We start from the raw sequence: 57671 nt of genomic DNA on the forward strand, positions 1-57671 counted from the left end.
CCGGTGGCGACGATCGTTGCGTAGGCACTGGTCGTGAACAACAACGTGTAGCCGTCGGGCGCGGCCTTGATGCCAGCTTCGATGCCAAGCGCCCCGCCTGCACCACCCCGGTTGTCAATGATGATGGGCTGGCCCAGCCGGCTCGACAGCTTGTTGGCAATGGTGCGTGCAATCAGGTCCGTTCCGCCACCAGGCGCGTAAGGAACGATCAGCTTGATCGGCCGCTCAGGCCAAGCCGGCTGTTGGGCCTGTGCGTTCCCGCCGAGTGACAACGCAGTGGTCAGGACAGAAAATTCCAAGAGAAGGGTACGCCGTTTCACAATGTCTCCGAGTGCTTTTGCGGCTGAGTTTAGGAACCTGGAATGCGGACCGTCCAACGCGATTATTGAGAGGCGGTCTTCATGAAACACGCATGGACAGCGCCCGGCGCAGCGCAAACACTGCGCAGATGACTTCAACGCCTACCCAACAGCTCACGCACTACGCGGCATCAACATCGATTGCCTGCATTCCGGATGACGTCGTCGAACTCGCGAAGAAAGTGATCCTCGACGAGATGGCGAGCGCGCAGTTCGGACGTCGCAGCCTCGCTGGTGGCCTCACGGCCCGCTACGCGGCCAGTCTCGGCGGTCCGCAGGAGGCCCTGGTCCTTGGCACGCGGCAACGGGTGCCGGCGCCCTATGCAGCGTTGGCCAATGGCGCAGCCGGCCATGGCGAAGAGGTCGACGGCGCCCACGTCATCGGCGGCCACCCCGGCGCCACCCTCGTGCATGCCGTCGTCGCGATGGCCGAGCGTCACCGGTCAACCGGTGCCGAACTGATCAACGCGCTGGTCCTTGCCTACGACGTTGGCGTCCGGATGGTCGAGGCCTGTGGCGGCAAGTTCGCTGTGCGCGAGCGTCACCACCTGTACGCCGATTTCCTGTACTCAATCGGTGCGACCGTCGCCGCCTGCCGGCTGATGGGGCTGGAGCCGGTTCGGCATGCCCATGCCATGGCGCTTGTCACGTTCCAGTGCAACGCCCTGGGCGCCCTGTTCGCGGAGAAGCGGCACATCAGCAAGTCCTTCTGCAACGGCCAGTTTGCGCTCGCCGGCGTGAGTGCTGCCTCGATGTCCGCAGCTGGCCTTGAGGGTGTGGAAGATGTCCTGGGCATGCGCGACGGTCTGCTCGACGCCTGGGGCGCCCCCGCTGGTGCCGAGGCGGTCACCCGCGGGCTCGGCAGTGAGTGGGCCATCCGGGGCGCCAATTTCAAGTTCATCAACGCGGGCTACCCGATTCATGCAGCCGTTGAGTCGGCGATGACCGTCGTCGCCCGGCACGGCATTGCGCTCGAGACCATCGCCGCCGTGCACATCGGCATGCCGGCGAAGGCAATGCGCGTGGTTGACAATCGGGAGATGCACAACATTTGCGTGCAGGACATGGTGTGCGCCTCGCTGGCCCTGGGCGGCCTGAACCTTCGGCAGCTGCCGTTCCCCGACGTACTGAACAACACGACTTTCACCCGGCTGCGTGCGCATACTGTCGTCGGTGTCGATGAAGGCCTCGACCGCGACAATCCACAGGGTCGAGGCGCCAACGTGACGATCACGACGAGCAACGGATCCCGCCACTCGCACCGGGTGGACGCGCCCCGCGGCCATTCGTCGCGCGGCGGCGTGACGTGGGAGGAGTTGCATGAAAAATGGCGCGGCGGTCTGCCCGACTGCGACGTCGACCGGATGCTCACGCTCACGCGCCGGCTTGAACATCTGGAAGACGTCAGGGAACTGGCCGACGCGTTCATGTCGCCGATCTGACGGAGCGGCCCATGCGCGGATTTCTGGCTCGACTGGTCGCCGGCACGCTTGCACTGCTCATAGCCGGCTGTGCTGTGTCCCGTGACGGCGAGACCCACGCAGCCGGCGACACGGTGGCCACCGTCGGAACATCGTCAGGAATGCTGCGCGGCACGGTGATCGAAGACGGTACCGTCGACCTGTTCCAGGGCGTGCCATATGCGGCACCGCCCGTCGGTGATTTGCGATGGAAGGCGCCACGGCCGCCCCGGCCGTGGAGCGGCGTGCGCGATGCCAAGGCACCTGGCAGCCCCTGCCCGCAAACGGGACGGCTGGCCAGCCACAATGAGGATTGCCTGACGTTGAACGTGTGGGCCCCGCATCAGCGTCCGTCGAACAAACTGCCGGTGATGGTCTTCATCCATGGCGGCGGACAGCGTGAATCCGCCGCCAATGAGTACCGCGCCGACTGGCTGGTGACGCGTGGAACGCCAGTCGTGTATGTCGGAATCAACTACCGGCTCAATATCTTCGCGTTTTTCGCGCATCAGGCCCTGACGGCCGAAGAGCCCGCGCTGGGCTCGGGCAACTACGCAGCCCTGGACCAAATCCAGGCATTGCGCTGGGTACGTGACAACATCGCCGCCTTCGGTGGAGATCCGGGGAACGTCACCGTTTTCGGCGAATCGGGCGGTGCGCAGGCGGTCTGCGTGCTGCTCGCGTCCCCTCCGGCGCGCGGCTTGTTCCACCGTGCGATTTCCCAGAGCGGGCCCTGCCAGTGGCAATTCTTCCCTTCGCTCACGGCATCCGAACGGCGCGGCGCCGACATCGCGGCTCGACTTGGCTGCGCGCAAGCGGATCCGATGCCCTGCCTGCGCGCCCTGCCCGCCAGCGCCGTGCTGGACACCGAACGAGGCGCCGCTTCGGTGCTCGATGCCTCGGCTGCGCAGCCAGCGTGGGGCGGCGGTGTAATGCCACTGCCGATGCGCGAGGCCATCGCGTCCGGCCAGTTCGCACGTGTTCCGTTCATGCAGGGTGCCAACCGTGACGAAGGCATGTACCACCTCAGTGCACGCCACGATGCAAGCGGCAAGCCGCTGACGGCCGACCAGTACCCCGACGTGCTGCGCCAATACCTCGGCGCCTCCCGCGTGACCGCCGTCCGGGAACGCTATCCGCTGACCGAGTACCCGTCCCCGTTGCGTGCACTGGCCGCGGCCTTGACCGATTCCGGGACGGTCAGCAACAACCGCGTCGGGTTGTGCAACTTCCATCTCGCCAACCAATTGGCGGCGCCTCATGTCGCTTTGTACGCCTACGAGTTCGCCGACCGCACCGCGCCCTACCCGTCGCCCATTTTCAACGTACCTGGGGATCTACCAGGAGCAGCCCATACGAAGGAACTGTCGTACCTGTTCCATCAGCAGGAGCTGACATCGGCGCAGCGCCGCATCTCGGACACGATGATCGCCTATTGGACCCGCTTTGCCGCCCATGGCGATCCGAACGTACCAGGATTGCCAGCGTGGCCCGTCTATACGGGCGACAAACAGATGGTCATGACGTTCGAAGCGGGCTCGGTCGGCGCCAACAACGGACTGAAGGAACGCGCCCACTGCCGCTTCTGGTCCGAACAGGGGTTCGGCAACCTCTCGGGTCCCTACCCGACACCGACACAGTCGGGCACCGATTACAAGTGAACGCAAGGCCTTGCATCGGCCGATCCACACCAGTTGGTGGGCTTGGAATCCGGCAGGGGAGCGCCGGCTCAAGTCGGCCAGGCCCGGTGGCAGGCCATTGCACAGGCATGACGGCACAGCCATGGCGCCCGTAGGCAAGCCGGCGGACGGGACAGTTCAGTCGCCAGGACCTTCGCTATCCTCGACACGCCGCAGCTCGCCGCTGTAGCGAGCTTGGCGCAGTTCCTCCTTCACTTCGGCACGGGTCTTTCCACGCTGCATGCTCGGCGCAGCCGTTGCAAAGCCGCGGCCAGCGGCGCCCGCTGCAGTGCCGGATTCATCAGTGCCTGTCCCCCGCCCGCCGTAGGAATCGTTGTCGATCCTGTCCAATGACCCATCAGCCCGTGCATGGCCAAGTTCGGCTTTCACCGCGGCTCGTGCAAGTGGACGGTCCAGCGCCCATACGGACGTTGATGTCACTACCGCGGTGAACGCTGCCGTCACGAGGTACAACTTCATGAACACCTCCTGGCCGGCCCGTGCATGGGACCGGACCCCGCCAATATAGGAAACCGTTTATTCAGGCGAGGACAACAGGGGTACCCAGGTGCCATCCGGCGTTGGCTCACGCGCTTTGAGCTTGCGATCCAGACCCGGCCTCGCAGTCGGAGAAGGTCTGGGCCTCAAAGTGCACCAGCACCACTGCCTCAATGACTGTGCTACCCCAACTCGGTAGCACACGTAATGCATTGAGAATTACCGCCAAGTCCCACCGTTGTGGCTCAACTCGCCGTTGCCCCGGTGGCGCTGCCAAAGGTGATGTGACATTCGGTTCGCAGTCGCAGTTCCAAAGCGTGCGCGGGAGCAGTGCAACCTGGCAATGCCACGCCAGAGGTGGCGTTGTTCGTCCGTGCTGGAACTGATGGCAATTCTGAATGGACTGCGCTCGCGGCAACTCGGCCATAGCAGATATAGGTGCCTCAATAAATTTGCAGCTAAATTTCTACAAACAAGCAATTTTGTTTAGCATTTCGCAAGGAATGTAAATATTTTAATTATTTTCCAGGCGAACCCCGCTGCCAAGTTCATTTACTCGGCGAACGCGCGCTCAACATCATTCATGCCGACCAGCGGCACTGATACACCCGTTTTTCTGCAAGGCTATTCAGCACTTGGAGATGCGCGCAAACCCCAATACCGCGTGGCCGCAAGCAAAGTACGATTATTTCACATGCTCGAAAGAAAGTTCGCATATACGAACTACATAGGATAATCCTTGTATTCTTGAAGCGCGGACACCTTGCCGGCATGGATCTAAGAAGCGATGTGCGAAACAGTTTATCGACCAACAAGGCAGTGGTTCCTGCACATGGCAGGAGCAATAAGAAGCCCTTGCATTTGGTGGGCGTGAAACCACGCATGCCAAATGGCTGAAAGCGCAATGATTTGAATCTATGGTTCAACGGCCATGGGGGATCAAATCGTGCCTTCCCCGTGGATTACATCAAGCATTGAAAGGACCTCTCGATGAATAACGGACAACGCAAGCTGAGTACGAAACTTCTCTTGGCTTGCGCCGGCGTGCTTGCAGCGTTAAGTAGCATGGCTGCGGAAGAGACCCTCCCTGGCCCGCTGGTCATCGCCAAGCAGGGCAGCTTCCTGGTCGGAGGTACAGTAGTCACCAATCCCGGAACATTTGACCCTTACCACTGGACTCCTGACGGGCAGACGCTACACGGCGACCATGCCTACGCGTTTTACCAGGTTCCGGTGAATGCTCGCAAATTGCCGCTCGTCATGTGGCATGGCAACGAAGAGTCGCAGAAAACCTGGCAGACCACTCCTGATGGACGCGAGGGTTTTCAGAATATTTTCCTGCGCCGTGATTTCTCGGTCTACTTGGTAGACCAACCAAGACGCGGAGAGGCCGGGCGAAGCACTCTGCCAGTCACGATCACTCCGACGCCTGACGAGCAGAGCAATGTGTTCGGGCTCTTTCGTCTCGGCATTTGGCCAAACTTCTTTCCGGGCGTACAGTTTTCACGCGGACCATATGCTCTTAATCAGTTCTACCGGTGGCGCACACCCAATACCGGCCCTTTCGACCTCAACGTCGTTTCAGACGGTGTTGCTGCACTGTTCAAGAAAATTGGCCCAGCGATTCTTGTCAGTCATTCACAAAGCGGTGGACCAGGCTGGCTCACCGCAATGAAGGCCGAAAACGTCCAAGCCATTGTTGCATTTGAACCTGGCAGCAATTTTACCTTCCCACAAGACGAAGTACCGCCTCCTATTCCAAGTTCCTTCGGGCCATTGGAGGCGGTCGGCGTACCCATGTCGGAATTCATGAAGCTGACCAAGATTCCCATCGTGATCTTCTATGGTGACAACATTCCAGAGAGCCCGACAGCGAATCCGGGTCAAGACGCATGGCGCGTTCGCCTACAAATGGCAAGACTGTGGAGGGACACCGTGAACAGACATGGTGGAAACGTTACGGTGATCCATCTGCCGGAAATCGGCATCCGTGGCAACACGCACTTTCCGTTTGCAGACACGAATAACGTCCAGGTCGCGAACGAGATGTCGCGATGGCTGCGTCAGAATGGCCTGGACAAGCGCTGAGCGGAAGAACAGCATGTCTTGATCTTCAAAACATGTTTGAGAGCGCAGGCCCAGGTGACTGGGCCTTTTACTTTGAGCTTCGAACACATCACATGCCATCGCGCTGCCGTACTTCTTGAACGCGCCATCGTGAATGTGGGTCAAAAAAATGACTTTCATTTATTTTGCGTGACACCGGCAGGTCCGGCGCATCATGTGCTCTGCACTGGTACTCCACAGGTCATTGCCTTGGTCCTGGGTTTCCTGGCATCTCAAGGGCGCACAGCAGGCAAGCGCTCAAGGACCGGGCGTGCAGTTGGCGGCAAAGCCTCTTGGACCGTTATGAGCACCGGCGGCACGGTACACGGCCAAGGCAGGTGCGGGCTGAACGGGTGCTATCTCCGATGGTTTGCCAAGCGTTCCGCCGCGGGTCGTTGCCCTGGATTACCCCGAACATTCAGCGCTCCCGATGCCGCAGCCGGGAACGCCCCGAGCACGCTGGCAACACCAACGTACGCCGGTGTTGCCCGCCCGTTGTTGCCGGATGCTGGTCAAGTGCCGGCTCCTGGCTCGTCATCACAAAGATGCGCGCACGGTATTGCAGCAGTTTCGCTCCTGGCCATCGCGCTGCTGCAAACGGCCTCTGCGCTCTGTGAGGAAGTCACGCAGCTGCACGCCGCCTCAGGGCCGCCGCGTGCCGCAATCCCGAGAATGAAATCGGCCCGACACGCGGTGCACCGCTTTGTACAGTCACAACCCTTGTCCATGCGCACGGCACGGGCGGTACCGCGCAACGTTTATAGACCCGATCAGGCATTACCTGCAGACCAGGGCAACACAGGGCAGGAAGAGCGCCGCGCAGAGCTGGCATGAGCTGGCATGAGCTGGTGCAGCATGGCATCAAGATCTGCCTCAACTGCGTGTGGCTCGCATTCCATGCGGTGAGGAGATTGGAAGCCCCCAGACTCGCTTCCTACACAGGCGCCAGCAAGCAGGCTGACGTTGCAACTTCAGAAAGCGCGCTCCAATCATGAAAGCGAAGGTCTGGTTCAGTCGCTGGTCAACGTTCGACGTTGCCTCACCATCGGTTCTTAGCACTTTTCCTTCGAACTGCAGGTGATCTCGACTGCAGCAGAAGTTGTAGTTGTTCCTTCTCGAAGCAACTGTCAAGTGCAGGGTTGCCAGCACTCAGATGGTCGATGCAGGGTCATCGTTGAGACACTGTGGCAGCAGATTAACGCCTGATGTCCCCGGCCGACTGGCTGTATTACGGGCGTTCTGCACGATCGACGCACATCCAGACCGCTTGCTGTTGAAGCCCGGCCAATGGACAGACTTGCCGCTCGACGGCGAAGAAGCTGGCCCCCTAACTCCTGCATGTGCGTCAAGCGTTCGGAAATGCAGGAGGCCGGCTGCACGAATTGACCATGGACTCCCACGGATGGATCACCCTAGACTGATTTTCACAGGAGACGACATGCAAATCGGATACATCGGCCTCGGCAGCATGGGCGGCGCTTTGGCTCGCCGACTACAACTGCAATTCCCGCTGCGGGTTCATGACACGAACCCTGCGGCGGTGCAGAAGATGGTGGAAACAGGCTCCACTGCCAGCAGCCCCGAAGAGATCGTGCAGCACTGCGACACCATCTTCCTGTGCTTGCCGACGTCCAACCATGTCCGAACCGTGCTGCTAGGCGGTGAAGGGATTCTGAGGGCGGCAAAGCCAGGAACCGTCATTGTTGATCAGACCACGGGCGACCCTACGCTCACTCGCGCAATTGCCAAGGAGATGGAGCCACTTGGCATCGAGTTGATCGACGCGCCGGTCAGCGGTGGTGCGCGTGGTGCGGATGCGGGGACCATAGCCATCATGGTCGGCGCTTCTGCAGCTCTATACGAGCGCATTGAGCCGGTCCTGAAGACGATCAGCCCGAACCTCTTCCATGCTGGTGGTCTTGGTTGTGGGCATGTCGCAAAGCTCGCAAACAACCTCCTGTCCGGAGGGCAGCGCCTGTTGAGTCTCGAAGCCATGGCGCTTGCGGTGAAGAACGGACTGGAGCCCAGGCGTGCGCTGGAGATCATCCTGGCCAGTGGCGGGCGCAACCTGTACATGGAGAAGTTCATGCCCAACATCATCCAGGGCAAGCTCGCGTCGGGCTTCACGCTGGGCTTGCTGCACAAGGATGTAAGGCTTGCTTGCCAGCTCGGTGATGATTCGGGTGTGGTCATGCACTTCGGCAACCTTGCCAAGGAGTTCTACCAGATGGCCCTCAACGAGATGGGCCCGGATGTCCAGGTCAATGCGGTGGCGCTCACCATGGACCGTCTCGCCGGAACGAACGTGGTGCCCGGCAACTACGCAGGGGAGTGACCATGCCCTACGAGCTGAGCGAAGCCAACACCCTCTCGTACCTCGATTCAACGCGCTCGCTCGCGCCGATTCCCTTTGGCGAGCGCGGTCTTCCCACAGCGGTGGCCCAGCCCTACTTCAAGGTAGGCGACGGTACGGTCGCATTGGAAGGGCCCGCATTTGATCGCCATGGCAACCTGCTCTTCGTGGACGTATACGGCAGCCGCGTGCTGAGCCTGTCGCCAGACAAAAAGCTCAGCACGCTCTATGCGGAGAAGGACTTGCATCCGGGAGGCATCGCGATTCACAAGGACGGCCGCATCTTCGTTGCGTGTGTGGGTCCTATCAACAAGGACGGATACTTTGATGCAGGGTCTGTGATAGCGCTTGATCCCGATGGCGGCAACCGCCGGACCATCATTGCGCCCGATGCTGGCTATGTTGTCGACGATATGGTGTTCGACCGCCACGGAGGTTTCTATTTCACTGACTTCCGCGGCACGACCACTGAGGCGACCGGCGGGTTGTTCTACGTGACACCCGACTTCGAAACCATCAAGCCTGTGATCCCGCACATGTGCGCTGCCAACGGTGTCGCACTCAGCCCGGATGACAAAGTGGTCTGGACCACCGAATACTGCACGAACCGACTTCACCGCATTGAGTTGTCCGAGCCTGGAACTCGCGCCCGTGGCGGCGCCTCGATCCCATACACGTATGCGGGACGGGCTCCGGATTCCATGCGCACCGACGCTGCAGGCAACGCCTACGTAGCACTGAATTGGCAGGGCCGCATTCTCGTGCACAGTCCTTTCGGCATTCCCATCGGCCAGATCGTTCTGCCGGGCCGCGAGGAAAACATGTTCCTGAAATCAACCAGCCTCGCATTCGTCCCCGGCTCGCGCAACCTTGTAATCGTGGCCCGCGACGTGGTGAACGACGGCGGTGCGGTGATTTTCACCGCACGCGGCCTCGAGCCTGGCTTCCCGATGTTTTCCCACCAGTGACGGCAAAGGAGTCGACATGATGAAGATCATTCGAGCCGCCGCGGGGCTGCTCCTAACGGTGTCTGTGCTCAATTCCGCTTTCGGGCAAGCTTCCTGGCAACCCAGTCGGCCCATCAAAATGGTCGTGCCGTTTGGCCCAGGCGCGAGTACGGACACCGTAGCGCGCTTCGTCGCCGCCAAACTTTCCCAGCGTATCGGCCAACAGGTGGTGGTTGAAAACAAGGTCGGCGCCGGCGGCATCATCGGGACAAAGTTTGTCGCTTCTCAGCCTCCCGACGGCTATACCTTGCTGTTCCAGTCAAGTCCCTACATGACTGCGCCGTTGCTCGGGAAAACTCAGGCATACGATCCCACGAAGGACCTGCAGCCCGTTGGCATGATAGGGGCCGCGCCGTTCATGATCGTTACCTCGGCTGAGATGAACGTCAACAATTTGCGCGAGTTCATCGACCTGGCGAAGACACAACCTATGAGTTACGGCTCGGCCGGAATCGGCACCTTCAATCATCTTGGTGGTGAACTGTTCAACCGCCTTGCCTCCTTGAAGTTGCTGCATGTCCCGTATACGGGTCTCGGTCCAGCCATCAACGACTTCTTCGGCGGTCGCACGCAGATGCTGGTAGCAAGTCTCCCCGCTGCCTTGCCGCACATCCGCACGGGAAAGATGAAGGCGTTGGCGGTGACCGGCGCGCAGCGCTCGCCGCTACTGCCCGACCTGCCAACCATGGCAGAGGCCGGTGTTCCCGGTTATCAACTGGAATCTTGGTGGGGGGTACTGGGCCCGAACGGGTTGCCGACACCCATCCTGACGCGCTTGAGCGAAGAACTCAACGCGATCCTGAACATGCCCGAGACGAAGGAAATGCTTGCACGCGACGGCGCCATGCCGAGGCCCGGTTCGCCAGACGACTTCGCGAAGGCGATTGCCGCTGAAGTCCCGCGTTGGCGACGGTTGATTCAAGAAGCTCATATCACCTCCGAGTAGACCAAGTAAGGAGTTCATCGTGGAGATCAGACGTATCGGCACGCAGCCCTCCTCCCTGGCCCCCAAATCCCACTTCGATGGGATGGTCCGTGCGGATCCCCTTTACAACGCAGGTGCTCCGCCCGCGTGAAGGCATCAAGCGTCACTTTTGAGCCCGGCGCCCGCACCCATTGGCACAAACACCCACTCGGGCAGATGCTGATCGTCACGGCAGGCTGTGGCTGGGTGCAGCGAGAAGGTGGGGCTGTGGAAGAGATCCGGTCTGGAGATGTGGTCTGGATACAGCTGCATGAAAAGCACTGGCATGGCGCCAGCGAAAAGACCGCAATGACACACATCTCGGTATCCGAGGTTCTCGAAGGTCAGCCGGTGGACTGGCTGGAAAGGGTGCAGCTGCCGTCAACGACCCCTGCCTGAGGGCCGAGGCGTTGGAGAGCTCTGCAAGCCTGAGGTCGACCAGGCAGAGCAGGCAAAAGCCCGCTTGCGTTAGGGCAAAGCTGAATAAGGTCCGTGACAAGGGTGGCTGGTACGGTGCTGCAGCATGAAGCAACAGACCCTTGCCATGGCCGCTGACCAGGAAGCCGGATTCGAGCGCTACCGTTGTCCGACCAGGCGCGACGTGTTCCTGGAGACGATGGAAGAGATCGTGCCGTGGCAGGAGCTGTGCGCGGTGATCGAGCCGCACTACCCCAAGGCAGGCAGCGGTCGCCCACCCATCGGGCTGGAGCGCATGCTGCGCATGTACTTCGTGCAGCACTGGTTCATGGCCGACGATGCCTGCGAGGAGGCGCTGCTGGATAGCACGGCGCTGCGCCGCTTTGTGGGCATCGACCTGGGCCGAGAGCGCGTGCCCGACGGCACGACGCTGCTGAAGTTTCGCCGTCTGCTGGAACGCCACGAGCTGGGCGAGCAGCTGTTTACTGCAGTGGGCCAGGTGCTTCAGGCCCGTGGCCTGAAGTTGGGCACCGGCACGATCGTGGACGCCACCATCATTGGTGCGCCGAGCTCGACGAAGAACGCCGACAAGGCCCGCGACCCTGAGATGCACCAGACCTGCAAGGGAAGGCAGTGGCACTTCGGCATGAAATTGCACATCGGCGTGGACAGCCGCACCGGGCTGGCGCACCGCGCCGTGGTGACGGCGGCCAACGCGCACGACAAGCATCCGCTGCCGCAGCTGCTGCACGGCAACGAGCGACGTGTTTACGGCGACAGCGCCTACGCCAGCCAGAAGGCACTGATCCAGGCCAGAGCGCCGCGGGCCAAGGACTTCACCAACCAGCGCGTGCGCAAGGGCGTGGAGAACAACGAGGTCCAGCGCTCGAAGAACCGCAACAAGTCCAAGGTCCGTGCCCGGATAGAACATGTCTTCGCTGTCGTCAAGCGGCTGTGGGGATTCACCAAGGTGCGCTACCGCGGGCTGGCCAAGAACGCCACGCGCTCGTTCGTCGCGCTGGGTCTGGTCAACATTTACCTAGCCCGGGCGTACGTGGCATGAGTGCGCCCAAAATGGGGGCCATGGGCGGCTGCAAGGCCACGATGGCGGTGATTGAGCGACAGTTCGCATGAATCTCACGCGCCTGAACAGCATCCATTCCGCATTGCGGGATCACGGGTCATTGGCTCGTTGAATCAACAACTTGTTCAGCGTTGCCTTAGGGTGAAGTAAGTAGGTCCATCCGCGGACGCATCCTCAGTTGGTGGCTCCGGAAACGATCGCTGCCAGTCCGCGTTGTGCTGACGAGCGCGGCGCGTTGTTTTACCGGACGGCATGCCGCGCCTACCGACTTACGGGACTCGAAGCTGCCTGTGATGAGGCAGCGGCCGTGCAGATTGCAGTTCACGCCGTGGCGTCGGACACCAACGTAGGCGACGACTGCCACGCGCTGGCGTTCGCGATGGCTGCCGATGGCCTTTACCGAGTGACTGGCCGTCATCGGTGGCTCGTCGCGCACGGTCCTCCAACAGCGTCAAGCGCCATGTTGGGTTTTGCTCCGCCTACTGAGTTAGCCGTCTCGGCACAGCCAAACGCGCGCCGGCATTGGCTTCAAAACTGCAAGAGAAGCCAATGCCTGGCGCTGGTCAATCCTTATAGGTCATCAGGGCGGCACGATTGAACGGGTCTAGACGGACGGCTGCCGCGGCAGTCCGGTCGCCCGAAAGGTAGTCATTGACGGCCCGGCATTGGACGTCGACCGTCATCGTCGCGCGCGATGCCGCGTCGAACGGCTTCCACGCCGGCATGCGCGGATTGTTGGGATTTCCGCTTCGCGCAAAGGCTACAAACGCCGACATCAGGTTTTTGGATACTTCCAGGGTCTCCGGGCCCGTGCCGAGCAGCGCGGACGCCTTGTCAGTGGTGCCGAACGCGAACGGGATGTCGACCGTGTGTGGCGAGCCCCACAACCCGCCCGCAACGGGCGTCTTCCAGACGAAGTTGTACAGGTAGACAGGCGCCTGGCCCGCATTTGCCTTTACCTCCGCGGCCTGCAGCATCGGCAAGCGGAACAGCGTGTTGGTGATCAGCGCCACCAGCACTTCGGACGGAGTGCGCTGCGGATCGTCCCGCCGGAACGAAGCCATCAAGGCCGCAGCCTTCTCATCATCGATTCCAAACTGGGCTTTGAGACGCTCCCTCACCTGTCGCTCGCTCAGCCTCATGTGGCGCACATCGTCTGCAAAGTAGAAGGTCGCTTCGGTCTTTGCCGTGCCGATGAGCAGCGGCACGGAAGCATGCAGCGGCAGCGCCTGCGGCGTCATTGGGCCCCCGACCACATGGCGGCCGTCGACAACCGGCCGGCTGCCCTCGCGCCTCGCCCTGACCGCGGCGAGGCGAGCCTCGATGAGCTTGTCCGTGGGCACCTGTTGGAGCCGCCGCAGCCCGGACTTGTCGATGCCGAGATGCTCCAAGAAAGTGTCGACGTAAGCTTCTGTCGCCTGTGCAGCCGCCACGTTCATGCCGGATGTGCCGCTCATGTTGATGGCCCGGTGGAACAACCCCTTCGCGGCCGGCATGCCCATCAGCACCATGATCTTCGAGCCGCCGCCGGACTGGCCGAACAGCGTCACGTTGCCCGGGTCACCCCCGAACACTGCGATGTTCCGCTGGATCCATCGCAGTGCGGCGATCAGGTCGAGTTGACCGGCGTTTGCTGCATCACCGAACGATTCGGTGTCAATGTGGCCGAGATTGAGGTAGCCGAACACATTCAGCCGGTGGTTAAGCGTCACGACCACCACGTCGCCAAATTCCGCCAGCGCACTGCCATCCAGTATCTCTCCTCCACCGCCTCCGGTGACGTAGCCGCCGCCATGGATGTAGACCATCACCGGCCGACGGCCTCGGTCGGTTGCGGGGGTATAGACATTGAGTACGCAACAGTTCTCGCTGAAGGGCTCCGACTGCGCGTACCATGCCAGTATCGGCGCGTCGCCGAAGGTCTCGTGTTCCTGCACGCAGCGGTCACCGAAGCGCACCGCCTCGCGGACTCCGCTCCAGGCCTCGACCGGCTGGGGTGCCTTGAACCGGTTCGCGCCGCCGGTCGGCGCCGCGTAAGGTATACCCTTGAATGCAATTGCGTGTTTGTCGCGTGAACCACGCAGCTTGCCGCTGTCAATCTCCACGGTGATGCGGTCGTCGCCGAGCGCGCGCTGAGGGACCAGGAACGCTGGCACCGCCATTCCCGATGTGGCGATGAATTGACGGCGGTTCGGATGATGTACAACGATGCGACGCATGGTCTCCTGCCAGTGTGAGTCCGCGCAAATGCGGTACAGGAATTCTTCGCATGCCGGCCTGGGAGGTCCAATCGTCTTTTCAGGACGCTGTCTCCGCGAGACGCGAACGACGGGATGAAGCGACGAAGTCCCCAACGAGCCGGCCCAAGGTCCGGCTGATCTGCAAACCTCCAGTCACCTATGCGGCACATCGAGCAAGCAATCAAAGTGGTTCATGGACAGCCACCGCTCTTGATCTCCCGGCAAGGCAGTTTCGCTGTCGGCGGAACCATCGGCCGCGAGCCTGGGGTCTATGACCCCGGCACCCAATCCTCGTCGGGTCAGACGCTGCACGGCGACCATGCACATGTCTTTTTCCAGATCCCGGTGGATGCCAAGGCGATGCCACTGGTCATGCTCCACGGTGGCGGTCAGTTCTCGAGAACCTGGCAGACTACGCCGGATGGCCGCGAAGGCTTCCAGGACCTCTTCCTGCGGCGGCAACATGCGGTCTACCTCGTGGACCAGCCGCGGCGCGGCGGAGCAGGGCTCAGCTCCATGCCGGCAACATTGACCCCGAGGCACGACGACCAGCGGCTCTTCGACAATTTCCGTCTTGGCATCTGGCCCGACTTCTTTGAGGGAGTGCAGTTCCCACGCGACAGCGAGTCGCTGAACCAGTTTTTCCGCCAAGCGACTCCCGACACCGGCCCGTTCGACCTGCGAGTTGTCTCCGATGCGTTGGCGACGCTGTTCGACCGAATCGGGCCCGCCGTGCTTGTCACGCACTCTCAGGGCGGTGGACCGGGCTGGTTCACCGCGATGAAGAGCCATGACGTGCGCGCGATCGTCTCGTACGAGCCGGGCAGCAACTTCGTCTTTCCGGAAGGCGAGGTACCGCCGCCCATGCCGGCCGCGACCACGCCGCTGTCGGCGCTGGCCGTCCCTTCAGCGTACTTCGATCGGCTTACGGCCATACCAATCGTCCTCTTCTATGGCGACAACATTCCCAACCACCCTGTCGCGCAGAAAGGTGCCGATCACTGGCGTGTCCGGCTGGCCATGGCGCGGCACTGGGCCGGTGTGGTGAACCGGCGCGGCGGTGACGTGGCCGTGGTCCATCTCCCAGAGCTCGGGATTCGCGGCAATACGCATTTCCCGTTCTCGGACTTGAACAACGTGCGGATCGCCGATCTGCTGTCGGATTTCCTCAGGCGCAAGGCCCTGGACCGCTGATCCGTGCCACACGGCCGCTGAAGGAAAATTGCCCCGAGGCCGGGCGGCGTCGGGGCTTGGAGTAGGCACCGCGAAGTGTTCGCGGCGTCCAGAGTCTCGGCGGGCTTCGAGATCAGAAGTTGTGGCGGATGCCCACGTCGAAGCCCGTCGACGAGCGATCGGGCGCCGTCGTCGACCCGGCGATGGCAAGGGCCGAACCATCGCTGTTGCGAATGCGCGCCAGCGTGGTGTAGGCGGCTGTACGCTTCGACAAGTTGTAGACGAAACCTACGGCGTACTTCTCGCCAGTCGGGCTATTGGCTGCGTTGGTGGTGAACCTCGAATACGAGGCCTTGAACTCGTGAAGGCCCACAGGTACGCGAACCCCCACAAGTGCCCCCTTTTGCTCCAGCGTTCCCTGCTGATCGCGGTTCACGTTGGCAGAGAGGATGACAGGACCGAAGTCATAGATCGCAGCCACGTCGCGGTAGATCGCATCACCCACTGCAAACTGGGTTCGCGCATAGGCAGCCACGGCGCCGAACTTTCCCTGGTCGTAATTCAGTTTGATGCCGCTGCCGGAGCCGTCCTTTGACGTGGCCGAGCCGCTTGCGTTTTCGCCAAACCAATGCTGGATAGTGCTGGACAGCCCGAAAACTCGCGGCGTGACGTAGGCCACGCTGTTCGACACCCGGACCTGGTTCGGGTTGATGCTGGCGGTGTAGTTCAGCCCGATGCCGGAGCCCACGCCGAAAACATCGAAGCGAGCGGTGAAGGCATCGTAGGTCGGCGACCAGTTGCGGCCCAGTTGCAGTTCGCCGAACGCCCCTTTCAGGAAAACGATGGCTCGGCGGTTGAACGCGAGGCCGCTTGCGGTCGTGGCGCCGCTGGGTTGGTTGTTGGTGTTCGTTGCAACGCCAAGCCCTGTATCCGCATTGATGCCTGCCTCGAGCCAGAAGCCTGCGCTCAATCCGCCGCCCAGGTCTTCCGTACCGCGAAAGAAAAGCTTGCTGCTGCTGTTGCCGCCGCTGGACAGCAACGACCGGCTCGTCAGGGAACCGTTGACCCGCTGCGCGTAGAGGTCGACGGTGCCCGAGATAGACACCGAGGATTGTGCGTGTGCGACTGCAGTTGTACCCGCCAAGCTCAGCAAAATGAGCGACTTTTTCATTTGAATGGTCTCCTCCAGAGTGGAGTCATGGCCAATGCTTTGGCCTCGGACATAGAAGGGCTGTCCTGTGCCGAACGACCTCGCGAGTCGATTCGATCGAAGGGATATCCCCTGCTTGGCGAAGGCCCGTCCGAAACACGACCTGGCGGACGTGTGCACATGGATGAGAGTCAGTCTAGGTGCGGACTCCTCGGCAAATCCATGGCCTTTTTTGGGACCCGGCGTTCACGTATCGCGATTGATCGGACCCGGTCATCTGCAGCCAAGCGACGTTGACAGGGTTCATCGTGCAACGGTACTATGAGTACGGATATGCGACGTTTTGTTCGTATATACGAAACCATGGAGACGGCATGAAGATAGGATTCATTGGACTTGGCGCGATGGGATCGGGCATCGCTTTGAACCTCTGCAAGGCAGGATTCGATGTCAGCGTGTTCGACCTGCGCAAGGAAAGCGCAGCGCCGCTTCTCGATGCAGGCGCACGGTGGGCCCAGACGGTTCATGAGCTCGCCAGTGAAGCCGACGTGGTTTTCACGTCCGTCCCAGGCCCGAAGGAGATGAAGGACCTCGCGCTGCGCGATGATGGCCTGCTTCATGCGATGCGGCCCGGCAGCGCCTGGTTCGACTTGACGACCAACGCGCCGAGCGTGGTGCGAGAGGTATCGGTGCCCTTCCAGGCGCGCGGCATCGCCGTACTGGACGCGCCCGTCAGTGGACGGCCCGCCGGTGCACGGTCCGGCAAGCTGGCGATCTACGTCGGCGGCGACCGCGACGTCTTCGAACGCCACAGTAACGTGCTCGACGCCATGGGTGACCGCGTGATGCACGTTGGCCCGGTGGGCTCCGGCAACGTCGCAAAGCTGGTGCACAACAGCATCAGCCTCGTCACCCGGATGGCGATCGCCGAAGGCATGACGCTGGGCGTCAAAGCAGGCATGGACCCGCTGGAACTGTGGCACGCGGTACGCCAGGGCGCCATCGGACGTGTACGCACCTTCGACGTCCTTGGCGACCAGTACATGCAGTCGAAGTTCGAGCCCGCATCCTTCGCGCTGCGCCTCGCATACAAGGATTTCACCTTGGCGTTGGAGCTCGCACGCGAGGTTGGCGTGCCGATGAAGCAAGCCGAGGTCGCTTATCAGGACTACACCGAAGCGCTGAGGCGGGGCTGGGGTGACCGCGATTCACGCGCCCCGATGCAACTGCAGAACGAGCGTGCCGGCGTAACGATCCAAGCGTCCGCGGAGGACGTGCAAAAGACGCTGGCGCGGGGCTGACTCCCGCGACGGTGGCCGCTTCGAACAGGGAACTACCGCTGAGGCAGCTGGTCTTGCGCGGCACGTGACTGGCCTGCCTGCCAGCGCCTACGGTTCGTCGCGACACGATGGTAGACCGAACCGTCGGCCAGCGTACTCGGCATGCTGCTCGACGCAATCGGGCGGCGAAGCGATGTATGTCGGCGCAGCAGGTGTGGGCAACAGCGCGAAGCTCGTGCGCAACTGCGCCAGCCGCTCGATTCGCCTGCTGGTCGCCGAGGTGTTCACGCTCGGCCCCAAGGCGGATGTCGAATTGGCCGAGTTATGGCATGCGATGCGCATGGGCGCCATACGCCACTCGCGCACATTCGATCGCATCGGCCACCGGTTCCCGCAGTCGAAGTACGACCCGCCCTCCTTCAGGGTGCGGCTGGCCTACGAGGATCTCACGCTTGGCCTTGACCTGGCCTACCAGCTCGTTGTTTCGACGAAGTTCACAGAAGCAGCGTTCCGTGACTTCAGCGAAGCCATCGAGCGGCGGGACCAACGGTGACGCGCGTCTGCCCATGCAATCGCAGAACGAGCGCGCCGGTGTGACCGTCCAGCTGTGTGCCGCGCAGGTCCAGCAAACCCTGCTGCGCGGCTGAACCATTTTTCACTTCAACAGGAGAGACCCATGACGACAAGCACTCAGGACATTGGCCGCAAGATCATGAACGAGCTGATGGGCGACGGGTACGTCGAAGGCAAGGACAAAAAACGCAACGCCTTCAACTCCGCCCTGTTCGACTATTCGGAGGAAGTTTGCTTCGGTCGCACCTGGTCTCGCTCGGGTATCGACCGCAAGCTGCGCAGCATCCTCAACATCGCAATGCTGACGGCGCTGAACCGCCCCGCACAGCTCGCGCACCATGTCGAGGGCGCCATCAACAACGGCTGTACGCTTGAGGAGATCCGCGAGATCCTCCTCCACGCCGCCGTCTACTGCGGCCTGCCCTCCGCAGGCGAGGCCTTCCGCGTCGCCGAGGAGGTGCTGCGCCACCGCAAACTCATCGACTGACACTGCTGGCTCCGCCGCGCTCGACGGCAGATTATTTCCTTGGGCATACAGGCTGAAATCCGCATGGCGATTCCGCAGGTGTGAGCGGCGGTCGGCAAGCGCGCAATTCCGGCACTGGCGGGCGCGCTTTTCAGGTGGCGAGCTTCGGAGGAGCCCGCCATCATTGCTGTCCTGCAGGGCACCCATGGTGGCGGAACGGGGCGCTCGACCTGTGGCCCGCGCTGCTCTTCGGCGTTGACAGCACGCACCGCATGAGGTCCGCTGTGCCGGCGTGATGATCAGCCCGTGCTGCCATGCCGCCCGTGGACGGATCTGCCCGCTTTTTCCTGCAGTGCCCGCTGCCGGGGCGCAGGTGCTGGTGCGCAGGCAGTGCGAGCGCGGACATCCGTACTGCGGTCGAGAGTGTTCCGGCCAAGCTCGACATGAGCGCCGCCGCGAGGCGGCCCAGCGCAGCGCGTGTGGACGCCGGCTCCATGCTGCCGAGCGCTCGCGGCGCTGGCGCGCGTGTCAGGGCGCGGAGTCGGCCCCCATCAGCGCTGTCCAGAGCAACGACACGAGCACCGTGGCGCCTCCGGGTTGCTCGCCAGGCCAGCTCGACGGGCCAGTGTCCACTTCCACGGTCGTGGATGCCGAAAAGCTATCAAGGCACCTGCCATGGCATTGCCGCAGCTGTCGGCGGCCCGCTCACGCCCTACGTGCGCCAGAGCGTCCCGCGCCACGCACGCAGCCGCGATCACCTTCCTCGATCCGTATCGGATGCATTCGGCGGCTGAAGCGTGCTGGCCGTACGTCGGCGTGTGGCGTCATGCGCCGGCGACCTGGCGTCCACGGCCACCTGAAAGCGCGCCCTTCGCCGCCGAAACACCCGCTTTCTGACCACCCCCAACAGCAGCGAGAGGCTGCGCAGCCGCTTTGACGCCCAGGGCACCGAGCTAATTCCCAGCGAGTTGCCCAAACCGTTTGCCGCGTTACTGAATCGTGGCTTACAGATATACGACCCGCACCACAAGACGGACAGCATCATGACCAATAGCGCGGCAAGCCTGCGCCATTGACGGCGAGGTCAAGAGCGCGGGACCGCCTCGGCGGTCCTTTCAGTCCGGTGTCTTCTGCTGCTCGATGTACTGCCGCACGATGCTGATGGGCGCGCCGCCGCAGGACGCCGCAAAGTAGCTTGGCGATCACAGCACTCCTTGCCAGTAGCGCGCGGCCAAGTCGGACCGGTCACGTCGCAGCAGGCGGCTCGACACGCCCTTGAGGCTGTTCACCAGCGCCGAGACCGCCACCTTGGGCGGGTACTCCACCAGCGAAGTGCACGTGGTCGTTCTCGCCGTCCATCTCCACCAGCCGAGCCTCGAAGTCCTCGCATACCTTGGTGAAGATCACACGCAGCCGTGCAATGGCGTCGCCGTCAAAGACCTCGCGCCGGTACTTGGCAACGAAGACCAAATGCACGTGCATGGCAAAGACACAGTGCCGGCCGTGGCGAATAGCGGTTTCTTGCGTCATAGGCCAAGCTTGCTACGATCGGCTGGCCATGTTGATCAAGGCTTACCGCTTCCAGTTGCGGACCCGGTCCGGCGTTGAGCGGCTGCTGCGCCGCTTTGCCGGTTCTCTGCGCTGGGTCTGGAATGCGGCCATTGCCGAGCAGCGGCGCCGGCGCGAGGCCGGGGAGAAGTTTTCGCCCTACGCGGCCATGTGCCGCTGGCTCACCGAATGGCGCCACGCGCCTGAGACGGCTTGGCTGGCCCAGACGCCGATCCATCCGCTGCAGCAGACGCTGCGCCGCCTGGACGCAGCCTACCGGCGCTTCTTCGCTGGCGTCGGCGGCCACCCGCGCTTCAAGCGCCGTGGCCAGGAGCCGGGGCTGCGATTTCCAGATCCCAAGCAGTTCGAGCTCGACCAGGGCAGCGCGCGCGTGAAGTTTCCGAAGCTGGGCTGGCAGCGCTTGCGCCTGTCGCAGGCCGTGGTGGGTGAGCTGCGCAATGCCACCGTCACCTGCGAGCGCGGGCGCTGGTTCGTGTCGCTGCAGCTCGAGCAGCCCGACGTGCTGCCATCCGCGGATCTGATGCCGACACTGGGCATTGACCTGGGTGTGGCGCTGTTTGCCGCCCTGTCGGACGGCCGCACGCTGCAGCCGCTGGACGCCCTGAAGCAGCAGCAGCGCAGGCTCAGGCACGCGCAGCGCGCGGTCAGCCGCAAGCAAAAGGGCTCGCGCAACCGCCGCAAGGCCGTCAACCGGCTGGGACGCCTGCACGCGCGCATCGCCGCGCAGCGCAGCGACTGGCTGCACAAGCTCAGCACCGAGTTGGCCGACCAGCATCCGGTCATCGCCATCGAGGAGCTGAAGGTGGCGGCCCTGTCCGCCAGCGCCGCCGGCACCAGCGAAGCCCCAGGCAATCGGGTGCGCCAAAAGGCTGGCCTGAACCGTGCCATCTTCGACCAGGGCTGGGCCGAGTTCCGGCGCCAGCTCGAATACAAGACCGCTGCCCGGGCAGGCGCCGTCGTGGCCGTGAACCCGGCCTACACGAGCCAGGCCTGCAGCCAATGCGGTAGCGTGGACAGGGGCAACCGCAGGACGCAGGCGCTGTTTGCCTGCCTGGCCTGCGGGCACACCGAGAACGCGGATGCGAACGCCGCGCACAACATCCTGGCCGCGGGGCGCGCGGTCTGGGCCGCAAGGCCCGCTGCCTGTGGAGCGGAGGTCAGCCGCGCCAGGCCCGCAAGGGCCCAGCGTGCAGCCGCGATGAAGCAGGAACCCACCGAGGCGACCCCGGCTGCTCCAGCCGGGGCGCGGTAGGAATCCCGGTGCCTTCAGGCCTGGGAGGACGTCAACTTCGGCACTGCCCTGCGTACTGCCACAATCCGTGTCGGCTCCGACTATCAAGAATCGATTGATATTCCCGCAAGCGAACAGCACCTGCCGAAAGCTACGTGAAAACCCTATAGTTGAGCGCATCGGATGCAACTTCTCCTGCACGCCCGCAGAGAGTCACGCACCGTTGTGTTGCAACCCATCAAAAGGTGTTCCATGAAATCGTTTGCACCCGCGCTCGTCACCCTGTCTCTCGTCGTCGCATTCCAGGCGGCACATGCGGGGGCCCCCACGGCACCAAGCCTCCCCCGTGCCGAGGTCCTCGCGGACCTCGATGCCTACCAGCAATCCGGGCTCTACCTCCTCGACGTCTCAGACATGTCGCCGCTGACCGTCCAGTACCAATCAGCGCGCCAGCGCTATGAAGACCTGCGCGCGTCGCCCCGCTTCGCAGAGCTCGTCCGCAAGTACGAGGCCCACGGTGCCGAACGCGCCACACTGGCGTCGCGTTAACCGGATCTGCCGCAGGCGACCTGCTTGGCGACGATGCAAGCTGCTCCTTAACTGCTAAAAGACACGCTGCCACACGCAGGTCTTGCTGCAACCCGAGTGACAGGCGTGCACGACTTGGCAATCCCCGGAGCGCTTCAGCCAATTACACCAAGGGATGTCGACGCGGTAGCGGTAGAGCACCGCATCGGCGAACAGGCATTTGTCGCCGGCTATCCGGCACCCATGGCCTCGCCGCCTGGGTAGCAAGTCCCCGGTGCACTCCCACTGGTCATTCCTGCGTGCATATCGACGTGTCATGGATTCTTTGCGGTCTCGTCGTCAGTACAGGACGCAAAGATCAATCAGTCGACTGCAGTCCCTGGTCGCTGTGCAGCTCGCCTTAACGCCGCGCAACGAACCAAGTGCTCTGTCGACCACCGTGCGGCGACAGGATTTGTGTTCAGCGTAGCCATCCTGAGTAATTGCGCTTACCTGTTGCGACCTCACCTTTTCGTGCCGACGTTTTCATCGATCCATTGCATTATCAGATCGGCAATCTGGATGTTGTTCTTGTCCTGCATGATCATGTGCGTGTTGCCACGGATACCAAGATCAGGCGGGTACAGCATCCGAGCCTTGCCGCCGGCAGCGTTGATCCGGTCGATGAAGACCTTACAGTCATCGTATTGGACCTTCCAGACGAAGCTGAAGACCTGTGGTGCGGTGAGATGATCCCCGAACACCACCAAGATGGGCAGCTTGGCCAACGCCGCAATCTGGTCAGCCGTGTACACCACGCCGTTGCAGCCTCCTGGCTCGACTGCGATCATGCCCTTGACGCCGCTCGGATCAATCAGCGCCGCCTCGAACGGGAAGCGGCCACCCTGTGAGTGAGCCATCAGCACAGCGCCGTTCAGCTGGATAGCCAGTTCGGACAGGGCCTTGAACGTCGGGTTGGCGGCAGGCAGCGAGGTATTCAGGTCAGGAACTGCCTGCTTCGCGAACTCTTCCATGGCCGCGATGGGAAACTGGGTGTCGGGGAAAGGCGTGCCATAAGTCGGGCCGAAGCGAAACCGCACCCACGCGTTCTCGGCGGCTATTCGCCAGATGTTTGCCTGTGTTTGCGGCGGAACGATGCCAGCGCGAACATCGTTGTAGGGTGCTTGATTGAAGCCGGAACGCGCGCGGGAAACTTGGTCGGTGTTGTAAACACCGTGGCCCTTGCGCACAAAATACTCTGCCCATCCCATTCGCCCATCAGGCGTCGTCTCGTAGGTCTTTCCGGACAAGGTGGCCCCATGCACCATCACTACCGGCACCTTCGGGCGACCATTGGGCACCATGTACTGCACGTACATCTGGTTGATCACCAGGCTGCCCGGGCCATACAACCCGATCTCGGCAGCAGTCTGCGTGACGGTCTCGCCCCCCACGTAAAAGCTGCCTTGGGACTTCAGAACCAGCGGCGAACTGGACTGTTGCAGATCGCTGAACTTTTGCGCCGTCGCCGACAATGGCACGGCAGCACCGGCAAGCGCAGCCATCATCAAGGCCTTGTACTTCATCGCATGACTCCTTTAGGAACTCCACCGGCGCCATCAAGGGCAACTCGGATGTTGAAACGAGACTGTCCAAGCTCTGGCTCAGACCGCCGTCCGGGGGAAGCCCAGGGCGTTGATGTAGCTGCCCGGGTCGCTTGTAAGGAAAACCGTCAGGTTTGCCAGGCCTCCCTGAGTGCCGATCCGCCCGGTAGGCGCGAACCGTGTCCATTTGCCGCGAAGTTCTGGATCGCGCAGTAGGCAAGCCTGCTTGCGGAGGTGCACACCCAGGCGGGAGAAACGGTACTGCAACGAACTCGACGATCTTCCTGTTCCAACATGAGCATGGGAGACATCCTTGTCAGCCCTGCCCTGCCTGCACCGTACGCGCCCGTCTGTATGTCGTTAGCAACAAGTTCGCGCACTACGCGCCGCGACACAGCCTGTACCGCTGGCACAGATGCGACATCGGGTGCCCTGCCGATCGCCAGCCTGCGTGCTTGATATCGATTGCAACCTGATCCGCCGCCGCTGCGTTCACGTCTGCGCCGGCCACGGATGCCTCCAGACCCGCCCGTTCCCGCGCTGCCCCTTCGCTCATGCCGTTACTGACTCCGGTGACGGTACACACGCCCGCAGCAACCCCAAGCCGGGCCCTCGGTCACTGCTCATGGGGGTCTGCCCGCCATGCCATGGGCCCCTCAGGGAATATCTGGGACCATGTCACTGCGGTTGCAGGCCTGCCTCTTTGGTCCAGTGTCCCCATAGGTCCACTTGTTCCAGAACAAAAGCCTTAAGCTGTTCAGACGTCGACGTGGCCGGGATCATTCCTCCATCGGTCATGAATTTGACAACGTCAGGCTCGGCCACAGCCTGCACCACGGCCTTGTTGATCTTCTCTACAGCCGCAGCCGACAGTCCTCGGGGGCCGAAAAGCCCAACCCAGCCGACCCACTCATAACCCGGCAGACCCGATTCCGCCAACGGGGCGATATCCGGAAAACTTTCCAGGCGCTGCTTAGATGTCACCCCGAGCGCCCGCAGCTTACCGCCTTCGACGAACGGCTTGGCGATGATTGGATCGAGCATGACAAAATCGACACGGCCAGCCAGCAGATCCGTCGCAGCCTGCGCCATCCCAGGATAGTTCACGCTCACGGCTTGTATGCCGGATTGCGTCCTCAGCAGTTGGGCGGCAACCAGGCTACCTGAATTGCCAACGCCATAGTTCAATTTTCCCGGACGAGCCTTGGCGTACTTGATGAATTCCTGAACGGTGCGCACCGGCGTCTCGGCGTTGACTACCAAGAGAAGTGGGTTACGGTTCAGCAGGCTGATGGGCGTGAAATCCTTGACTGGGTCATAGCCAACGTCCTTCATCATGTGGACGTTGGCCACGAAGGAATTTCCCCCCAAGAGCAGCGTATAGCCGTCACTGGATGCCCGCGCAACTGCAATTGCACCAATCTTGCTCTGTGCACCCGGTTTGTTCTCGACGATTACCGGCTGGCCCAGCAGTTTGGCCAGAGGCTCCGTCAAACGACGAGCCAGGGTGTCGCCGCCAGATCCCACGGCCGTTGGAGAAACGATTTTGATGAGCCGATTGGGATAATCAGTCTGTGCCCACGCGCAGCCGAATGGCAAGAGTGCCGCCAGTGCGAGGATGAAGCTCTTGCACTTGGTCGTCATGGAATGTTTCATGAGGGTATGCGTGTGCCGAAAAGGGCTGCTGTGCGATAGGTGATGCAATGCATAGCTCCATCTCCCAGCAGAGGACTCAGTCAATTGGCCGCATTTCTTGGCGTACCGCCAAGCCATTCAAACGAGAACCTCTTCTGTTCGCGTATATGAACTTTTGATCTGTTATACGAATGTTATGCGGTCCGGCGCAACATTCGATCGGTGTTTTTACCAAGTGCCTATTCCAGCGAACCAGGTACGCGCCAAGCGATGACTCCGCAGGACGGATGCACCACGGCGATGTGAATGTCGGGGTGCCACTTTCGACCAATAAAGATGCGCAGGAAACAGTCCAGACAGCTATGCAGACGCTCGTTCCTCTGGTCATACGACCTTCTGTTTGCACCCAGTTCGTGTCGCTATAGCGGGGACGGTGGCAGCTTGAATCTGGGGCCTGTCGCAGGGAGCTCACCGCGCCCACGATGAACGTCTCGTGGAGATTGACCCGACGCCCGACTTTGGCGTTGAAGCGCTCGACAACGGTTTCCACTTGCCTGGCACTTGCAATGCACCGCAGACCCTCAAGCAAGCGGTTGCGGGTGCAGCCTTGGCTGATCGACTTGTCCACGATCCACCCCACCAGGAATCGACAACATGGCTGGGTGCAGACGATCGCCATGCAGCTACAGCATCAGTAGCGCATCCATCCTGGTTCCGAGCGTACCCGGCGGATCCAAGCAAACCGGTGTCCAAGGCTTGGATCGACACCGCAGCCATGTAGGCCCATGTCTTGACCGCGCCAGTGCTCAATCAAACACCGGGACACAGCCCTTGACCGGGCCAACCTCAGGGCATCACTACAGCGGTTGTGATGGCACACGTGCGAGCAGGCGCTGTGCGGATCGATAGTGCGGCCGGTCGAGCATGACTCCACCAATTGCGACTGCACCGGCAGCGGGCGAGCGGTCGAAGGTCTCGACGACCCGCCGCGCCCATGCCACCTCGGGCTCGGACGGCGTGAACACTTCATGGATCGGGTCGATCTGGTCCGGGTGGATGGCGACCTTGGCGGTGAAGCCGTCGCGCACCGCTTCGGCCGCCTCGGCCTTCAGGCCATCGGTATCACGGAAGTTGGTGTAGACGGCGTCTATCGCCGGCACCTGCGCGGCCGTCGCACCGAGCAGTGTGAGTGCACGAGCCATCTGGTAGGGTGCCGTGTAGCGGCCGGCTTGGTCCCTGTTCGCCCGGGCACCGATGTCGGCGGCCAAATCCTCCCCACCCCAGAAAAGCGCGCACAGGCGTGGGCTGTCACCGCTTGCGTAGCTGCCCAGGCCGAACATGCTCGCCGCCGTTTCAGTCACGATTGGCAGGATGCAGATGGCGCCGGGCTCGATGCCTTCCCGGGCCTCCAGTGCCGCCAGCTGCGCAGCCAGCGTTGTGACGTCCTGGCCGCCGGCGCACTTTGGCAACATCACGCCGTAGGGCCGGGCTTTCACGACGGCTTCGAGATCGGTGAGGCTGAATCCCGAGGTCAGCGCGTTGATGCGCACGAACAGCCGGCAGCGCTCGCGGTGTGCCGTCACGAACTCGCGGCACATTTCCCGTGCACGGTGCTTTTCGGCGTCCGGAACCGCGTCTTCCAGGTCGAGAATCAAAGCGTCTGCACCGCTGACGAGCGCCTTGTCGCACTTGCGCGCATCGTGCGCAGGCACGAACAACAGCGAACGCATTTCAGAACGTCCTCTGAGACAGGAAGCCGTCCACCGGGTCGAACTCCTCGACCAGCCACTTGCCGACCAGGTCCTTCAGCGCCTCCGTCGCTCCGCCGCCCAGGGTTCCGTAGCGCACGGCCCGGTAGATGCGCGAGATCGGGTATTCGTCGGTGAAGCCGTAGCCCCCGTGCACCTGCAAGGCTTCGTTGGCCACCCGAATGGCCATCTCGTTGACGAATGTCTTGGCAATCGCGGCTTCATGAGGATTGGGGAACGGATCGGCCGTCAGCGCCGCACGGTAGAGCAGGCTGCGGCCCGCCTCGATGTCGCGGTACATCTCGGCCAGCTTCCACTGGATGCCCTGAAAGTCTGCGACGCGCTGCCCACGGATCGTGCGCTCGCGAACGTACTTGATCGCTTCCTCGAATGCGGCCTCGGCCAGCCCCAACGAAATGCTTGGATTGAGGCAACGCTGGGTGTTGAATGCCGAGAGCAGCTTCTTGAAGCCGCCTTCTCGCAGAACGACCTGTTCGACCGGCACTTCCACGTTGTCGAAGCGCAGCTCGCCCAGGTTCTCGCCGCCCATGGTGTGGTACTGAGCAGTTACCTCGAAACCCGGCGTGTTGCGGTTGACCAGGACGCAACCGATGCCATCCCGGCCGGGCGTGCCGTTGATGCGGCTGAAGACGACGAACCACTCGGCCTCGCGCGTCTTGCTGATCAGCGTCTTGACGCCGTTCACGACGGCCCTGTCACCCTTGATGACGGTATTGGTCTTGTAGTTGGGCACGTCCGTGCCGGCATGCGGCTCGGTCATGCACACGGCCAGGGCTATCTCTCCTGAGGCAACCTTCGGCAGAATCTCGCGCTTCATTGCTTGCGGCGCGTAGGTCGCGATCACGCGGGTCTGTACGCCAAGACTGCTCATCACGCCCATCGCGGTGGGATAGCAGTTTTTCGCGATTTCCTCGAGCACCAACGCCGTCTCGAACACGCGCAGATCGGAACCGCCGTACTCCTCGGGGATCGACATGCCGAGTACACCGATCTTCGCCAATTCCCGCAGGTTGTCCGCGGGATAGGTGCCGTCCAGGTACTTGATGGACTTGGCGCGGAAGTCCTTGCCGCGCGCAAGTTCGCGTACCGCCCCGATCAGGGCCCGTTGCTCGTCGGTAAGCAGGAGTCGTTGGCTGGTCACTTGTTGATCTCCACTGTCGGTAAGCTGTTGCAATGTGCCCGGTCGCCCTCGGTGGGCGCCGCGGCTGGGACGGGTCACCAGGCCGCTTCCAGCACCTGTTGCAGATCGCGGGTGCCTTGCACCTGTCGCGGGTTGTCGCGCACGAACCAGTCGTCCATCGAGATGGTGGCCAACTCGGGCAGCCCCTCCCACGCGACGCCGATGTCGCGCAGGCGCTTGGGCGTGTTGAGCATGTCGAATACGTGCTCGATAGCGCCTGCCACAGCGTCAGCCGCATTGGTGTTCGTGAGTGGCGCGCCTAGCGCGACTGCAAGCTTCTCCAGACCAGCAGCAGCGGCATCGGCGTTGAAGCGAATGACGTGGGGCAGCACGATCGCATTCGTGACGCCGTTGTCGACGTGGTAGCGAGCGCTGAGCGCATGACCGAGCGGGATCGCGATGCCGGCACCGGTGTAGTCGGTGCCGTGACCGCAAAGAAGCGACGCGAACATCAAATCGTTGCGCAGCGCCGGATCGTCACGCTTGGCCGCAGCCGTCAGTCCCCTCGCAAGCAGCCGTGTCGCGTGCATCAGCAACCCGTCGGAGAACGGATCGCCGGCCCGGGACATCAACCCTTCCAGCGCCATAGCGAACGTGTTCAGGCCCGCGCTTACGACCAGTTCCAGCGGTGGGGTGCTCAGCAGCGCCGGGTGAACGAAGACGGCCTTGGCCCGCGTTTTCGGGTCGAACAGCGCGAGCCTGGCTCCGCTGTCCGGATCAAGCACGGCGCTGCCGGCCTTCAGCGTCGCTGTCGTCGGCGTGGTGGGCACGACCAGTTGCGGCAGCTTGGGCGCCTTCAGCTTCGGACTGTGCAACGACCCCTGTGCATCGCGCTGGGTGCACAGTGCCTTCGCGTCGTGACCTTCGGCCAGCAGGATGCTGGCGGCGCGGGCAGTCACGATTGCAGAGCCCCCACCGATTGCAATGACGGCATCGGCCCTCAGACGTTGCAGCGCGTGCGCAGCCGCGCGTACTGCATCAAGGGGGCTGTGTGCTTGAACCTCGGCGACCACGCCGGCGCAGCGATCGCCCAAAGCGGTGCGCACCAGATCCAGCGCGGACCGTTCACGCTGCAATGACGCCCCGCAGCAGATGACCGCGCGGCGCGCACCGAGGCGGTCGACTTCCTCAGAAAGTGCATCCAGGCTGTCGGAGCCGAAATGAAGCCTCAGCGCGGGAACGATGTGACGGTTGGAAGTCATGGCTGGTGTCTGGTGTGGCGCTACCTGGCGCTTGCGCATCGTGCGGGATGGCGTCGGGTGCGCCGTGCAGGTCGCGGATCCGGGTCGGCTCGCCGAGCAGGTGCCTGTAGCGCTCACGGACTAGAGATTCGAGCTCGCCGACGTGCTGTGCCATGGCAGCAGCACTGGCTATAGAGTCGCGGCCACGACAGGCGTCAAGAATCCTCCGGTGCGCGAGAAGCACATGCCGTCGGTGATTCGCGGCATAGCGGACGCCGTGGTGATCGCCCTGCGCCAGCAGGCTCATCGCACCCCAGAACGCTTCCAGCACTGCATTGCCGCTGGCGCGGGCCACGATGTCATGGAAAGTCTTGTTTTCGGCGATGAACGCCGATGGATCGTCCCCCAACCGATCCATGCGTTCGATCGAGTCCTGCATTGCGCGGAAGTCCGACTCGGTACCTTGCCGTGCCGCTTCGGCAGCCAGCACGGGCTCGATCGCCTCGCGAGCTTGCAGCACCGCTGCAAACGGGACCTGGTTGAACCGCAGGTAGACCGACAGGCTGTGCGTGAGCGTGTCCAGACTCGGCCGCTGCACCACGAGGCCTCCTCCGGGTCCTGGTCGCTGCTGCAGCACACCGAGCGATTCGAGAATGCGAACCCCTTCGCGCAGCGTCGGCCGGCTGACACCGAACTGCGTCAGCAACTCTGCCTCGGTCGCAAACGTCTCACCCTGTGAAAGCCCGGCCTGCGCTACTTGTGCGAGCAAGGCCTGCGCGACGTGCTGCGACTTGCCAGGATAGACAGTCGGCGCGCGCATCATCACTCCGCGACGCCCGTGAAGTGCGGCGCTCTTTTTTCCTCGAACGCCGTCAGGCCCTCGGCGTAGTCGGCCGAACCGAGGATGCCTGGCAGTGCCGCGCGTTCCAGGCGCAGTGCAGCCTCCAGCGGAAGCTCGATGCCCTCGTAGACCAGCCGTTTCAGCGTCGCCTGGGCCGGTGCCGAACGTTGCCCAAGCAGCCGGGCGATGGCATGCGCCCGCTCGGTCAGCGCCTCGGGCAAGACAACCTCGTTGACCAGCCCGATGCCAAGGGCGTACTCGCTGCTGACAGGCTCACCCGTCAACATCATGTGCAGCGCACGGCTCACTCCAACGACGCGCGGCAGGCGCTGGCTGCCACCCGCTCCGGGGAACGCACCCACGCGGCTTTCCGTCAGGCCGAGTTGTATGCCGCTGGCGGCGAGCCGCAGGTCGCAGGCCAGCGCCATCTCCAACCCACCGCCGAGTGCCAGGCCGTTCAGCACAGCGATGGTGACGCAGCGAGCCGCGGCAATGGCGTCGACAGCGGCATTGATGGCGGCGTTGTGGGCCAGGCGCGCGGCCAGGTCCATGCCCTTTCGTTCCTTCAGATCGGCCCCAGCACAGAAGGCGCGGCCGCTGCCGCGAATCAGCAGCACCCGTGCCCGGCGTTTTGTCGCCTCGTCGATCGCCTCGCCCAGCGCCCTCACCGTGGCGACACCAAGTGCGTTCATTCGCTCGGGCCGCTCCAGCCGGATCTCGAAAACGTGGTCGTCACGGGCATCAAGGAAGACGTCTTGCTTCATGGGATACCTAACCTATGAAATTCAGCAAGCCGGTGTGCCGTCGTACAGCGCACGCTCAAGCGATTCGCGATGGTCCGGATGCGCGATGGCGGCCAAACGTCGCGCGCGCTCGTGCAGGCTGCACCCTCGCAGGTGCGCCGTCCCGTGCTCAGTGACGACGATGTCGATCTCGCTGCGCGCCGTGGTCACAGGGCGCGAGCCGAGCGACGCGACGATGCGCGAATGCCGGCCGTCTGGCGTGGTCGATGGCATTGCAACGATGGACCGCCCACCCGGCGACAACACGCCCGCGCGTACGAAATCCACCTGCCCGCCCACGGCACCGAGGTAGCGCCCGCCGGCAATCTCCGAATTGGCCTGGCCGGTCAGGTCGATCTCGATCACCGAGTTGACCGTATGGAAATTCGACAATTGCCCCGCGACCGCAAGGTTGTGGGTGTAGTCAGCGCTGCGCAAGGCCACCTGCTGGGTCCGCTCCGCAAAGTCCCTCAGACGCCGGGTACCGAAGAGGCCGCCAGTGACGGTGAGGCCTGGATCGAGCGACTTGTGCGCGTTCGTCACCACACCCGCTTCGATCAAGTCGACCAGCACGTCGGAAACCACGCCGCTGTGCACACCCAAGCCTTCATGCTGGCGCAGCGAGCGGGCTACCGCCGCTGGCAGCGTGCCGACGCCCAGTTGGATCGTGGCGCGATCCGGGATCAGGGCCGACACCTCCTGTGCCACCTGCTGCTCCACTGGCGAAGGCTCTGGGTCAGGCAGGTCAATGATCCGCGTGTCGCTCTCGACCAGGATGTCGATGTCCTCGCCGTTAACACACGCATCTCCACCCACCAGCGGCAGCGCCGGGTTGAGCAGTGCAATCACTACGCGGGCTTGCTGAATCAAGGCCTGCGTAAAGTCGGCGATCACGCCGAGCGTGTACTGCCCGCCGGGCAGCGGCCTGACTTGAACCAGTACCACGTCGGCTCGCAGCGTCCCCATCCGAATCAAGGAAGGGATGCTGCTGACATGGCACGGCACGATCTCGGAGATGGAAGTCACGCGCCGGCTCGTGCCCGCACCGTTGAGCGCGCGAAACCGGAAATGTGTGCCGAGCTCGGGACGCAGGGTTTCCGACTGCGTCAAGCCGAAGAAAAGAGTAGGACGCTCAAGGTCGGACGCTTGGGCCACCAGCGCCTCTGTGAGCGCGAGCGGTTCACCGGGGCCCTGAGGCCAGCCGATCACGTCGCCCGCACACACGTGCGCGCAAAAGCGCAGTTGCGACAATGCGAGCGTCTTCATGGTCACTCGGCAATCTGGATGTTGCGTTCCTTGATCAGCCGTGCCCACCGCGACAGGTCGGAGCGGATCAGGCTGCCGAGCGCCTCGGGCGTCCCGGGCCGCGGCTCCGCACCTTCACGCGCGAGCATTTCCTTCACGTCGGGCTGGGCCAGCACGGCATTGAGCTCGTCGTTAAGCTTCTTGACGACCGCAGGCGGCGTGCGCGCCGGGGCCATTAGACCGAACCACACTTCGAGGCGGAAGCCTGGCAGGCCGGCTTCCTCGGTGGTAGGAATGTCCGGCGCCAGCGGCGAGCGATGCGCTCCGGTAACGGCAAGGCCACGCATCTTGCCGGCCTTAATCTGCTGGGTCCCAGCAGCCAGGCTGGGAAGCAGCAACTGCAGGCTGCCTCCCATCATGTCCGTGAAGGCTTGCGATATGCCCTTGTAGGGCACGTGCGTCAGCTCCACGTTTGCCGCACTTGCAAACAGTTCCGTAGCCAAGTGGTTCATGCCGCCAACGCCGGCCGATCCGTAGTTGATGCTGCCCGGTTTAGCCCGTGCAAGGTCGATGAATTCCTTCAGCGTCTTCGCCTTCACGTTGTTCGCAACTGCCACGGCAAAGGGGCTGGTCGCGATCAACCCCACCGGGACCAGATCCTTCAGCGGATCAAAGGGCAACTTCTTGCCGCTAGCAGCGTTCGTCGTCAACGATGTGGACGTGAAGAGCAGCGTGTAGCCGTCCGGGGCGGCCTTTGCGACGGTGTCCGTGCCGATCGTGCCACCACCGCCGCCTCTGTTGTCAACGACAAACGTCTGCCCCAACCGGGCACTCAACTTCGTGCCTACGACGCGGGCGATGTTGTCGTTGCTGCCACCGGCCGCGAAAGGCACGACCAGCTTGACGGGTGCTGCAGGCCATGTTGCCTGCGCCCCTGCCCATGACGGAAATAGGCATGTGGCAATCGCCATGACAGAAGCGTTCTTCAGTGCTTTTACCTTCACTAGGTTCACGTTGATCCTTCCAAGGCCTACAGATCTTCAGACTGCCGTTGCGAAACCCTCTAAATGATTTCTTGTCAGCGCCAAATTCGGAATAGTGAATTCAGTCTAAGAACGGGACTTCGTACAGTCCAACGCGATTTTCAGGACGCGATGTCCTTCAACCGCGGACGGTGCTTTCTCCGTGCGCGCAGGTATGCCCATGCGTGAAGCATCACCCACCTGATGCTTTCCACCGGACAGGCCAGCGTCGCATGGAACTCCAATGCCATGTTTCTGGTTGAGGCGCAGATGGGAACTGGTAGCAGCCTTCTCTTCGTGAAGCTGGTGGCCTGACAGGCCTTCTTGGGCCACATCGGCCAGATCCCATCCTGTTTCATTGGTGGGTTCACCATCACCACCTGGCGACCCAGCACGTTGCCCCTGAGCCATGCGGCAAGGGAAGTGACGAAGTGTTCAGGCGCCCTGCACACCCGGATCAGACAGCAGGTGTCCCTGCTCAGCGCCTCGCTGGTACAGGAGGATGACAGCGCCGCGACTTCGTCATCTCCTACGTTCTGCGTGAGGGCTATGGTGGCAGCCGAGGACGTGATAATCAGCCCCTTCACGCCATCCTGGTTGATCAGCCGGTCGTAGGCAGCCGGGGCGTTGGCGGTCTTGTACCGGTTGTCGTAGGCCACGACCTCCACCTTGAACTTCGTGTCGCCAAACACCAGTCGGCCCTTGGCGCTGACATTGCAGCGCCAACTCGATGGCTGCGCCGCCTCAAGGTGTGCCGCCACTGGTGCGTGGCCCGATCAGGCCAATCCTGATCGCCTGTCCCTGTACGGGTACGACAAGGAACATCTGGCGCCCATCGCGGCTGCGATGAATGACATAAGCATGCCGCGCGTCCCAGTATCGATATCGTCTCCATCCGACGACTTTTGCAGCAACATGGCACCCTCGTAGCGCCTTACTGCAGCTCTTGGCTGGGCCCGCTAGATCAGCGGCATCAAGCAGCCTTGAACGTCCTCTTGCGCCGCAGACCGGCGTCGTTGCCTGGTTTCTTGCTCGCGACAGGAGTGAATCAATTCCGCGGCAATGGCCACGGCGATCTCCGGCGGCGTGCGACTGCCGATGTCGAGTCCTGCGGGACCGCGCAGCCTAGCAATGGCCTGTGCACCCAGGTCAAAGAGCCCTAGCCGCTCCCGCCGTGCAGCGGTTGTTCGTGCCGATCCCATGGCACCGACATAGAACGCTGGACTTGGAAGAGCCTCCAGTAGGGCCAGATCGTCGAGTTTTGGATCGTGCGAGAGCGCCACGATGGCGGTGCTGCTATCGACCTGGATCCCGTTCAGTGCGTCGTCAGGCATCTGCGCTATCCGCCGCACCGGAACGTCATGCGGCCAGCTGTCCAGATACTCGCAGCGCGGATCGACCACAATGACCTCGAAATCCAGCGTGCTGGCGATAGGCGCCAAGTAACGCGACACCTCGGCCGCACCGATCAGCACAAGACGCCGCCGTGGTCCCAGTCGCTGCACGAAGCGGCTCCCATCCAGGGAACTGACCTCCTCCCCTCGCACCGCGCGCACGGTCGACCCGCCACCCTGCAGGTTGATCTCACGCACACAGCCCTTGCCAACTTCGATGTAGTGCAGAGCCTGCGCGAATGTGTCCAGCGGCGCTGGCTCAGCCCAGAGCTCCAAGCTCCCGCCACAGGGCAAGCGCAGTCTGGCCCGTTCCTCGGTATCGCGGCCATACACCAGCAGACGTCCGTTCCCCACACCCATCACATCGGTCTGTAGCAACTCAATCAGATCGTCCTCCACGCAGCCGCCCGAGACTGAGCCCGCTACGCGCCCGTCCTCGCACAGTAAAGCCATTGCGCCTACGGGGCGAGGTGCGGAGCCATAGGTACGCAGCACGGTAGCGACCCAGCAGCGCTTTGCTTCTGCGGCCCAGCGTTGTGCCGTGTACATCAATTCCAAGTCAACTGCTTGCATGCCTTGCCCCCGCGCTTGCTGAACGTTTCCAGGCCACGCACTTGTGGGTGCGTGTGTCGCATATCGTTGACCCAGGAATGGCTTGGCGCAACGGCTTGAAACCCCTGTCGCGTATCCCGGTTTGCATCGCCGCTTTCCTCAGGAGTCGTGACAAGCGTCCGCCCCCGCTCACATCCGAGGCGTTCGCATCCAACACCATGTTGCAGGCTGTCCAGTTGCCGATGGAGCGCAAGTCCGCGGCAGGCACACCGCACATTGCTTGGGTGAGCTTCAGCGGCATCTCTGGCATCCTGCGCGGCGCTGTGAACTCGCGGCGCCGAAACCCCAGGTCAGCCCGTGCAGTGCCCCCCAACCGGCGATCACGATCGCACCGGCACACCAGTGCGACGCAGCGGCACCTACGGTAAGCGCCAGCACGGTCCCTACGGACATCGAGAGAACATTCTCAAGAAGGTGTGATTTGCTCATCGCGCTACCTCGGGTGCCCGGAACCAGTCTGCCCGGGCAGCTGTTCAGCCAACCGGCTGCGGCATGGCCTGCAGGCGGTGGCCGGAGACTCGGATACCGATGCTGGCCTCAACCTGCGTGTTGCGGCGTTCAGGCACGGGCACACTGCCGTGCGTACTGCCGCGCTCATGCATCAGCGCCCCTAGGAAGGCGTCGTCCGACGGCTCAAGGAAAGCCGTGTCGTCGTCGATGTCCCCGCGCATGAAGCGCAGTTCGGCCAAACATTGTCGAAGCAGTGCCATAGCACCTCCTTAGGTCACCAGTCAGTCACTCTCTGTTCGTATTTATGAACGACGTATCGTATGTACGATATTCTAGTTCGTGTGAGCAGCGCGTCATTAGGGTTTTTGCGCATGCGGCGCCATGAGGCACTCACCGCTACGGCCCGGTGCCAGGCAGCACGAGCCGCGGACGCCGAAGGCTTGTGAGGCATCCCGTGTCAACGTCCCTGCGTGCTGGCCCTGAGCGCGCCCAGGTGAAGTTCGGCGTGGCGGGGCTCGCGATCGGTCCAAGCACGCCAGAGCGCACGCGACCACGCTCGCGCCATAACGCGGATGGCATGCGGGTGGTCGCAGCCGCACTGTCGGGCGCCCATGTAGAGGCTGCGCGCCCGCAGGCCGGCATGTCGCGAGTTGCCGGCAAATAGCGTGACGTCACCGCGCAGCCGGTGGCTACTCGCCCATCCGAAGGCCGGCCACGCAGTGATTCTTGTCTGACGCGTAGCGCAAGGACACTACGCCAGCCTCGGCCTTCGGGCGCTCAACGCTGGGAAAGCGCTCCCGTACGCTGCCAAGAGAGCAGTGAGGGCAACCTGAAAGGCTGTGATGGCGCCGAAGATCCAGACAAGGACCACGCTTCGCTGCCAGGCATGCCAGCGAGTACGGCAGCGCGCAATACAGGCGCTGCGCAGTTCCGACGCGGTGTTTGCAGCAGGTCGGAAGAAGGCGTTTGCGGCTCAAGAAGGAGCCGGACCGGGAGTTCTGAAGGCCTGCGGCATCGCGGGCATCAGGATCCTTGTCTCAACCAACGACGTTCTTGCCCACGAAGCGGGTGGTCCTCGGGGGCTGCATTCCCTTGTGGAGCGCCAGACGTCGTTGTCGCAGCCGCGCATCGCCAGCCGTAAGCCTGTCGATTCGGCGTTGATGCTCCACCCAGTTCTCGTCCATGAAGTACTCGATGTAGCAGTGCGGATCGTCGGCATCGCGCATCAGGCCCCATGAAAGGGCACCGCCTCGCAAACGCGAGCGCCGGGTTTCCTTCATGACTTCCGCAAAGGCGCGCTCGTCCTGAGCGTCGATCAGGTACTCGATCGTAACGACCACGGGGCCCGAGCCTGGCTCGACGGGCGATGTCGTCACCACCGGGATATCGGTCGGTCGTGGCATGAGATCGTCCTCCGCTGTGCGGTCTTCGAGACGCCAGCGGCGCAACGCTGCCAGTAACACCAGCGCCAATGCGGAAGACGTCAGCAGGCCGTTGCGCACGCCGGCGTAACTGGCCACCGAGCCCCAGAGCGCGGCACCTGCGGCCGTGCCGGCCATGAACGCCATCAGGAAGATCGACATGCCCCGCGCGCGGGCCCAGTCCGGCAGGGACAGCTGTGCGCTGACCGTCATCGAGCTTCCTGCCGCAATCCAGGCCGAACCTGCCGGTAGCATCGCCAAAGCGGCCACCCACACATTGGGCGCGCAGGCGACGACGGCGGTCGCCGCTGCATGTACCAATGTCGCAGCAACCAGGACGCGCTGCTGACTCATCCGCTGGCGCATCTTGGGCATCCACATCGTGGCGGCCACGGCTCCCAAGCCCATGCAGGACAGCAGCGCGGTGTAGGTGCCTGCGCCGCCCCCTGGCATCCCCTTGGCTATCAGCGGGAGCAAGGCAATCAGCGCGGAGATGTGCAGCAGAAAGACAAAGACCCGCAGCAGGACCACGCGCAATGGCGGGGACTGCGCGACGTACTGCAGGCCCACGCGCATCGCCCCGACAAAACGTTCACCGGGCAGCGCGCTGGCCCGCGCCTGATGCCGCCATCGCCAGATCAGCGCAGCCACCGCCAACGACAACACCGCGTTGAGCGCGAAGACATAGGCGCTGCCAACTGCGGCCAGCAATGCCCCGGCGGCAACCGGGCCGATGATGCGTGACACGTGCATGGCAACAGCATTGAGCGCCATGGCCTGGGGTAGTTCGACCCGCGACACCACTTCGGGCACAGCCGCGGCAAACACGGGCCAACGCACTGCCAGCCCCATGCCGTGCAGGAACACCAGCAGCAGCAGCGCATACCCGGAAAGGGTGCCGCTCCAGGCGGCCACCGCCAACAGCGTTGCCGCGACGGCCACCCAGAGCTGCGTGCCGATGAACAGCTTGCGCCGGTCCACGATGTCGGCCATCGCGCCGCTGGGCAGCGCCAGCAGGAACACCGGCAACGTCGAAGCCGTCTGCACCAGCGCGACCAGCACCGGGTCGGTGGACAGCGTCGTCATGAGCCAGGCGGCAGCGACGTCGTTCATCCACATGCTGACGTTGGCGGTCAGCCATGCCGTCCAGAGCATGCGGAACACCGGCTGGCGCAAGGGGCTCCAGGCCGTCACCGTCGGCTCCGCGGCAGGCCGTTCAGCGGGATCGGATGTCATGTCCGGACAGCGCCTCCACCTTGAATGCCTTGGGCTTCAGTTGCGGTGTGCGGACACGGCAGCGCTGTCGCCCAGCGGCGTACCGTGCTGCCAACGAACGGCGTGCCGTGCAAACCGCTCACGGCGCTGCCATCGTACTGACGTCGATCACGAAGCGGTAACGCACATCGCCGGCCAGCAACCGCTCGTAGGCCTCGTCGATCCGGTCGGCATCGATGACCTCGACCTCCGCCCCAATGCCGTGCCTGGCGCAGAAGTCGATCATTTCCTGGGTCTCGGGCAGGCCGCCGCTCAAGGAACCAGCCACCGAACGCCGGTTCCTGAGCAGTGCCATCGGCGAGATGGACAGCCGCTTGTCCGGCACGCCGAGGTTGACGAAAGTACCGTCGCGGCGCAGCAGGCCCAGATAGGCGTCCACGTCTATATTGGCCGGCACCGTCGAGATGATGAGGTCAAGCGAGGAGGCCAACTCGTCAAACATGCCCGGCTCGGTGGTGAGGCAGAACTCGTCGGCGCCCAGGCGCAGGGCGTCGGCGCGCTTGGCGCTCGACAGCTCAAGCACCGTGGTGTGGGCGCCGAGCGCCTTCGAGATCTGCACGCCCACATGCCCCAGGCCGCCGAAGCCCAGGATTGCCACGCGCTTGCCCGGCCCGGCTTCCCAATGCCGCAACGGCGAGTACAGCGTGATGCCGGCGCAGAACAACGGCGCGGCGTTTTGCAGCGCGATGGCGTCGGGAATGTGCAGGACGAAATCCTGGTCGACGACGATCTTCTGGCTGTAACCCCCGTACGTCGGCTGCCCGTCGCGACCAACGGAGTTGTACGTCATGACCCGCCCGCCACTGCAGTACTGCTCCAGGCCGGCATGGCAGTTGGGACAGACGCGACAGGAATCGACCATGTTGCCCACGCCGGCCCGGTCTCCGACGCTGAACCTGGTGACCTCCTCGCCGACGGCCGACACGATGCCGGCGATCTCGTGCCCGGGCACCAGCGGATAGGTCGACCTGCCCCGCACGCTACGCGCGTGGTCGATGTCGGAGTGGCAGATGCCCGCATAAGCAATGTCGATCAGTACATCGCGCGGGCCCAGCTCGCGGCGCTGTATCTTGAACGCCTTGAATGGCTCGTGGGGACCGCAGGTGCAGCGTGCGTTGACGGTGAACACGGCCGCTCACTCGGGCTGGATGTTGGCTTCGCGTGCGAGCTTGACCCACTTGGCTGTCTCGGCGTCAATGAAGGCCTTGAGCTCGTCGGGTCCCATGATCAGCGGCGTCGTGCCAGCCACGGCAAGCTTGTCCACGACGTCCTTGCGCTTCTGGGCCTGCATCACCGCGTTGCTGAGCCGGTTGACGATCTCGCGTGGCAGGCCGGCAGGCCCCATCAGCACGTTCCATGAGGGAAAATCGAATCCTGGCAACGTTTCCGAGATTGCAGGCCAGTCCGGCGTGACCGGATTGCGCTTGAGTGAGCTCACCGCCAACGCTCGCAACTGGCCGCCCTTGACCTGGGCCAGGGCATTGCCCGGATCCGTCAGGGTCGCATCCAGCGCGCCGCCAATCACGTCGGTGATGGTCGCGGGCGAGCCCTTGTAGGGAACCGCAAGCACCTCGATGCCCGCCATCTTGCTCAGCGTGGCAATCTGCAGCTGTACAGAGGTGGTGGAATAGCCCACGCTGACCTTGCCGGGCCGCTGCTTGGCGTAGGCGATGAACTCGGCCAGGCTTCGGATCGGCGAGCCGGCCTTGACCATGAGCACGTGATTGGTCAAGCTGGCCCCGGCAATCGGGGTGAGCTCGCGCTGCGGGTCGTAGGGCATGTTCTTCACGAACGCCACGTTGGCTGCCAGCGGCGAGTTTGACGCGAGCAGCAGCGTCAAGCCATCTGGCGCGGCTCGGACCACGTCGAGCGTGCCAATAGTGCCGTTGCCGCCTGCCTTGTTATCGATGACAAGGGTCTGGCCGAGCGTGGTGGCCATGTACGGGGTCAGCACCCGGGCCACGTGGTCATTGGAACTGCCTGCCGGCAGCGGCACCACCACCCGTACTGGACGCCCCGACGGCTGCGCAAACACGCTACCGACGGATGTTGTCAGCGTCAGTCCCAGCAGCGTGAGCAAGGAACGTCTGTCCATGAATTTCTCCTGAGCGCGGTGAGCAGGGAGAGTGCCGGCTCCCTGCCTGTCTTGTTCCGGATGTCGAAGCACTGGTCGTTCAGCGAGCGTTCGTCAGCCGATCACCGACTTGTATTCGAGGAACTCCTCGATGCCGAATCGGCCCCATTCGCGCCCGACGCCTGAGAGCTTGAAGCCGCCATGCGTACCGCGCTTGTTCAGCGGGGCACCGTTGATGCGCACTCGGCCGACACGCAGCCTGGAAGCGATCGAGCGTGCACGATCGGTGTCGCCGCACCAGACACCGGCGGCCAGGCCATACACCGAGTCGTTGGCGATGGCCACGGCATCGGACTCGTCGTCAAACGGGATGATCACCACGACCGGGCCGAAGATCTCCTCCCGGGCAATGCGGCAGCGGTTGTCGCCACTGAAGATCGTTGGCTTCACGAAGTATCCGCGGCTCAAGCCTTCGGGAGGCTGCGGGCCGCCGGTGAGCATGCGTACGCCCTCCTCCAGGCCCGATCGGATGTAGCCGCGCACCCGCTCGCGCGCGGCCGCCGTGGCCACCGGTCCGAGTGTGGTGGCCGGGTCCAGCGGATCGCCCAGCACGTAGCTCTGTGCCTTGCGCACAGCCAGTTCCTCGGCTTCCTTCAACCGCTGCCGTGGCACGAGCATGCGCGTGAGGCCGCCGCAGACCTGCCCGGTGTTGCGCATCGCGTCCTCGATGCCGTCGACGACGGCACGCTCGAAGTCGGCGTCGGCGAAGATGATGTTGGCGGACTTGCCGCCGAGCTCCAGGTGCATGCGCTTGACCGACGAGGCGCCGAGCTCCATCACGCGTTGCCCCGCGCGCACAGAACCCGTTAGCGACAGCATGTCGACCAACGGATGTGAGGCGATTGCCTCCCCGACCTCGGGACCGGTACCGCAAACCACGTTCAGCACCCCAGCCGGCACGCCGGCTTCGGCAGCCATCTCCGCGAAAATGAACGACGTCAGCGGCGCCACCTCTGCGCCCTTGAGCACAATGGTGCACCCCGCAGCCATCGCTGCACCAGCCTTGGAGATGATGGAGCGCAGCGGCGCGTTCCAGGCAGTGATCGCACCGACCACGCCTGAAGGCTCGCGGCACACCTGCGTGTTGCCCACCTGCTCGACCCACGAGATCTCACGCAGGCACTCGGCAATGATGTCCAGTTCCTCCACCGCACCAGCCGTCTGCGAGCGCTGTGTCCACTTCACGGGGTAGCCGACCTCGCTGACGATGGTTCGCGTGATCTCATCGGCACGGTCCTCGGTCACCCGTGCCAACCGCGTGAACACATCAATGCGCTGCTGCACTGGAGTACGGGACCAACTTTCGAAGGCCGCTGCAGCGGCCTGCGCAGCACGATCCACGTCCTCGGCCGTCCCTCGCGGCACGATGGCGGTGGGCTCCTCCGTGGCCGGGTTGATCACGGTGATGACGTCCTGACCCGACGACGACACCCATTGACCGTCAACGAAGATTTGCTTGCGCTCGATCACTTCGTGTCTCCCGGGTTACCAGGCCGCTTCCAAGACCTGTTGCAGCTCGGAAGCGTCGCGCACTGGGCGCGGGTTGCCGCGCAGGAACCAGTCGCCGATGGCATGTGCCGCGATGTCGGGCAGCGCTTCGTGCTGGACGTCGACCTGGCGCAGTTGCCGCGCGACCCCGAGCTGTTCGAGCAGCCCTTGCACCACCTCCACGACCGCCGCGACCAGCCGCTCTCCCTCGGATCGTGGCAGTCCCAGCGCAGTCGCGACCTTTTGCAAGCCCGCCTCGTTGGCCGCACCGTTGAAGCGCAGCATATGAGGCAGGACGATGGCATTGGCCACGCCGTTGTCGATGTGGTGGCGTGCACCGATGGCATGGCCAAGCACCGTCGTGATGCCAGCGCCCGTGTGGTCCGTGCCCTGCCCGCACAGCACGGCCGCGAGCACCAGCTGCGCACGCACTTCCGCATCGTCCGCCTTCTTCAGCGCGGGCAGTTGGTCCGCCAGCAGCCGCAGCACGTGCATCAGCTGCGCGTCCGATAGCGAGTCGCCCGTGCGCGACGACAACCCCTCGATGGCCATTGAAAAGGTGTTGATGCTTGCGCTGATCGCCAGTTCCCGCGGTGACGACTGGATCAGCTGCGGATGGATGAAGATCGCGTGGGCCCGCGTCTTCGGGTCGAACAGGGCCAGCCGCTCGCCGGTGTCGGGATCGAATACCGCGCTGCCGGCCTTGACCAGGGCGGTCGTAGGCGTCGTGGGCACGATGAACTGCGGCAGCTTCGGCGCCATCAACTTCGGGCTGCGCAGCTGGCCGCTGGCGTCGCGCGTCGTGCACAGGCTGCGGGTGTCGCTGCTCTCGGCCGCCAGGATGCTCGCCGCGCGGGCGGTCACAATGGACGATCCGCCGCCCAAGGCCACCACGGCATCGGCCTGCAAGCGCTGGAGTTCCCCGGCGGCTTCCTCCACGGAGGCCAAGGGGCTGTGGGCAAGCACGCCGGTGTACACCCCGGCGCAGCGCTCGCCCATCCCGGCGCGCACTGCGTCGAGCAATGGCCCCTCGGCCCACGGACCGCAGAAGACCACTGCCCGGCGGCATTTCAGCCGGTCCAGCTCCCGACCGAGATGGTCCAGGCTGTCGGGGCCGCTGAACAAGCGCAGCGGCGGGGTGATGTGTTGGAAAGAACGCATGTTCAAGTCTCCGAAACGGCTCACACCCCGGCCTGGGAGCGCTCTTGCGCAAGCTCGGCGCGGGCTTGAGCGGCCAGCGCGGGCTTGTCGACCTTGCCGGTATGGTTGGTGGGCAGCGGTTCCTTCTGGAGCCGCCAGCGGCTGGGCACGGCGAAGGAGGACAAGCTGGATCGAAGTTGCTGCTGCAACTGCTGCACTGTGAGCTCGCCCTCTGCGACAACGATGGCCATCACTTCTTCGCCGAGGTCCGGATGTGGCACGCCAAACACTACGGCCTCGGTCACGCCGGGGACGGCCACCAGCGCCCGCTCCACAGCCGCCGGCGCGATGTTCTCGCCGCCACGGATGATCATGTCCTTGCAGCGGCCGGTGATCCACAGGTTGCCCTTGTCGTCCAGGCGCCCGAGGTCGCCGGTGTGCAGCCACCCCTCCTGGTCAATGGGCGACTCGTCCAGGCCGAAATAGCCCGACATCTGCGTCGGAGAACGCAGCAGGATTTCGCCGTCGGGCAGCCCCGGATGGCTCAGGAACTGCACTTCGACGCAGGGCAGCGGCCGGCCCGTCGACCCCAGCTTCTCGACGTCTTCCGAGCCAGCGGCTGCCGTGGCCTGCCCGCCGTTCTCCGTGAGTCCGTAGCCCGTGGGGATGCGCGGACTGACGCTGGGCAGCCCTTCGCGAATGCGCTGCATCAGCTCCTTGTGTACCGGCGCGCCGCCGATGCTGATGGACTTCAGGCTGCTCACGTCGCGACGCGACACGTCTGGATGGTCCAGCAGCCGCGACACCATGGTCGGCACCGCGTTCCAGCGCTTGACCTTGTGGCGCTCGATGGCCGCCAGCACGTCAGCAGGGTCATAGCGTCCGCGTGTCAATACCAGCGTGTCGCCCACGATGAGTGCACGCAGCAGGGTCTGCATCCCGCCGACGTGGAACAGCGGGCCCGTGATCAGCGTGACGTCGTGCGCCGACTCGTCGACTTGGTGCGGCAGCTTGCGAGTGACATGCAGCGTCATCTGCAGCCGCGCCAGCAACGCCCGGTGCGACAGCACCACCGCCTTGGGACTGCCCGAGGTGCCGGAGGTGAAGATGACGAGCGCGGTTTCGTCCTCGCTGCGCGAGGCGTCGACTGCGACTGCGGCGTCTTCCATGGGCGTGACGTCGATCGCCCACGGACCAGTGCGCGATCCGGCGGGCAGCTTGGCTGCGGCTGACTCGTCAGCCAGCGTGAGCGCGGGCTGCATCAGCGCCAAGCCGTTGGCGACCTCGGTGGCGCTCCACCACGCGTTCGCCAGCACCGGCGCAGCGCCGGCAGCCAGGCAAGCCCAGAAGTTCACAACCCATTCCGGACCGTTCCAGCCCAGGATGAAGACGCGGTCGCCGCTCCGGACCCCGAGCTCTCCCAGCACGCGCGCCTTGCGGGCTACGGCATGGCAGAGGTCGTCAAAGCTCAGGACGCGCTCACCCTGGATGACGTGGGGACGTGTGCCCCAGCGCCGGGCGAAGGCCAGCAGTTCCTCGACGCGGTGCGGGCGCTCGGTGTACATGCGATACGGGATGCCGTTGACGACCTCAACGGCGATCTGGTCGCCCCAGCGGGCGGTGGTGGATGCCATGGTCTGCCGCTCCTCAGATGACGCCGTCGCTGCGCAGTTGCGCCAGCTCCTGCTGGCTCAGCCCGCACAGCTCGGCGAGCACCTCCTCGCTGTGCTGACCCAGCTGCGGCGGCGGCTGCAGCGCGCGCAGCCCCGAGCCCTCGTAGCGCATCGGGCTGTTGGGCAGCACCACCTGCGCACCGCTGTCCGTCACCTGCTGCGTCAGGAACCCGCGCTCCTTGAGGTGCGGATCCGACAGCACCTCCATCACGTCGCGCAGCGGCGCCGCGGGCACGTGGTGCTTCTGGCACAGCGCCGTGACCTCGTCGCGCGTGCGCGTGGCCGCCCACTTGGCGATCTCCGCCGTGAGCTCGTCGATGCGCGCAATGCGCCCGTGCAGCTGCCGCAGCGACGCGTCCTCGCGCAGGTCCGCGCGGCCCATCGCCTTGGTGAAGTTGGCCCAGTGCTCGTCGGTGGCGCACACGATGGCCACCCAGCCGTCGGCCGTCTCGAACGTGTCAAAGGGCACGTACGAGTCGGCCACGTGCCGGTTGCCCGTGCGCTTGGGCACCGAGTTGCTGGCGTACACGTGCCCGGCCGCGGGCAGCAGCGTCGCAAACAGCGACTCCAGCATCGACACCTCGATGGCACGCCCGCGCCCGGTGCGCTCGCGCTCGAACAGCGCCGTCACGATCGCGCCGTACAGGTGCGCGCCGGACATGAAGTCCGCCACCGGCACCCCGGCCTTCAACGGGCGCCCGCCCTGCTCGCCCGTGGCGCTCATGAGCCCGCTCATGGCCTGGATGGTCAGGTCCAGCGCCAGCTTGTCCGCGTACGGGCCCGTGCGCCCGAAGCCCGAGGCCGAGGCGTAGATCAGCCGCGGGTTGGCCTTGAGGAGCACGTCCGCGCCCAGCCCCAGGCGCGGCATCACCGCCGGCGCGAAGTTCTCCACCAGCACGTCGGCGCTGCGCGCGAGCTCGATGAGCAGCTCGCGACCGCGCTCGGTCTTGAGGTTGAGCACCATGCCGCGCTTGCAGCCGTTGAGCGCCCGGAACGGATAGTCGCCGTCGCGCCCGCGCCGGCGCGACATGTCGCCTTGCGGGGGCTCGATCTTGATGACCTCGGCACCGGCCATGGCCATCAGGAACGTCGCGTACGGGCCCTGGAAGACGTGGCCCAGGTCCAGCACGCGCACGCCCGCCAGCGGCAGCGGCAGCGGCACATCGCCTTGCGCCGCTGCCGCGCCGGCGTCCTGCGCCGACGCGTCGCTCCAGTGGCGGTCCCAGCCCTCGGCCTGGGCAGTGGAGCTGTCAAGTGGTGCGTTCATCGTTTGTTTCCTTGGTGGCTTCTGCCGGCGTCGTCGCAGCGATGTGCACGCGACTCCTTAGGTGTCATATGACGGATCTGCACCGCCCGGGCGCTTGGAGTTCGCGCAGGTATGGTGGCGCTTGCAATCCCGACAAGTTCGTTTATGCGAACAACAGATCGCATATGCGTCACTTTAAAGGCCGACAGGCGGCGCGTCATTGGGGTTTCTGCGCATGTCCGGCCCAGACGTGCGGAGGTCGCTCTTCAACAACTTACTTGACAGCGTCTTGGGTTCAGTCTACCTTGTGACGCATATACGATCATTAGTTCGTATTTATGACATGTTGGTGCGAATTTTCTTACCGAATCGCGCCAACCCCGGCTGGCCTGCCGCTTCTTGCCGACTTCATCCTCGCCGTGACTTCCAACAGCCCAACCACCGCGTTCCCTGACGACGCCGTATCCCGCGAAGAGCTGCACTTCCGTCGCATTGACATGCGCGGTTACCGCCGTAGCGATGGCCTGTTTGAGATAGAAGGCAGGGTCGTTGATCGCAAGCCCCACGAGTTCACGCCCGCCAGCGGCGGAAAGACGGTAGCGGCGCACCAACCGATCCATGACATGGGCGTGCGGCTGGTCTTCGACGACAGGATGCTGGTGCACGACGTCCAGACCTTCACCAGCGCAGCGCCGTACGAGGTTTGCCCGGAAGGCGGACGTGCGCTGCAGTCGCTCAAGGGTCTGCGAATGATCAGTGGCTGGAGCCGCGAGGTGCGTAGCCGGCTCGGCGGCGCACGCAGTTGCACTCACCTGATGGAGCTGTTGATTCCGATGGCCACGACGGCCTTCCAGTCGATGTCCACAGTCCACGCCGGCCGGCCCGACGTGCTGGACGCCAATGGACGACCGGTGAAGATCGACAGCTGCTATGCGTACGGTGCCGAGCGCGAGCTGGTGAAGATGCGGTGGCCTCAGTATCACCGCAGTGCTCCCACGCAGGATTAACGCTGCCGTCGTGTCACCGTGACGCCCTGCATGCGGCGGCCTTGCACGAGCATCCCCGCGGCGGGTTTTTTTCCACATGTCCACACCCTATTGGAGACAAGCGGCCATGCCCAACTTCCTCATCTATGAACAGGACGGTCCCATCGTCACGCTCACGATGGATCAGCCGGAACAGCGCAACCCGTTGACCGGCAACACCGCGATACCCGAGTTCCTGGCCGCCATCGACCGAATCCACGACGACCGAGGCGTGCGCTGCGTCATCCTGACCGGCAACGGCCCTTCGTTCAGCGCTGGCGGCGACATCCGTGAGATGAAGCGCCAGGCCACGCCGGAGGTCAGCGAGATGGACATCCGGCACGAGTACCGGCGCGGCATCCAGCGGCTGACGCTGTCGCTCTTCAACCTGGAAGTGCCCGTGATCGCCGCGGTGAATGGCCACGCCATCGGTGCCGGGCTGGACTTGGCGTGCATGTGTGACATTCGCATCGCATCGGAGAAGGCCAAGTTCGCGGAAAGCTTCATCAAGCTGGGCATCATCCCCGGCGATGGCGGTGCCTGGCTGCTGCCACGGATTGTGGGGATGTCCCGCGCCGCGGAGTTGGCCTTCACCGGTGACATGGTGGACGCGCCGCAGGCGCTGGCCTTGGGCTTGGTGTCGCAAGTGGTGCCGCACGAGGAACTGATGGCGTCGGCCCGCAGCCTGGCCGGGCGAATCGCCCAGCACGCTTCCCATGGCGTGCGCCTGACCAAGCGGCTGATGCGTGAAGCCATCCACTCGCGACTGGACACGGTGTTGGAGCTGTCCGCCGTGTACCAGGCGGTGTCACACAAGACACCGGATCACAGCGAGGCCGTCGACGCGTTCCTGGAAAAGCGCGCGCCTCGCTTCAGCTGACGTCATGGTCGGCACAAGCCCACTCACTTGCACCAGTTCCCACGCAACGGCTCGAAGGAGCACGCCATGATCACAACCGTTCATCCGCAGGCCACAGCATGGCTGGGCCTTGAAGGACGCGTCTGCGTTGTGACCGGCGGCGGCAGCGGCATTGGCGAGGAGACCGCGCGCCAGCTGGCCCAGGCCGGTGCCGCCGTAGCCGTACTGGATCGCGACGAATCCGCTGCATGCCGCGTAGCAGCCGAGATCGCAGCCACGGGGGCACTTGCGATCGGCATCGCTGCTGACGTGTCGCTCGCTTCCGAGGTTACCGCAGCGGCTGCCAAGGTACGCGCGGAGCTGGGAGCCTGCCAGGTCCTCGTCAACAACGCCGCGGCGCGCAAGCCCGGCGCACTGCTGGACATGCCGTTGGAGCAGTGGAACCAGGTGTTGTCGGTGAACCTGACTGGCGCGCTGATCTGCACGCAGGCCTTCGGGCAGCAGATGGTCAACGCCGGGCGCGGCGGCAGCATCATCCACGTGGCTTCCATCGTGGGCGAGCACCCCTTGCCAAACGGTGGCGCCTACAGCGCCAGCAAGGCCGGGATGATGATGCTGGCGCGCACCCTGGCCGTCGAGCTGGCGGCGCACCGCATCCGATCCAATGTGGTGTGCCCCGGCCTCGTGCGCACGCCTTTCAGTGAAGACGCCTACCAGGCTCCCGATCTGCTGCGGCAGCGCGAAGACATGATTCCTGCTGGCCGGGTCAGCTCACCGCTGGACTTGGCCAACGCCATTGTGTTCCTGGCCAGCGACCGCTCCAGTTACGTCAACGGGCAAGAACTGCACGTCGATGGTGGACTGCGCCAGACCTTGATGAGCCAGGTGCCTCGAGCGGGCAAGTCCCTGCCGCGATAAGCAGGCATGCACTACGGCAACAGTGGCCGGGCCGCAAAAGCCGGCCAGTCCACAAGCTAGACTTTCTGGACATGGTCGTTGGCGAGCATCTTGGCGCTCGCCCCGAGCAGACACAAGCTGCCGCTCTCCAGCACGTAGCACCTCCACCGTGGCAGCTTGGCGTTCTCCATCATGAGGATCAAGGAAATGCCTCTGGCATCGATTGGCTGACCCAGCGTCTGGCTGACCTGCTCGCTCAGGAAGCGCACGATCTGGCCGCAGCTGCCTGGGGCAAAGGGGCCACGATCGCGGTTGGCTGACTGGGAAAGTCAGCCTGAGCACATGCACCGCCCAGCGGCAACAACGATGCCCCAGCGAGAATCGGGCTGGCGCGCTGGCTATTCATCACAGACCTCCGCGAGAAGACTTGGCATTCATCCCGCGGAGGGATGGCGGTGTAGGCAAAGCGGTAATTTATTTGGGTTTTGATGTTCCGCACCATCCGCTACGCGCACGGACAGGTCTGCTCGCCGGGCCGTGGCTGTCGCTGTGGGACAGCCACGGCCTGAGCGGGTTCGAGTTGCGTCCCGGCGGCTTCAACGAGGAAGCGCGCGGGCGCTGGTATTTCAATGTCTGCGTAAGCGAGCCCCGCCGCCCATGCCATCCCAAGCCGGGTGTGTTGGCATCGACCTGGACCTGAAGGAACTTGCAGTGCTGTCCAGCGTCGAGAAGGCGGCCGCGCAACGCTTCTACCGTGACCTTGAACCAGCACTGGCCACCGCGCAGCGCGCCGGCGAGAAGGCGCGCACCAGGGCGATCCACGCCAAGACCGTCGACCGTCGGCGCGACAACTTTCACAAACCTTCTACCACCCTGGTACGCCAGCACCGGGGCATCTTCGTTGGCAACGTCAACGCCTCAGCCCTGGCCCGCTCGCGCCATGCCAAGAGCGGGCTGCAGCGCGTTGCGGACCATGCTGCAGACCAAGTGCGTCAAGCGCAAGCGTGTGGTTCCGCGAGGTCAGCGAAGCGTTCTCCACCCAGACCTGTTCTACATGCGGTGCGATGCCGCCGGAGGGACCGAGAGGTATCGCGAGCCTTGGAATATGAGAGTGCAGCGGCTGCCACACGACATACGATCGTGATGTCAATGCGGCGCGAAACATTCTCGCGGTCGAGCATGGCCGTCTCGCAGGAGGAGCCGCCGTCCTTCAGGGCGTGTGACGATCTCAGACCACTTGGTTTCCGTGGCTCGATTCCAGCCGGGTCCGTCTGGCAGCTCGCACACAGCCGCCGGCGGGCAGCAGTGAGACCAAGGCAGTGGTAGGAAGTGCGCAGCGCGCCACGTTGCCGGCCAACCTCGGAAGGTGCGGGTTAGCCGCGCCAGCTTGGGCGTTTACAGCAAGCCAACCGGGCGTCAGCTCATGATACGCAGGACCTCGGAAATGTCTGCCACGGATTCCAGCCGCCCCACCGTCGCGATGAGGCGATCCGCCGTGTCAGCGGGCAGCTCACGGGCAGCAAAGGTGGCGCAGTCCCTGGACTTGGTAGCGAACTCGGCATCCGTCATTGCGTTCTTCGGATGCCCCTTGGGATAATCCACGCGCCCCTCGATCGTCTGGCCATCGCGGAACTGGATGCTCACCTTGGCTGGAGTCACGAAACGGTGCCAGTCACGGTCGATGTCCGCATCGACGTAGGGCTTCACGCGCGAGGCGAGGTCAAGAATGTCAGCGCGTTGCAGTCCTTCATCCGAGAAATGGCGCATGCCCAGGCTGCCATCGATCCAGGATGCAGCCACCGTGTAGGGAATGCTGAACTGGGCCTCGACGATGGTGCGGGGTGCCAGGCGAACATGTTCGGGCACGCAGACCATCTGGTAGCCCGGCGCCGTCACGCCGACACGGATCGACTCGATGTCGCTGGCCGGACGGTTCACCTGCGCACGCAGCTGCAGCACCGTGTCGATAGCGGCATGCGTGTCACGGCAGCACGGATAGGGCTTGTAGCTCAAGTTCAGCAGCTCGAAGCGGCTGCCCAGGTCCTTGCGTACCACCTCCGCATCGACACGGTCGTGAAGGTAGACGCGGAAGAAGCCGTCGGCGCCCTCGAACACGTGCTGGGCACCGCGAATGCCGCGTTTGGCCAGCTGCACTGCGACCACCGCCGCCTGTGCCGCCAAGCCAGGCTGCAGCCGCTTCATCAGAGAGGCATCGCGGGTGACTTGATGGTTGCCGGCAACCGAGCTGTAGACGATGCCAAACGCATTGACCATCTCCTCCGGCGTCAGTCCCAGAGCGCGTCCGGCCGCTGCCGTCGCGCCGAAGTAGCCCAGCAGCGAGGTATAGATGAAGCCGCTTTCGACGATGTCGACCTTGACCGCCACGCCGAGGCGGCAGGTCACTTCGAGGCCGGCCGCGACTGCGGCAATCAGATCAGCACCGGAGAGCTCGCCACGCAGCTGGCCTGCGGCGATCGCCGCCGGAACAGCAGTCACGCCGGCATGGAGGATGGCGCCATCGTGCGTGTCGTCATAGTCGCGCGCATGGGACATGCCGCCATTGACCCAGGCGGCCTGGTGCGCCGGGAACTTGCCGCCGAACACGAACATGTCGGCCTGGCCCACACCCGCCCATTCCCTCACGAGCCCTGAGACTTCGGCAATGGCCTTTGCCGACGAGCCCGCCAGCGCACAGGACAGCGTGTCGAGGATATTGGTCTTGACTGCCTTGACGACGCCAGGATCGAGCTGCCGGGCATCGATGGTTGCGGCAAAGCGTGCCACGTCGATGACGAGATCGGGCATGTCGGGGCGGGCTTTTTCAGCGGATGCGTGGGATGAGCTCATGGCGGATTCCTGATGAGATGGATGAATGGGAGCGTGGCAGTTCAATGGGACGCAATTCGCAGGGGCGATGGGCGCAAGGCCTTACCCGCCCCAGGCAGCGGCGATACGCCGGCCCACCTCGGGCAGCTCGGCGACACCGCGGCAAAGGCCAAGCAGTTCATCACGCGCGGCAGGCGGCAACACTGTGTCGACCTGCGCGCTGAACTTGGCGTCCAGCTCTGCGTCCGTCATGGGCCGGGCGATGCTGCCGCGTGCATGCTCCACGTGCGCACGGTACGCAGTGCCGTGGGTAAGCTTCACTTCGGCGACAGCCTCGTCTCGGGCCAGCGCGGGGTCGGCCACCGCGGTGATGCGTGCGCGCAGCGCCGCAACGGCCGGATCGTCAATGCAGGCCTGCTGCAGTTGCGCCAGGCCGGCGGCGCGCTGCACGAGGCAGGCCGCGGCCCAATGGTACAGGCTGATCTGCGCCTGCACGGGATCTTCCGGCTTGCGCCGGTCGGTCAGCTCCAAAGCGAGCGGATGCACGCGCAACGTCACTGTCTCCAGCAGTGCATTGCTAGGCAGCTGCTGCGCGATGTCCATGCAAGCGTCGATGGCCGGCTGGACCACGATGCCGGACGGATAGGGCTTGTAAGCATTGGCCATCAGCTCGAAATGCCGGCCCAGCCCATCGGCAGCACGGTTCAGATCGCCGCCTGCACCAAAGACATCGACAAATCCCTTCGCGCCTTCCAGCACGTGGTCAGTGCACGTCACGCCCTTGAAGGCAAGCGTCGCCGCGGACACGCCGCAGCGCGCCGCATGCGCCGGTACGAAGAACGCGGCCATCGCGCCATGAGTGCCGCGGAAACCCGCGGCCTGCGCCGCGGCCAGTCCTAGGGCCCAGCGCATGCGCTGCTCGTCAAGTTGCATCAGGCGACCCAGTGCCGCCGCGGCGCCGATCGGCCCGGTGAGCCCAGTGACGAAGAACCCCAGATTGGCCCGCGCTGGCGGCAGCAGCAGGACGTTGCTCAGGCGGCATTCGATCTCGATGCCCACGGCCAGCGCTGTGAGGAATTCTTCGCCCGCTACAGCGTGCTGCTCGCTGTAGGCGAACAGCGCTGCGGCGACCGGTCCGGTTGGATGCGTCACGGTGGCCAAGTGCGTATCGTCGAAGGACAGCACGCTGGAGCTCAGGCAGTTGACAAAGGCTGCGTTGGCCACGTCCGTTCGCCGACCGCGTCCGATGAGAGAGGCCTGCGCACGGCCTCCGGCTTCCAGGGCCACGTCGGCCGCGATCCCGACTGCAGGGTCTTGACAGCCTCCAAACACGCAACCCATCCAGTTCAGGAACGCACGTGCGCTTTCTGCCTTCACCGCGTCGGGCAGTTCCGCAAAGCGCGTGTGCACGGCGAAGGCGGCGAGCTCGCGCGTGATGCTGCGCGGCGGCTGGGGCTTCTCGGCCGAGTTCATCAAATCCATGGATTCGTTTCCTTTGTTGACGCACCGATTGCTGCCGCCATGGCGCCTCCCCGCAGGCGAAGGCGCGGGCTGCCTAAAGGCGGCCACCTTCAAAGTGACAGCAATCCTAGTGTTCGCTAGTACGAACCAGTGATCATATATGCGTCAATGTAAGTTATGCATGTGAGCCACGGCATAGGGGGTTTCGCCCATGTACGAATGAAGCCAAGGTGGGCATGGGCCCGGGGCAAACACCAATGCCGCGCAACGGCTCAGCACCTACACTTTTGCCGTCTATACGAATTAAGGTTCGTATATGCGAATTAACTTAGTGGCGTGCAACAGTTCCAACACGGTCCGGCACCCGCGGGCAGGAACCTGCCTGAGGTCGTGCATGCCCCAGCGAGCTGACGCCGGTGACTCAACCAATGGAGAGACGCATGAAATTCGGCCCCTCACGACGGCGCGCCCTGTGTGCCGTGGTTCTCGGCAATGGCCTGGGCAAGGCCCTGCACTGGCTCCCAGCCGTCGCCATGGTCACCTGTGCCAGCGCTCAGGCTCAATCGTGGCCGGCCAAGCCCGTACGCATGGTCGTGCCCGTCTCCGCCGGAGGTGCAACGGATCAACTGGCACGGGTGGTGGCAGAGGCCCTGACACGCAACCTGGGTCAACAGTTCTTTGTGGACGTCAAACCTGGAGCTGCCGGCGCGATCGCGTCAATTGAAGTTGCCCACGCTCCCGCCGACGGCTACACGCTGCTGGTGGCCACAAGCAGTACGCATGCCGTCGCACCTGCCCTGTCAACGAAGCTGCGCTACAACCCGGTGGACGACTTCACCCCCATTGGGCTTATCGCGGAGGCCAACAATGTCGTGCTGGCATCACCGGCGCTCAACGTCAAGAATGTGCAGGAACTCATCGCGCTGGCCAAGCAAAAGCCCGGCTACGTCAATTTCGCCAGCAGCGGTATCGGTTCCTTCGGCCACCTCACCTTCGAGCTGTTGAAGGCCCAGGCCGGCATCTCGCTGACCCACATTCCCTATAAGGGGACCGCATCGTCGTACACGGACATGGTCAGCGGTTCGGTGCACCTCGCAGCAGACGCAGTTACGTCGGCCATTCCCTACGTGAAGGACGGCCGTTTGCGCGCTCTGGCTGTCACGGGGCCGCGCCGCGCGTCCGTCGCACCCGACATCCCGACAGTGGCCGAGTCCGGCGTGCCAGGATTCTCCGTGGTGTCGTGGTTCGGCCTCTATGCACCGCGTGGATTGCCTCCTGAGCAGGTGCGGCGCATCAATGGTGAACTCAACAAGGTGCTGAACTCGCCTGACGTGAAAGCCCGTTTCGCCGCCTGGGGCATCGACCCGGGACAAGGCTCAGCGACCGAGTTTGCAAAGCTGGTGGCTACTGACACGGCGCGCTGGCACCGCCTCGCCACGGAGAACAACATCAGGCTCGACTGAGCCAGGCCGGCGCTTCTTTGGGTTTCGGTCCTGGGCCGCACTGGCCACGAGTGGCTGGTGCGGCATTACTGTATGCCTGCCAGGCCGCAGCAAAGAACTCAGCGACGCGCCTTTGGGCGTGACGTAGTCCAGTCCGACACAAGCATGCCGCCCTCATGGCTGCAGCAGTGCACTTGGCCGCGCACACGGTGCCCCGAGTGCCGTTGCGCGAATTCGAGCAATTCGTCCAGGGTTCGCACGTCCACGCCCGTGTTCACGCCCAAGGCATGCAGCATTGTGGCAACAGACTGCTCAGGAGATTCCTTGGCGCTGATGTCACCGCGCCCCGCCCGGCGATACCCGGCGACCGCAACATCAATCAACGTGGCCCCGGCTTGCATAGCCGCGCACACTGCAGCCCGACCCACCTCGCCGTCTCCATTCAAGTACGCCGACAACGGCCGGTCGTCACCAAGGGCCCGCATTCCCGCAAGCATCCGCGCCACGTGCTGAGCAGCGGTGCGGCCTCGGGGGTCCGCGACGCCGATCACATCGCATCCCTCATCCAGAGCCACGCGAGCCACCAGCTGTGCGATTGAGCCACCGGCTTTGCCGTCCAGGCTGCTAAGCGCGGTGTCCAGCTGCACCTCCACCAAGCCCCGTACCCGCGCTGCTTCACGCGCGCGGCAGGCAGCACGCAGGGCGCCCTGCACTTGCCTGAAACCTGACTCCGGCTCCTTGTCCAAGGATTGCAAGCCGCCTTGCACAGAAAGCACAACCCGGTTGACGCCTTGCTCGAATGCAAGCCGCGCACACTCGGCATCGGTCGCGGTCGCACAAATCTCGAGATCCGGCAGTGTCGAAGCGAACAGGGCAACTTCGTGCATGTCGACATGGCGCGGATGCCCAGCCGGGAAATACGTTCCGACCCCGATGTGTCGAAGGCCCGCTGCGTAGGCGATAAGGATCCAGTCGCACTTGAACGCCGTGGGCATGTTGCAATCAAGATACTGCAGGCTGACTTCGCGCAGGGTGGCATATCTGGGCAACAGCGAAGCGTCCATCACCGTCCTCATCGAGTGGCATTTCGGGCCGCGAAGCGGGCCGTCATGGGCCCCAGGAGCACCACGGTCACAAGGCGCAGCACCTGCATCGTCATCACAAAGGGCTCGTCGATACGGTTGGACACGGCAATGATGGCCACGGAATCGATTCCGCCAGGGCTCATGGCCAAGTAGGCCGTCATCGGGTCTACGCCGGCTGCCATGACGAGCAACGCTGCAAACGCGGCGCAGACGGCGATCAGAGCACTCGTGCAAGCGACAATGCGCGGCAGGCTGCGCGCGGCATGCAGCAGCAAGTCTCGGTTGAACTTCAACCCTATGCTCCAGCCAATGACAGCAAAGGCCAGTGCGAGAACCCAGTAAGTCAGCTCGATCTCCATGATTCCCATGCGCTGCAGACTGATGGCAGCGAACATGGGAAACACCAGCGCTGCGCTCGGCCACCGCGCCAGCCGCGCAACTACATGGCCAGACAGGGCTATCACGACAGTGGCGGCCAGGAACTCCCAATGCACGGGTCGGTCGAGCGGGAAAACCGCTGCCGTGCCGACGCTATGTTCACCCAGCACATGGGCAACGATTGAAGCCACTCCAGCGACCAGAAGTACGCGCAGATACTGCATCAACGCGACCAGCCGGGCATCTGCTCCGTAGTTGGCGGACATCAAGGTCATGGCAGAAGCCGCTCCCGGGCTCATACCCCAGACGGCCGTGCTGCCGGGCAGGAACCGCATTCTCATCATCCACCACCCCAGCAGTGTGCTTGCAGCGATGACTGCAAGCACACCGCTCAGGAACACAGGCCACCGCTGCAGCAGATCCATGGATGCAGATGCACTGAAGGACCTCGCGATCATGCAGCCGACCATGCCCTGCCCCCAGCCCATCAGCGTGCGTGCAACGGCAATGCGATGGCCCGCTGTGCCCATGCCGATGGCCGCAACCATGCAGCCAAGCAGCACTGCTGCGGGTATACCGCCCAGCGTGAATGCTCCGGCTACAGCGGCAGAAGATACGAGCAGCAGCAGCCATTGCCAAGCGGGCTTCAGTCTGGCGATGCAACTTGAATCGGCGTCAGCGTTGGATAGCAATTGACAAGTCCTCTTCTTTGTTTACAACCGCTCCGTTCTGCCTGCTGCTTCTTCTACTTCCATGACTTGGACGACACAGGTTGTGCGGGCCAATAACATGCTGGAACCGTGGCCGCTTGCTCCACGGTTCGGCTGGCGCCTCGGCCATGCAGCGGCGTGCCGTCGTGACACAGCCAGCCAGTACCATTGCCCTGCCACGGCCTTGACTGGCATGGGCGGTTATCAGACTGCCAAGCGCAGCGCCAATGACGAGTTGGCATCGAACATCACGAATTCCGTTCATATATGCGAACACTCTTTCGTATATATGAACATGGTAAGATGAAGCAGGCTCACTAGCCATCCGTGTTTTCGCTTAGGCCCCAGAGTCATCGGGGCCGACCGGGAATCGGCTCAGGAGCCGTTACCGGAATCGGGCGGTCTACCAGACACTTCAGGCCACTATCTCTTGTGATCAACGCCAGTGTCGGCATCACGAGCGCCATCCAGTCCCTTTGGCAGTTGGTTACTTTTCATCCAGCAGCATCGTTCCCACAAGCAATCGCACCACCGGCAAGCCAGGCTTGAATGGCGCGACATGACTGGCCGAATGACGGCGCAGCAACGTTGTTTAGGGCAAAGCTGAATAAGGTCCGTGACAGGGGTGGCTGGTACGGTGGTGGGGTCGTATGAAGCAACAGACCCTTGCTATGGCCGCTGACCAGGAAGCCGGATTAGAACGCTACCGCCGTCCGACCGGGCGCGACGTGTTCCTGGCGACGATGGAAGAGATCGTGCCGTGGCAGGAACTGTGTGCGG

At 63.7% G+C, this 57671-nt stretch carries 47 protein-coding genes and 2 pseudogenes (2 of these 49 running past the window's edge); 20 read left to right on the top strand and 29 right to left on the bottom strand.

Features of this window, described 5'->3' with window-relative positions; translation table 11 throughout:
* On the bottom strand, positions 1-299 hold the 5' portion of the coding sequence (locus H537_RS46540; protein WP_064736077.1) for a tripartite tricarboxylate transporter substrate binding protein. 661 nt of this gene lie to the left of the window's left edge; the window shows 299 of its 960 coding nt (coding positions 1-299); it begins with the start codon at positions 297-299; its stop codon lies beyond the left edge, outside the window.
* Positions 300-412: 113 nt separating this feature from the next.
* On the opposite strand from H537_RS46540, the gene H537_RS0131175 reads away from it, so the two are divergent.
* A complete protein-coding gene (locus H537_RS0131175) occupies positions 413-1801 on the top strand; it encodes an MmgE/PrpD family protein (RefSeq protein WP_211235114.1) in 1389 nt (462 codons plus the stop codon).
* An 11-nt stretch (positions 1802-1812) separates the two neighbouring features.
* Entirely contained in the window at positions 1813-3480 is a 1668-nt protein-coding gene (locus tag H537_RS46545; RefSeq protein WP_084151074.1) for a carboxylesterase/lipase family protein, read from the top strand.
* A 156-nt stretch (positions 3481-3636) separates the two neighbouring features.
* On the opposite strand, the gene H537_RS53640 is transcribed toward H537_RS46545, so the two are convergent.
* Positions 3637-3978, bottom strand: a complete 342-nt coding sequence (locus tag H537_RS53640) for a DUF4148 domain-containing protein (protein WP_156902049.1) — start codon at positions 3976-3978, stop codon at positions 3637-3639.
* A 1008-nt stretch (positions 3979-4986) separates the two neighbouring features.
* On the opposite strand from H537_RS53640, the gene H537_RS51680 reads away from it, so the two are divergent.
* From H537_RS51680 to H537_RS0131205, 6 genes are all read left to right on the top strand, one after another.
* Positions 4987-6084 carry an alpha/beta hydrolase gene (locus tag H537_RS51680; protein ID WP_084151075.1) on the top strand — a complete coding sequence of 366 codons (1098 nt, stop codon included), beginning with the start codon at positions 4987-4989 and terminating at the stop codon, positions 6082-6084.
* Between the two features lie 1456 nt (positions 6085-7540).
* Positions 7541-8437, top strand: a complete 897-nt coding sequence (locus H537_RS0131190; protein WP_029001013.1) for an NAD(P)-dependent oxidoreductase — start codon at positions 7541-7543, stop codon at positions 8435-8437.
* A 2-nt stretch (positions 8438-8439) separates the two neighbouring features.
* Positions 8440-9423: an SMP-30/gluconolactonase/LRE family protein gene (locus tag H537_RS0131195; protein ID WP_029001014.1), complete on the top strand. Its 984-nt coding sequence runs from the start codon at positions 8440-8442 to the stop codon at positions 9421-9423.
* 16 nt (positions 9424-9439) lie between these two features.
* Positions 9440-10408, top strand: coding sequence for a tripartite tricarboxylate transporter substrate binding protein (locus H537_RS0131200; RefSeq protein ID WP_051243772.1), 969 nt, complete (start codon positions 9440-9442; stop codon positions 10406-10408).
* Positions 10409-10534: 126 nt separating this feature from the next.
* Positions 10535-10825 (top strand): cupin domain-containing protein, encoded by a 291-nt coding sequence (locus H537_RS51685; protein WP_375136346.1) that lies wholly within the window; start codon positions 10535-10537, stop codon positions 10823-10825.
* Between the two features lie 124 nt (positions 10826-10949).
* Complete coding sequence (locus H537_RS0131205; RefSeq protein WP_029001016.1) at positions 10950-11906, top strand: IS5 family transposase; 957 nt, start codon at positions 10950-10952, stop codon at positions 11904-11906.
* Between the two features lie 584 nt (positions 11907-12490).
* Here the strand turns inward: H537_RS0131205 and H537_RS0131210 are convergent.
* Complete coding sequence (locus H537_RS0131210) at positions 12491-14146, bottom strand: carboxylesterase/lipase family protein (RefSeq protein WP_238446873.1); 1656 nt, start codon at positions 14144-14146, stop codon at positions 12491-12493.
* 180 nt (positions 14147-14326) lie between these two features.
* On the opposite strand from H537_RS0131210, the gene H537_RS0131215 reads away from it, so the two are divergent.
* Positions 14327-15361, top strand: coding sequence for an alpha/beta hydrolase (locus H537_RS0131215; RefSeq protein WP_029001018.1), 1035 nt, complete (start codon positions 14327-14329; stop codon positions 15359-15361).
* 112 nt (positions 15362-15473) lie between these two features.
* Here H537_RS0131215 and H537_RS0131220 read toward each other — a convergent pair whose 3' ends face one another.
* A complete protein-coding gene (locus H537_RS0131220) occupies positions 15474-16511 on the bottom strand; it encodes a porin (protein WP_029001019.1) in 1038 nt (345 codons plus the stop codon).
* Positions 16512-16864: 353 nt separating this feature from the next.
* On the opposite strand from H537_RS0131220, the gene H537_RS0131225 reads away from it, so the two are divergent.
* The 3 genes from H537_RS0131225 (at position 16865) to H537_RS0131235 (ending at position 18830) form a co-directional block, all read left to right on the top strand.
* Positions 16865-17791 (top strand): NAD(P)-dependent oxidoreductase, encoded by a 927-nt coding sequence (locus H537_RS0131225; RefSeq protein WP_029001020.1) that lies wholly within the window; start codon positions 16865-16867, stop codon positions 17789-17791.
* Between the two features lie 172 nt (positions 17792-17963).
* Complete coding sequence (locus H537_RS46550) at positions 17964-18323, top strand: NAD-binding protein (protein WP_084151078.1); 360 nt, start codon at positions 17964-17966, stop codon at positions 18321-18323.
* A gap of 123 nt (positions 18324-18446) precedes the next feature.
* Positions 18447-18830: a carboxymuconolactone decarboxylase family protein gene (locus tag H537_RS0131235; RefSeq protein WP_029001021.1), complete on the top strand. Its 384-nt coding sequence runs from the start codon at positions 18447-18449 to the stop codon at positions 18828-18830.
* Between the two features lie 1094 nt (positions 18831-19924).
* On the opposite strand, the pseudogene tnpA reads toward H537_RS0131235, so the two are convergent.
* Positions 19925-20339 (bottom strand): annotated as a pseudogene (gene tnpA, locus H537_RS46555) (IS200/IS605 family transposase).
* A 28-nt stretch (positions 20340-20367) separates the two neighbouring features.
* Here tnpA and H537_RS46560 point away from each other — a divergent pair.
* Positions 20368-21630, top strand: a complete 1263-nt coding sequence (locus tag H537_RS46560; protein WP_043460807.1) for an RNA-guided endonuclease InsQ/TnpB family protein — start codon at positions 20368-20370, stop codon at positions 21628-21630.
* A gap of 231 nt (positions 21631-21861) precedes the next feature.
* The gene (locus tag H537_RS0131250; RefSeq protein WP_029001022.1) at positions 21862-22158 is read left to right on the top strand and encodes a hypothetical protein; all 297 of its coding nucleotides are present in this window, start codon (positions 21862-21864) and stop codon (positions 22156-22158) included.
* Between the two features lie 482 nt (positions 22159-22640).
* Here the strand turns inward: H537_RS0131250 and H537_RS0131255 are convergent, their stop codons facing one another.
* The 19 genes from H537_RS0131255 to H537_RS0131345 form a co-directional block, all read right to left on the bottom strand.
* Positions 22641-23702: an alpha/beta hydrolase family protein gene (locus tag H537_RS0131255; protein WP_029001023.1), complete on the bottom strand. Its 1062-nt coding sequence runs from the start codon at positions 23700-23702 to the stop codon at positions 22641-22643.
* Between the two features lie 696 nt (positions 23703-24398).
* A complete protein-coding gene (locus tag H537_RS0131260) occupies positions 24399-25376 on the bottom strand; it encodes a Bug family tripartite tricarboxylate transporter substrate binding protein (protein ID WP_169517125.1) in 978 nt (325 codons plus the stop codon).
* Positions 25377-26212: 836 nt separating this feature from the next.
* Positions 26213-27085, bottom strand: coding sequence for an HpcH/HpaI aldolase/citrate lyase family protein (locus tag H537_RS0131265; protein WP_029001025.1), 873 nt, complete (start codon positions 27083-27085; stop codon positions 26213-26215).
* 1 nt (position 27086) lies between these two features.
* Entirely contained in the window at positions 27087-28265 is a 1179-nt protein-coding gene (locus H537_RS0131270; RefSeq protein WP_238446874.1) for an acyl-CoA dehydrogenase family protein, read from the bottom strand.
* Positions 28266-28339: 74 nt separating this feature from the next.
* Positions 28340-29506, bottom strand: coding sequence for an iron-containing alcohol dehydrogenase family protein (locus H537_RS0131275; protein ID WP_029001027.1), 1167 nt, complete (start codon positions 29504-29506; stop codon positions 28340-28342).
* The gene (locus H537_RS51695) at positions 29433-30305 is read right to left on the bottom strand and encodes a FadR/GntR family transcriptional regulator (RefSeq protein WP_084151095.1); all 873 of its coding nucleotides are present in this window, start codon (positions 30303-30305) and stop codon (positions 29433-29435) included. The genes H537_RS0131275 and H537_RS51695 overlap by 74 nt, the downstream gene beginning before the upstream one ends.
* A 2-nt stretch (positions 30306-30307) precedes the next feature.
* Positions 30308-31090 carry an enoyl-CoA hydratase/isomerase family protein gene (locus tag H537_RS0131285; protein ID WP_029001028.1) on the bottom strand — a complete coding sequence of 261 codons (783 nt, stop codon included), beginning with the start codon at positions 31088-31090 and terminating at the stop codon, positions 30308-30310.
* 21 nt (positions 31091-31111) lie between these two features.
* Positions 31112-32374: an acetyl-CoA hydrolase/transferase family protein gene (locus H537_RS0131290; protein ID WP_029001029.1), complete on the bottom strand. Its 1263-nt coding sequence runs from the start codon at positions 32372-32374 to the stop codon at positions 31112-31114.
* A gap of 2 nt (positions 32375-32376) precedes the next feature.
* The gene (locus H537_RS0131295; RefSeq protein ID WP_156902050.1) at positions 32377-33366 is read right to left on the bottom strand and encodes a tripartite tricarboxylate transporter substrate binding protein; all 990 of its coding nucleotides are present in this window, start codon (positions 33364-33366) and stop codon (positions 32377-32379) included.
* A gap of 131 nt (positions 33367-33497) precedes the next feature.
* Positions 33498-34034 carry a type 1 periplasmic-binding domain-containing protein gene (locus tag H537_RS0131300; RefSeq protein WP_169517126.1) on the bottom strand — a complete coding sequence of 179 codons (537 nt, stop codon included), beginning with the start codon at positions 34032-34034 and terminating at the stop codon, positions 33498-33500.
* A gap of 300 nt (positions 34035-34334) precedes the next feature.
* Complete coding sequence (locus tag H537_RS46570) at positions 34335-35318, bottom strand: XdhC family protein (protein ID WP_238446881.1); 984 nt, start codon at positions 35316-35318, stop codon at positions 34335-34337.
* A gap of 536 nt (positions 35319-35854) precedes the next feature.
* Positions 35855-36091: a hypothetical protein gene (locus tag H537_RS0131310; RefSeq protein ID WP_156902052.1), complete on the bottom strand. Its 237-nt coding sequence runs from the start codon at positions 36089-36091 to the stop codon at positions 35855-35857.
* Between the two features lie 777 nt (positions 36092-36868).
* Entirely contained in the window at positions 36869-38488 is a 1620-nt protein-coding gene (locus H537_RS0131315) for an MFS transporter (RefSeq protein ID WP_029001033.1), read from the bottom strand.
* Between the two features lie 118 nt (positions 38489-38606).
* On the bottom strand, positions 38607-39656 hold the full coding sequence (locus H537_RS0131320; protein WP_029001034.1) for an NAD(P)-dependent alcohol dehydrogenase: 1050 nt from the start codon (positions 39654-39656) through the stop codon (positions 38607-38609).
* Positions 39657-39662: 6 nt separating this feature from the next.
* A complete protein-coding gene (locus H537_RS0131325; protein ID WP_029001035.1) occupies positions 39663-40622 on the bottom strand; it encodes a Bug family tripartite tricarboxylate transporter substrate binding protein in 960 nt (319 codons plus the stop codon).
* A gap of 93 nt (positions 40623-40715) precedes the next feature.
* The gene (locus H537_RS0131330) at positions 40716-42131 is read right to left on the bottom strand and encodes an aldehyde dehydrogenase family protein (protein ID WP_029001036.1); all 1416 of its coding nucleotides are present in this window, start codon (positions 42129-42131) and stop codon (positions 40716-40718) included.
* Between the two features lie 15 nt (positions 42132-42146).
* Complete coding sequence (locus H537_RS0131335) at positions 42147-43310, bottom strand: iron-containing alcohol dehydrogenase family protein (RefSeq protein ID WP_029001037.1); 1164 nt, start codon at positions 43308-43310, stop codon at positions 42147-42149.
* A gap of 20 nt (positions 43311-43330) precedes the next feature.
* On the bottom strand, positions 43331-44923 hold the full coding sequence (locus tag H537_RS0131340; protein ID WP_029001038.1) for a class I adenylate-forming enzyme family protein: 1593 nt from the start codon (positions 44921-44923) through the stop codon (positions 43331-43333).
* A gap of 13 nt (positions 44924-44936) precedes the next feature.
* Entirely contained in the window at positions 44937-46229 is a 1293-nt protein-coding gene (locus H537_RS0131345; RefSeq protein ID WP_084151082.1) for a CaiB/BaiF CoA transferase family protein, read from the bottom strand.
* Positions 46230-46627: 398 nt separating this feature from the next.
* Between H537_RS0131345 and H537_RS0131350 the strand changes: the two genes are divergently transcribed.
* The 3 genes from H537_RS0131350 (at position 46628) to H537_RS0131360 (ending at position 49010) form a co-directional block, all read left to right on the top strand.
* On the top strand, positions 46628-47215 hold the full coding sequence (locus H537_RS0131350; protein ID WP_029001040.1) for a DUF2889 domain-containing protein: 588 nt from the start codon (positions 46628-46630) through the stop codon (positions 47213-47215).
* A 106-nt stretch (positions 47216-47321) separates the two neighbouring features.
* The gene (locus tag H537_RS0131355) at positions 47322-48113 is read left to right on the top strand and encodes a crotonase/enoyl-CoA hydratase family protein (RefSeq protein ID WP_029001041.1); all 792 of its coding nucleotides are present in this window, start codon (positions 47322-47324) and stop codon (positions 48111-48113) included.
* Positions 48114-48179: 66 nt separating this feature from the next.
* Entirely contained in the window at positions 48180-49010 is an 831-nt protein-coding gene (locus H537_RS0131360; RefSeq protein ID WP_043460915.1) for an SDR family NAD(P)-dependent oxidoreductase, read from the top strand.
* 56 nt (positions 49011-49066) lie between these two features.
* On the opposite strand, the gene H537_RS54645 is transcribed toward H537_RS0131360, so the two are convergent.
* Entirely contained in the window at positions 49067-49258 is a 192-nt protein-coding gene (locus tag H537_RS54645) for a hypothetical protein (protein WP_029001043.1), read from the bottom strand.
* A gap of 158 nt (positions 49259-49416) precedes the next feature.
* On the opposite strand from H537_RS54645, the gene H537_RS53645 reads away from it, so the two are divergent.
* The gene (locus H537_RS53645; RefSeq protein WP_156902053.1) at positions 49417-49689 is read left to right on the top strand and encodes a hypothetical protein; all 273 of its coding nucleotides are present in this window, start codon (positions 49417-49419) and stop codon (positions 49687-49689) included.
* Between the two features lie 716 nt (positions 49690-50405).
* Here the strand turns inward: H537_RS53645 and H537_RS0131370 are convergent.
* Positions 50406-51836 (bottom strand): MmgE/PrpD family protein, encoded by a 1431-nt coding sequence (locus H537_RS0131370; RefSeq protein WP_084151084.1) that lies wholly within the window; start codon positions 51834-51836, stop codon positions 50406-50408.
* Positions 51837-51917: 81 nt separating this feature from the next.
* Entirely contained in the window at positions 51918-53384 is a 1467-nt protein-coding gene (locus H537_RS46575; RefSeq protein WP_238446883.1) for an MmgE/PrpD family protein, read from the bottom strand.
* A 332-nt stretch (positions 53385-53716) separates the two neighbouring features.
* On the opposite strand from H537_RS46575, the gene H537_RS0131380 reads away from it, so the two are divergent.
* Complete coding sequence (locus H537_RS0131380; RefSeq protein WP_238446876.1) at positions 53717-54739, top strand: Bug family tripartite tricarboxylate transporter substrate binding protein; 1023 nt, start codon at positions 53717-53719, stop codon at positions 54737-54739.
* A 98-nt stretch (positions 54740-54837) separates the two neighbouring features.
* On the opposite strand, the gene H537_RS0131385 is transcribed toward H537_RS0131380, so the two are convergent.
* Positions 54838-55782 carry a hydroxymethylglutaryl-CoA lyase-like TIM-barrel protein gene (locus tag H537_RS0131385; RefSeq protein WP_156902055.1) on the bottom strand — a complete coding sequence of 315 codons (945 nt, stop codon included), beginning with the start codon at positions 55780-55782 and terminating at the stop codon, positions 54838-54840.
* Between the two features lie 8 nt (positions 55783-55790).
* Positions 55791-56873 carry an AbrB family transcriptional regulator gene (locus tag H537_RS46580; RefSeq protein ID WP_064736079.1) on the bottom strand — a complete coding sequence of 361 codons (1083 nt, stop codon included), beginning with the start codon at positions 56871-56873 and terminating at the stop codon, positions 55791-55793.
* Between the two features lie 668 nt (positions 56874-57541).
* Between H537_RS46580 and H537_RS46585 the strand changes: the two are divergent.
* Positions 57542-57671 (top strand): annotated as a pseudogene (locus tag H537_RS46585) (IS5 family transposase); its annotated part runs 366 nt beyond the window's last position; the annotation flags it as partial.

It is taken from the genome of Azohydromonas australica DSM 1124 (genome assembly GCF_000430725.1).
In the GTDB taxonomy this organism is placed as follows: domain Bacteria; phylum Pseudomonadota; class Gammaproteobacteria; order Burkholderiales; family Burkholderiaceae_C; genus Azohydromonas; species Azohydromonas australica.

What these genes read in the sequence shown, in the direction of transcription:
- H537_RS0131175 (WP_211235114.1), top strand. Translation starts at nt 413, where the DNA reads ATGGACAGCGCCCGGCGCAGCGCAAACACTGCGCAGATGACTTCAACG.
- H537_RS46545 (WP_084151074.1), top strand. Translation starts at nt 1,813, where the DNA reads ATGCGCGGATTTCTGGCTCGACTGGTCGCCGGCACGCTTGCACTGCTC.
- H537_RS0131265 (WP_029001025.1), bottom strand. Translation starts at nt 27,085, where the DNA reads ATGCGTTCGCTGTTGTTCGTGCCTGCGCACGATGCGCGCAAGTGCGAC.
- H537_RS0131385 (WP_156902055.1), bottom strand. Translation starts at nt 55,782, where the DNA reads ATGGACGCTTCGCTGTTGCCCAGATATGCCACCCTGCGCGAAGTCAGC.
- H537_RS0131205 (WP_029001016.1), top strand. Translation starts at nt 10,950, where the DNA reads ATGAAGCAACAGACCCTTGCCATGGCCGCTGACCAGGAAGCCGGATTC.
- H537_RS0131260 (WP_169517125.1), bottom strand. Translation starts at nt 25,376, where the DNA reads ATGAAACATTCCATGACGACCAAGTGCAAGAGCTTCATCCTCGCACTG.
- H537_RS0131340 (WP_029001038.1), bottom strand. Translation starts at nt 44,923, where the DNA reads ATGGCATCCACCACCGCCCGCTGGGGCGACCAGATCGCCGTTGAGGTC.
- H537_RS0131225 (WP_029001020.1), top strand. Translation starts at nt 16,865, where the DNA reads ATGAAGATAGGATTCATTGGACTTGGCGCGATGGGATCGGGCATCGCT.
- H537_RS0131220 (WP_029001019.1), bottom strand. Translation starts at nt 16,511, where the DNA reads ATGAAAAAGTCGCTCATTTTGCTGAGCTTGGCGGGTACAACTGCAGTC.
- H537_RS51680 (WP_084151075.1), top strand. Translation starts at nt 4,987, where the DNA reads ATGAATAACGGACAACGCAAGCTGAGTACGAAACTTCTCTTGGCTTGC.
- H537_RS53640 (WP_156902049.1), bottom strand. Translation starts at nt 3,978, where the DNA reads ATGAAGTTGTACCTCGTGACGGCAGCGTTCACCGCGGTAGTGACATCA.
- H537_RS0131255 (WP_029001023.1), bottom strand. Translation starts at nt 23,702, where the DNA reads ATGAAGTACAAGGCCTTGATGATGGCTGCGCTTGCCGGTGCTGCCGTG.
- H537_RS0131190 (WP_029001013.1), top strand. Translation starts at nt 7,541, where the DNA reads ATGCAAATCGGATACATCGGCCTCGGCAGCATGGGCGGCGCTTTGGCT.
- H537_RS46560 (WP_043460807.1), top strand. Translation starts at nt 20,368, where the DNA reads ATGTTGATCAAGGCTTACCGCTTCCAGTTGCGGACCCGGTCCGGCGTT.
- H537_RS46550 (WP_084151078.1), top strand. Translation starts at nt 17,964, where the DNA reads ATGTATGTCGGCGCAGCAGGTGTGGGCAACAGCGCGAAGCTCGTGCGC.
- H537_RS0131345 (WP_084151082.1), bottom strand. Translation starts at nt 46,229, where the DNA reads ATGAACGCACCACTTGACAGCTCCACTGCCCAGGCCGAGGGCTGGGAC.
- H537_RS0131210 (WP_238446873.1), bottom strand. Translation starts at nt 14,146, where the DNA reads ATGCGTCGCATCGTTGTACATCATCCGAACCGCCGTCAATTCATCGCC.
- H537_RS0131360 (WP_043460915.1), top strand. Translation starts at nt 48,180, where the DNA reads ATGATCACAACCGTTCATCCGCAGGCCACAGCATGGCTGGGCCTTGAA.
- H537_RS0131195 (WP_029001014.1), top strand. Translation starts at nt 8,440, where the DNA reads ATGCCCTACGAGCTGAGCGAAGCCAACACCCTCTCGTACCTCGATTCA.
- H537_RS0131310 (WP_156902052.1), bottom strand. Translation starts at nt 36,091, where the DNA reads ATGGCACTGCTTCGACAATGTTTGGCCGAACTGCGCTTCATGCGCGGG.
- H537_RS0131315 (WP_029001033.1), bottom strand. Translation starts at nt 38,488, where the DNA reads ATGACATCCGATCCCGCTGAACGGCCTGCCGCGGAGCCGACGGTGACG.
- H537_RS0131335 (WP_029001037.1), bottom strand. Translation starts at nt 43,310, where the DNA reads ATGCGTTCTTTCCAACACATCACCCCGCCGCTGCGCTTGTTCAGCGGC.
- H537_RS0131275 (WP_029001027.1), bottom strand. Translation starts at nt 29,506, where the DNA reads ATGACTTCCAACCGTCACATCGTTCCCGCGCTGAGGCTTCATTTCGGC.
- H537_RS0131215 (WP_029001018.1), top strand. Translation starts at nt 14,327, where the DNA reads ATGCGGCACATCGAGCAAGCAATCAAAGTGGTTCATGGACAGCCACCG.
- H537_RS0131380 (WP_238446876.1), top strand. Translation starts at nt 53,717, where the DNA reads ATGAAATTCGGCCCCTCACGACGGCGCGCCCTGTGTGCCGTGGTTCTC.
- H537_RS0131325 (WP_029001035.1), bottom strand. Translation starts at nt 40,622, where the DNA reads ATGGACAGACGTTCCTTGCTCACGCTGCTGGGACTGACGCTGACAACA.
- H537_RS46570 (WP_238446881.1), bottom strand. Translation starts at nt 35,318, where the DNA reads ATGTACACGGCACAACGCTGGGCCGCAGAAGCAAAGCGCTGCTGGGTC.
- H537_RS0131290 (WP_029001029.1), bottom strand. Translation starts at nt 32,374, where the DNA reads ATGAAGACGCTCGCATTGTCGCAACTGCGCTTTTGCGCGCACGTGTGT.
- H537_RS0131200 (WP_051243772.1), top strand. Translation starts at nt 9,440, where the DNA reads ATGATGAAGATCATTCGAGCCGCCGCGGGGCTGCTCCTAACGGTGTCT.
- H537_RS0131285 (WP_029001028.1), bottom strand. Translation starts at nt 31,090, where the DNA reads ATGAAGCAAGACGTCTTCCTTGATGCCCGTGACGACCACGTTTTCGAG.
- H537_RS0131370 (WP_084151084.1), bottom strand. Translation starts at nt 51,836, where the DNA reads ATGAGCTCATCCCACGCATCCGCTGAAAAAGCCCGCCCCGACATGCCC.
- H537_RS0131355 (WP_029001041.1), top strand. Translation starts at nt 47,322, where the DNA reads ATGCCCAACTTCCTCATCTATGAACAGGACGGTCCCATCGTCACGCTC.
- H537_RS0131250 (WP_029001022.1), top strand. Translation starts at nt 21,862, where the DNA reads ATGAAATCGTTTGCACCCGCGCTCGTCACCCTGTCTCTCGTCGTCGCA.
- H537_RS0131235 (WP_029001021.1), top strand. Translation starts at nt 18,447, where the DNA reads ATGACGACAAGCACTCAGGACATTGGCCGCAAGATCATGAACGAGCTG.
- H537_RS51695 (WP_084151095.1), bottom strand. Translation starts at nt 30,305, where the DNA reads ATGCGCGCGCCGACTGTCTATCCTGGCAAGTCGCAGCACGTCGCGCAG.